The organism is Candidatus Thiothrix phosphatis (assembly GCF_035668035.1).
Lineage (GTDB): Bacteria > Pseudomonadota > Gammaproteobacteria > Thiotrichales > Thiotrichaceae > Thiothrix > Thiothrix phosphatis.
Genome location: NZ_JAYMYJ010000152.1, coordinates 111,276 through 168,946, shown reverse-complemented (window position 1 = coordinate 168,946; position 57,671 = coordinate 111,276). Strand labels below are relative to the sequence as shown.

Annotated in this window: 56 protein-coding genes and 1 pseudogene (2 of these 57 cut by a window edge); 27 read left to right on the top strand and 30 right to left on the bottom strand. The window is 54.3% G+C overall.

The genetic code is table 11. From position 1 onward, the window contains the following. Together VSS37_RS20215 and VSS37_RS20210 are read right to left on the bottom strand one after the other, a co-directional pair. Positions 1–856, bottom strand: partial view of a sigma-54-dependent transcriptional regulator gene (locus tag VSS37_RS20215; protein WP_324698153.1) — the 5' portion only. Its footprint begins 509 nt before the window's first position; the window shows 856 of its 1,365 coding nt (coding positions 1–856); the start codon lies at positions 854–856; its stop codon lies off the left edge, out of view. Then, on the bottom strand, positions 853–2,319 hold the full coding sequence (locus VSS37_RS20210) for a sensor histidine kinase (protein ID WP_324698152.1): 1,467 nt from the start codon (positions 2,317–2,319) through the stop codon (positions 853–855). Before VSS37_RS20210 ends, VSS37_RS20215 begins: the two co-directional genes overlap by 4 nt. 250 nt (positions 2,320–2,569) lie before the next feature. Here VSS37_RS20210 and VSS37_RS20205 point away from each other — a divergent pair, with 250 nt between their 5' ends. Genes VSS37_RS20205 through VSS37_RS20195 form a run of 3 tightly spaced genes read left to right on the top strand, consistent with a single transcriptional unit; the run spans position 2,570 to position 5,226 of the window. Next, positions 2,570–2,767: a hypothetical protein gene (locus tag VSS37_RS20205; RefSeq protein ID WP_324698150.1), complete on the top strand. Its 198-nt coding sequence runs from the start codon at positions 2,570–2,572 to the stop codon at positions 2,765–2,767. A gap of 9 nt (positions 2,768–2,776) precedes the next feature. Further along, the gene (locus VSS37_RS20200; protein WP_324698149.1) at positions 2,777–4,552 is read left to right on the top strand and encodes a SulP family inorganic anion transporter; all 1,776 of its coding nucleotides are present in this window, start codon (positions 2,777–2,779) and stop codon (positions 4,550–4,552) included. 29 nt (positions 4,553–4,581) lie between these two features. Next, on the top strand, positions 4,582–5,226 hold the full coding sequence (locus tag VSS37_RS20195) for a carbonic anhydrase (protein ID WP_324698147.1): 645 nt from the start codon (positions 4,582–4,584) through the stop codon (positions 5,224–5,226). Here the strand turns inward: VSS37_RS20195 and trxC are convergent. Both trxC and VSS37_RS20185 read right to left on the bottom strand, forming a co-directional pair. Then, positions 5,217–5,651, bottom strand: a complete 435-nt coding sequence (trxC, locus tag VSS37_RS20190; RefSeq protein ID WP_324698145.1) for a thioredoxin TrxC — start codon at positions 5,649–5,651, stop codon at positions 5,217–5,219. The two genes, VSS37_RS20195 and trxC, sit on opposite strands and share 10 nt — an antisense overlap. Positions 5,652–5,961: 310 nt before the next feature. Further along, the gene (locus tag VSS37_RS20185; protein WP_324698143.1) at positions 5,962–7,554 is read right to left on the bottom strand and encodes a peptide chain release factor 3; all 1,593 of its coding nucleotides are present in this window, start codon (positions 7,552–7,554) and stop codon (positions 5,962–5,964) included. A 228-nt stretch (positions 7,555–7,782) separates the two neighbouring features. On the opposite strand from VSS37_RS20185, the gene VSS37_RS20180 reads away from it, so the two are divergent. Beyond that, positions 7,783–8,208, top strand: a complete 426-nt coding sequence (locus VSS37_RS20180) for a hypothetical protein (protein ID WP_324698141.1) — start codon at positions 7,783–7,785, stop codon at positions 8,206–8,208. A gap of 75 nt (positions 8,209–8,283) precedes the next feature. Here the strand turns inward: VSS37_RS20180 and VSS37_RS20175 are convergent, their stop codons facing one another. The 3 genes and pseudogenes from VSS37_RS20175 to VSS37_RS20165 form a co-directional block, all read right to left on the bottom strand. Further along, positions 8,284–10,563, bottom strand: a complete 2,280-nt coding sequence (locus tag VSS37_RS20175) for an acyl-CoA dehydrogenase (protein ID WP_324698139.1) — start codon at positions 10,561–10,563, stop codon at positions 8,284–8,286. A gap of 349 nt (positions 10,564–10,912) precedes the next feature. Continuing rightward, a pseudogene (locus VSS37_RS20170) lies at positions 10,913–11,380 on the bottom strand (YiiX/YebB-like N1pC/P60 family cysteine hydrolase); the annotation flags it as partial. A 321-nt stretch (positions 11,381–11,701) separates the two neighbouring features. Next, complete coding sequence (locus VSS37_RS20165; RefSeq protein WP_324698138.1) at positions 11,702–12,055, bottom strand: YkgJ family cysteine cluster protein; 354 nt, start codon at positions 12,053–12,055, stop codon at positions 11,702–11,704. A gap of 295 nt (positions 12,056–12,350) precedes the next feature. Here VSS37_RS20165 and VSS37_RS20160 point away from each other — a divergent pair, with 295 nt between their 5' ends. Then, on the top strand, positions 12,351–13,184 hold the full coding sequence (locus tag VSS37_RS20160; protein ID WP_324698137.1) for a hypothetical protein: 834 nt from the start codon (positions 12,351–12,353) through the stop codon (positions 13,182–13,184). A 35-nt stretch (positions 13,185–13,219) separates the two neighbouring features. On the opposite strand, the gene VSS37_RS20155 is transcribed toward VSS37_RS20160, so the two are convergent. The 12 genes from VSS37_RS20155 to rpsF all read right to left on the bottom strand — a co-directional run bounded on the left by VSS37_RS20155 (position 13,220) and on the right by rpsF (position 23,637). Then, a complete protein-coding gene (locus VSS37_RS20155) occupies positions 13,220–13,570 on the bottom strand; it encodes a DMT family protein (RefSeq protein WP_324698136.1) in 351 nt (116 codons plus the stop codon). A gap of 132 nt (positions 13,571–13,702) precedes the next feature. Continuing rightward, positions 13,703–14,860 carry a mechanosensitive ion channel gene (locus VSS37_RS20150; protein ID WP_324698135.1) on the bottom strand — a complete coding sequence of 386 codons (1,158 nt, stop codon included), beginning with the start codon at positions 14,858–14,860 and terminating at the stop codon, positions 13,703–13,705. A 43-nt stretch (positions 14,861–14,903) separates the two neighbouring features. Next, the gene (locus VSS37_RS20145) at positions 14,904–15,998 is read right to left on the bottom strand and encodes an OmpA family protein (protein WP_324698134.1); all 1,095 of its coding nucleotides are present in this window, start codon (positions 15,996–15,998) and stop codon (positions 14,904–14,906) included. 273 nt (positions 15,999–16,271) lie between these two features. Next, a complete protein-coding gene (locus VSS37_RS20140) occupies positions 16,272–16,619 on the bottom strand; it encodes a hypothetical protein (protein WP_324698133.1) in 348 nt (115 codons plus the stop codon). Between the two features lie 126 nt (positions 16,620–16,745). Then, positions 16,746–17,435 carry a response regulator gene (locus VSS37_RS20135; protein WP_324698131.1) on the bottom strand — a complete coding sequence of 230 codons (690 nt, stop codon included), beginning with the start codon at positions 17,433–17,435 and terminating at the stop codon, positions 16,746–16,748. 12 nt (positions 17,436–17,447) lie between these two features. Further along, positions 17,448–18,920: an ATP-binding protein gene (locus VSS37_RS20130; RefSeq protein WP_324698129.1), complete on the bottom strand. Its 1,473-nt coding sequence runs from the start codon at positions 18,918–18,920 to the stop codon at positions 17,448–17,450. 74 nt (positions 18,921–18,994) lie between these two features. Beyond that, positions 18,995–19,759, bottom strand: a complete 765-nt coding sequence (locus VSS37_RS20125) for a hypothetical protein (RefSeq protein ID WP_324698127.1) — start codon at positions 19,757–19,759, stop codon at positions 18,995–18,997. Positions 19,760–19,846: 87 nt separating this feature from the next. Then, positions 19,847–20,923, bottom strand: coding sequence for an alanine racemase (alr, locus tag VSS37_RS20120; RefSeq protein ID WP_324698125.1), 1,077 nt, complete (start codon positions 20,921–20,923; stop codon positions 19,847–19,849). A 26-nt stretch (positions 20,924–20,949) separates the two neighbouring features. Further along, complete coding sequence (dnaB, locus tag VSS37_RS20115) at positions 20,950–22,332, bottom strand: replicative DNA helicase (protein WP_324698123.1); 1,383 nt, start codon at positions 22,330–22,332, stop codon at positions 20,950–20,952. A 149-nt stretch (positions 22,333–22,481) separates the two neighbouring features. Then, positions 22,482–22,928, bottom strand: a complete 447-nt coding sequence (gene rplI / locus VSS37_RS20110; protein WP_324698121.1) for a 50S ribosomal protein L9 — start codon at positions 22,926–22,928, stop codon at positions 22,482–22,484. A gap of 64 nt (positions 22,929–22,992) precedes the next feature. After that, positions 22,993–23,220 carry a 30S ribosomal protein S18 gene (gene rpsR, locus VSS37_RS20105; protein WP_324698120.1) on the bottom strand — a complete coding sequence of 76 codons (228 nt, stop codon included), beginning with the start codon at positions 23,218–23,220 and terminating at the stop codon, positions 22,993–22,995. A gap of 24 nt (positions 23,221–23,244) precedes the next feature. Further along, positions 23,245–23,637, bottom strand: coding sequence for a 30S ribosomal protein S6 (gene rpsF, locus VSS37_RS20100; RefSeq protein ID WP_324698119.1), 393 nt, complete (start codon positions 23,635–23,637; stop codon positions 23,245–23,247). Between the two features lie 242 nt (positions 23,638–23,879). On the opposite strand from rpsF, the gene VSS37_RS20095 reads away from it, so the two are divergent. From VSS37_RS20095 to VSS37_RS20070, 6 genes are all read left to right on the top strand, one after another. Beyond that, a complete protein-coding gene (locus VSS37_RS20095; RefSeq protein ID WP_324698118.1) occupies positions 23,880–24,716 on the top strand; it encodes a serine/threonine protein kinase in 837 nt (278 codons plus the stop codon). 31 nt (positions 24,717–24,747) lie between these two features. Further along, positions 24,748–25,062, top strand: coding sequence for a hypothetical protein (locus VSS37_RS20090; protein WP_324698116.1), 315 nt, complete (start codon positions 24,748–24,750; stop codon positions 25,060–25,062). Positions 25,063–25,166: 104 nt separating this feature from the next. Continuing rightward, positions 25,167–25,718 carry an exosortase H gene (xrtH, locus tag VSS37_RS20085; RefSeq protein WP_324698114.1) on the top strand — a complete coding sequence of 184 codons (552 nt, stop codon included), beginning with the start codon at positions 25,167–25,169 and terminating at the stop codon, positions 25,716–25,718. After that, positions 25,715–26,362, top strand: coding sequence for an exosortase H-associated membrane protein (locus tag VSS37_RS20080; protein WP_324698113.1), 648 nt, complete (start codon positions 25,715–25,717; stop codon positions 26,360–26,362). Before xrtH ends, VSS37_RS20080 begins: the two co-directional genes overlap by 4 nt. A gap of 165 nt (positions 26,363–26,527) precedes the next feature. Beyond that, positions 26,528–28,174: a N,N-dimethylformamidase beta subunit family domain-containing protein gene (locus VSS37_RS20075; protein ID WP_324698111.1), complete on the top strand. Its 1,647-nt coding sequence runs from the start codon at positions 26,528–26,530 to the stop codon at positions 28,172–28,174. A gap of 184 nt (positions 28,175–28,358) precedes the next feature. Beyond that, positions 28,359–29,741 carry a Na+/H+ antiporter NhaC family protein gene (locus tag VSS37_RS20070; RefSeq protein WP_324698110.1) on the top strand — a complete coding sequence of 461 codons (1,383 nt, stop codon included), beginning with the start codon at positions 28,359–28,361 and terminating at the stop codon, positions 29,739–29,741. Here the strand turns inward: VSS37_RS20070 and VSS37_RS20065 are convergent. The 6 genes from VSS37_RS20065 to VSS37_RS20040 all read right to left on the bottom strand — a co-directional run bounded on the left by VSS37_RS20065 (position 29,727) and on the right by VSS37_RS20040 (position 38,057). After that, a complete protein-coding gene (locus VSS37_RS20065; RefSeq protein WP_324698109.1) occupies positions 29,727–30,701 on the bottom strand; it encodes a hypothetical protein in 975 nt (324 codons plus the stop codon). The two genes, VSS37_RS20070 and VSS37_RS20065, sit on opposite strands and share 15 nt — an antisense overlap. A 59-nt stretch (positions 30,702–30,760) precedes the next feature. Continuing rightward, complete coding sequence (locus tag VSS37_RS20060; protein ID WP_324698107.1) at positions 30,761–32,614, bottom strand: transglycosylase SLT domain-containing protein; 1,854 nt, start codon at positions 32,612–32,614, stop codon at positions 30,761–30,763. A gap of 413 nt (positions 32,615–33,027) precedes the next feature. Then, positions 33,028–33,864 (bottom strand): ferritin-like domain-containing protein, encoded by an 837-nt coding sequence (locus tag VSS37_RS20055; RefSeq protein WP_324698105.1) that lies wholly within the window; start codon positions 33,862–33,864, stop codon positions 33,028–33,030. Further along, positions 33,864–34,997 (bottom strand): glycerate kinase type-2 family protein, encoded by a 1,134-nt coding sequence (locus VSS37_RS20050; protein WP_324698104.1) that lies wholly within the window; start codon positions 34,995–34,997, stop codon positions 33,864–33,866. Before VSS37_RS20050 ends, VSS37_RS20055 begins: the two co-directional genes overlap by 1 nt. A gap of 13 nt (positions 34,998–35,010) precedes the next feature. Continuing rightward, complete coding sequence (locus VSS37_RS20045; protein WP_324698102.1) at positions 35,011–35,616, bottom strand: hypothetical protein; 606 nt, start codon at positions 35,614–35,616, stop codon at positions 35,011–35,013. Next, on the bottom strand, positions 35,616–38,057 hold the full coding sequence (locus VSS37_RS20040) for a penicillin-binding protein 1A (RefSeq protein ID WP_324698101.1): 2,442 nt from the start codon (positions 38,055–38,057) through the stop codon (positions 35,616–35,618). Before VSS37_RS20040 ends, VSS37_RS20045 begins: the two co-directional genes overlap by 1 nt. Before the next feature lie 295 nt (positions 38,058–38,352). On the opposite strand from VSS37_RS20040, the gene pilM reads away from it, so the two are divergent. The 7 genes from pilM to aroB all read left to right on the top strand — a co-directional run bounded on the left by pilM (position 38,353) and on the right by aroB (position 45,453). Beyond that, the gene (pilM, locus tag VSS37_RS20035) at positions 38,353–39,405 is read left to right on the top strand and encodes a type IV pilus assembly protein PilM (protein ID WP_324698099.1); all 1,053 of its coding nucleotides are present in this window, start codon (positions 38,353–38,355) and stop codon (positions 39,403–39,405) included. Next, positions 39,405–40,028 carry a PilN domain-containing protein gene (locus VSS37_RS20030; protein WP_324698097.1) on the top strand — a complete coding sequence of 208 codons (624 nt, stop codon included), beginning with the start codon at positions 39,405–39,407 and terminating at the stop codon, positions 40,026–40,028. The genes pilM and VSS37_RS20030 overlap by 1 nt, the downstream gene beginning before the upstream one ends. A 9-nt stretch (positions 40,029–40,037) precedes the next feature. Beyond that, entirely contained in the window at positions 40,038–40,712 is a 675-nt protein-coding gene (locus tag VSS37_RS20025; RefSeq protein WP_324698095.1) for a type IV pilus inner membrane component PilO, read from the top strand. A 77-nt stretch (positions 40,713–40,789) separates the two neighbouring features. Next, a complete protein-coding gene (locus VSS37_RS20020) occupies positions 40,790–41,260 on the top strand; it encodes a pilus assembly protein PilP (protein ID WP_324698094.1) in 471 nt (156 codons plus the stop codon). A 145-nt stretch (positions 41,261–41,405) separates the two neighbouring features. Continuing rightward, on the top strand, positions 41,406–43,805 hold the full coding sequence (locus tag VSS37_RS20015; RefSeq protein WP_324698093.1) for a type IV pilus secretin PilQ: 2,400 nt from the start codon (positions 41,406–41,408) through the stop codon (positions 43,803–43,805). Between the two features lie 42 nt (positions 43,806–43,847). Further along, on the top strand, positions 43,848–44,396 hold the full coding sequence (aroK, locus tag VSS37_RS20010) for a shikimate kinase AroK (RefSeq protein WP_324698091.1): 549 nt from the start codon (positions 43,848–43,850) through the stop codon (positions 44,394–44,396). Continuing rightward, positions 44,377–45,453, top strand: coding sequence for a 3-dehydroquinate synthase (aroB, locus tag VSS37_RS20005; protein ID WP_324698089.1), 1,077 nt, complete (start codon positions 44,377–44,379; stop codon positions 45,451–45,453). The genes aroK and aroB overlap by 20 nt, the downstream gene beginning before the upstream one ends. Positions 45,454–45,512: 59 nt before the next feature. On the opposite strand, the gene VSS37_RS20000 is transcribed toward aroB, so the two are convergent. The 4 genes from VSS37_RS20000 to VSS37_RS19985 all read right to left on the bottom strand — a co-directional run bounded on the left by VSS37_RS20000 (position 45,513) and on the right by VSS37_RS19985 (position 48,788). Next, entirely contained in the window at positions 45,513–45,944 is a 432-nt protein-coding gene (locus VSS37_RS20000; RefSeq protein ID WP_324698088.1) for an ATP-binding protein, read from the bottom strand. Continuing rightward, positions 45,944–47,134: a nucleotidyltransferase family protein gene (locus VSS37_RS19995; RefSeq protein WP_324698086.1), complete on the bottom strand. Its 1,191-nt coding sequence runs from the start codon at positions 47,132–47,134 to the stop codon at positions 45,944–45,946. The genes VSS37_RS20000 and VSS37_RS19995 overlap by 1 nt, the downstream gene beginning before the upstream one ends. A 35-nt stretch (positions 47,135–47,169) precedes the next feature. Next, positions 47,170–47,508, bottom strand: a complete 339-nt coding sequence (locus VSS37_RS19990) for an STAS domain-containing protein (RefSeq protein WP_324698084.1) — start codon at positions 47,506–47,508, stop codon at positions 47,170–47,172. A gap of 77 nt (positions 47,509–47,585) precedes the next feature. Continuing rightward, positions 47,586–48,788, bottom strand: a complete 1,203-nt coding sequence (locus tag VSS37_RS19985) for a PP2C family protein-serine/threonine phosphatase (protein ID WP_324698082.1) — start codon at positions 48,786–48,788, stop codon at positions 47,586–47,588. A gap of 156 nt (positions 48,789–48,944) precedes the next feature. Here VSS37_RS19985 and VSS37_RS19980 point away from each other — a divergent pair, with 156 nt between their 5' ends. Genes VSS37_RS19980 through VSS37_RS19960 form a run of 5 tightly spaced genes read left to right on the top strand, consistent with a single transcriptional unit; the run spans position 48,945 to position 52,973 of the window. Next, positions 48,945–49,301, top strand: a complete 357-nt coding sequence (locus VSS37_RS19980) for an Hpt domain-containing protein (RefSeq protein ID WP_324698080.1) — start codon at positions 48,945–48,947, stop codon at positions 49,299–49,301. A 42-nt stretch (positions 49,302–49,343) separates the two neighbouring features. Then, positions 49,344–49,895: a heme NO-binding domain-containing protein gene (locus VSS37_RS19975; RefSeq protein WP_324698078.1), complete on the top strand. Its 552-nt coding sequence runs from the start codon at positions 49,344–49,346 to the stop codon at positions 49,893–49,895. Then, on the top strand, positions 49,892–51,643 hold the full coding sequence (locus VSS37_RS19970; RefSeq protein WP_324698076.1) for a response regulator: 1,752 nt from the start codon (positions 49,892–49,894) through the stop codon (positions 51,641–51,643). Before VSS37_RS19975 ends, VSS37_RS19970 begins: the two co-directional genes overlap by 4 nt. A gap of 32 nt (positions 51,644–51,675) precedes the next feature. Beyond that, complete coding sequence (locus VSS37_RS19965; protein WP_324698074.1) at positions 51,676–51,819, top strand: hypothetical protein; 144 nt, start codon at positions 51,676–51,678, stop codon at positions 51,817–51,819. After that, positions 51,819–52,973 carry a deoxyguanosinetriphosphate triphosphohydrolase gene (locus tag VSS37_RS19960; RefSeq protein WP_324698072.1) on the top strand — a complete coding sequence of 385 codons (1,155 nt, stop codon included), beginning with the start codon at positions 51,819–51,821 and terminating at the stop codon, positions 52,971–52,973. Before VSS37_RS19965 ends, VSS37_RS19960 begins: the two co-directional genes overlap by 1 nt. 14 nt (positions 52,974–52,987) lie before the next feature. On the opposite strand, the gene VSS37_RS19955 is transcribed toward VSS37_RS19960, so the two are convergent. After that, positions 52,988–54,262 carry a YihY/virulence factor BrkB family protein gene (locus VSS37_RS19955; RefSeq protein ID WP_324698070.1) on the bottom strand — a complete coding sequence of 425 codons (1,275 nt, stop codon included), beginning with the start codon at positions 54,260–54,262 and terminating at the stop codon, positions 52,988–52,990. Positions 54,263–54,369: 107 nt separating this feature from the next. Between VSS37_RS19955 and VSS37_RS19950 the strand changes: the two genes are divergently transcribed. From VSS37_RS19950 to urtA, 4 genes are all read left to right on the top strand, one after another. Further along, positions 54,370–55,551 (top strand): cache domain-containing protein, encoded by a 1,182-nt coding sequence (locus VSS37_RS19950; RefSeq protein ID WP_324698069.1) that lies wholly within the window; start codon positions 54,370–54,372, stop codon positions 55,549–55,551. Next, positions 55,548–56,093: a hypothetical protein gene (locus VSS37_RS19945; protein WP_324698067.1), complete on the top strand. Its 546-nt coding sequence runs from the start codon at positions 55,548–55,550 to the stop codon at positions 56,091–56,093. The genes VSS37_RS19950 and VSS37_RS19945 overlap by 4 nt, the downstream gene beginning before the upstream one ends. Before the next feature lie 13 nt (positions 56,094–56,106). Next, entirely contained in the window at positions 56,107–56,625 is a 519-nt protein-coding gene (locus tag VSS37_RS19940) for a hypothetical protein (RefSeq protein ID WP_324698065.1), read from the top strand. Between the two features lie 208 nt (positions 56,626–56,833). Further along, a protein-coding gene (gene urtA / locus VSS37_RS19935) for an urea ABC transporter substrate-binding protein (protein WP_324698064.1) crosses the window boundary here: on the top strand, positions 56,834–57,671 show its 5' portion. It continues 473 nt past the right edge of the window; only the first 838 of its 1,311 coding nucleotides appear in the window; the start codon lies at positions 56,834–56,836; its stop codon lies beyond the right edge, outside the window.

Below are 57,671 nucleotides of genomic sequence, written 5' to 3'. Positions count from 1 at the left end.
GGTGGGTGGCGGTGACCAAGCGCACGTCAACCGGCGTGGCCGTCTGCGCGCCCAGCCGTTGCACTTCGCGCTCCTGCACCACCCGCAGCAGCTTGACCTGCATTGCCAGCGACATTTCGCCGATTTCATCCAGAAACAGCGTGCCGCCATTGGCCGCCTCAATCAGCCCGGCGCGGTCGCCAGTCGCCCCGGTGTACGCGCCCTTTTCATGCCCGAACAGTTCATTGGCCAGCAAATCTTCCTGCAAGGCACCGCAGTTGACGCCGATGAACGGCCCCTGCCCGCGCTTGCTATGGGCATGGATGTAACGCGCCAGCAGCTCCTTGCCGGTGCCGCTTTCACCGCTGACCAGCACGGTGGTGTCGGTGGCGGCGATCTGCCGGGCGGTCATCAGCAAATGGTTCATGGCCGGATTTTGCGTCACCAGCCCGGTGTCCGTATGCAAACCGCTGCTGACCTGGAAACGCAAACGGCGGTTTTCACGCTTGAGCTGCGCCAGCTCCAGCGCCTTGGCGACGATGCTGCGCACTTCATCCAGCCGGAAAGGCTTGGCGATGTAATGGAAAGCGCCCGCCTTCATCGCCTCCACGGCGGAATCAAGCGAGCCATGCGCGGTGATCAGCACCACCGGCATGTCAGGGTCAGTTTCCAGCGCCCGTTTGAGGATCGCCATGCCATCGACGCGCTCCATCCGCAAATCGGTCAGGATCACGTCGAACGGCTGATGTTGCAACGCTTCCAGCCCACCAGGGCCGCTTTCGCGGGTGGTTACATCGTAACCGTTCTTGCGCAAGGCGTAGGCCAGGTTTTTAACCGCCACGGCTTCGTCATCCACTATCAGGATGCGTGGGTTCATGTTTGTCCTCCTGTGCGCGGCAGGCGCACCACCACTTGGGTTCCCTGCCCCGGCTGGCTGGCGATGGCGATGCAGCCGTCATGTTCCTGGATGATTTCCTGCACGATGTAAAGCCCCAGCCCCATGCCGTGGCCCGGCTCGCGGGTCGTGTAGAAAGGCTCAAAAACGCGCGGCAAGGTTTCCGCCGGAATGCCGGGGCCATTGTCATCGATGACAATCTCAGTCATCGGCGGTTGCGCGCGCAGGCGGCAGCCCAATTCGCCCACCACTGCCGCATTGGGCGGAAAGGGGGAGCCACCAGGGCTGCATTGGCTGGCACGGATATTGACCGTGATATTTTCCCCGCTATCCGCCGCGTTGCGGATCAGGTTGATCAACACCTGCTGCAAGCGTTGCGGGTCAGCCTGTATGCCCAATTCCGGCGGAATCTGGGTTGTCACGCGGGTGCCGGTTTTGCGCAACTGCCCGCCCAGCAGCAACAGGGTGCGTTCCACCAGACCGGCGAGAGGCACGGTTTCCAAATGCGGTTCGCGGCGGCGGCCAAATTCCAGCAGGGCGTCGACAATGCGGCGCGCACGTTCGGTTTCACTGTCGATGACGCCTGCCCAATCGAGCAGGATGGCGCGGTCAGCCGTGTCGAATTCCTCCACCAGCAATTGGCAGGAAGAAGAAATATTGGACAGCGGATTGTTCAGTTCATGCGCCACGCCCGCCGCCAGCACGCCCAGCGCCGCCAGTTTTTCGGACTGGATCAGGCGGCGGCGGCGGGCTTCCAGCTCATCCAGCATGCGGTTGAAAGCCGTGCGCAGGGCAATCAGCTCGGCGTTGCGCGATTTGATTTCCAGCCGGTCAAAACGGCCTTCGGCAATCGGGTTGAGGTCGTCGATCAGGCGCTTCATCGGCCTCACCACGGAACGCGCCAACACGCGCCCGATCCCCAGCAGCAGCACAGCCAGCACCCCGATGCCCGCCGCCTGCGCCCATTTGGCGCTGGCGATGGCCTGTTGCAGCGACAGGCGTTCATTGCTGAACAGGCTTTCGGCAATTTGCGTCACCCGATGCCCCTGGTTGCGGATGCCTGCCTCCAGCGCGCCATTGTCCTGCACTGGCAACTTATAGGCAGCGAGCAAGCGGCGATAATCCTGCAAGGCGGTTTGCAAACGCTGCAATTGTGGCGGCTCGCTGACCGCCGCCAGCGCTTCCGGCTCCTCCGCCAGCAGTTGCAGCGCCTGCCCCGCCAGCTTGCCCGCTTCTTGACCCGCCGCCTGATCTTGGTACAGGAACAGGTTTTTCTCCTCCCGGCGCATGTCCTGCACACTGGACTCCAGATTGTTCACCACCATGCCCTGTTGCACGCGGTGTTCCAGAAACAGCAAATCCAAAAAGGAAAACGCCGCCAGCACCGCCATCACCCCGGCGGAGGCGGCGAAAGCGAGCGTGATTTTACGGTGAAGGCTGGTCATGGCGGGATATTTCAGCTTGCAACGGTGTGTTTCATTTTGTAACAGCTTGGTGGGTCGGGCGCAATCCCCATCAAAACAGGGTGTTGGGAACACAAGACGACAGACTGTTGCAAACTGTAACAGCAAAGCCATCGCCAAATATTTCCAGTTCCGTAAAAATATCTGTAAGAACAATCAACTATAGATAAAGCAACAATTGGCATCTGCCTTGCAAAAAGATGCCCGACATCGATCAACCTGGAGATTCATTATGCGACAGTTGCCGAAAACCCTGAAAACCATCCTCAATGCGCTGGCGATGCAATATGAAACCGACTACCTGAGTGATGAGGGCAAACAGGCCAACCTACAACGGGTTTTAAACCAGATTGAGCAGGAGAAAAAGCAAAAGCCTTGCGACACTGCGCCCCTATCCGTCCCACCCAACGCTATATTGAACACTAAATAAGAGACTCTCATGGTAACGACCGCCCAACCCATCCCAGCTTTCTGGAGCTGGCTGCTGCCTTTTTTGAACTGGCTTCCCAAGGTTAACGGACGCGACCTGCGCGCCGACCTGATTGCAGGCCTGACCGGAGCCATTGTTGTCTTGCCCCAGGGCGTGGCCTTCGCCACCATCGCGGGCATGCCGCCGCAATACGGCCTGTACGCAGGCATGGCGCCTGCTGTCATCGCCGCCCTGTTTGGCTCTTCGCGCCATTTGGTGTCAGGGCCTACGACCGCCGCCTCGGTGGTGCTGTTTTCCGCCCTTTCCGTACACGCCGCGCCGGGTTCCGCCGAATACGTCACGCTGGCGCTGACGCTGACCTTCATGGTGGGCGTGTTTGAGTTGGCGCTGGGCCTGGCGCGGATGGGCGCGCTGGTCAACTTCATTTCCCACTCGGTTGTGATTGGCTTCACCGCAGGGGCCGCCATCCTGATCGCCGCCAAGCAATTGAAGCACTTTTTCGGCGTCGACATGGAAAACAATGGCCGCCTGACTGAAATCCTGTTCAACTTCTGGCAGCACCTGGACGGCGTCAACCTGTACGCGACCTCGGTCGCCGCCATTACCTTGCTGACCGGCATCGCCGCCAAAAAATGGCTGAAACGCCTGCCTTACATGGTCGTTTCCATCCTCGCTGGCAGTCTGGCCAGTATTGGGCTGAACGCCTGGCTGGGAAGCGATGTCACCCACATTGCGACTGTTGGGGCGTTGCCAAACACCTTCCCACCGCTGTCAGCGCCGGAACTGACCCTGGAAAACATCAAGGATCTGGCTCCCGCTGCCCTGGCGGTCACGCTGTTCGCGCTGACGGAAGCCGTTTCCATTGGCCGGGCGATGGCGGCGCGGGGCGGCTATAACATCAACGGCAACCAGGAGTTCATCGGCCAGGGCCTGTCAAACCTGGCGGGCGCATTTTTCTCCGGCTACGTTTCCACCGGCTCCTTCAACCGCACTGGGGTCAACTACGAAGCGGGTGCCCGCACGCCGATGGCGGCGATATTCGCCGGGGTGATGCTGATGTTTGTGGTCGTGCTGGTTGCGCCTTTTGCCGCCTACCTGCCGAAAGCGGCGATGGCCGGGGTTTTGTTCCTGGTGTCCTGGGGGCTGATCGACTGGCATGAGATCCACGCAATCGTGAAGTTTTCCCGCCGTGAAACTGTCGTGCTGGCAGTCACCTTCTTTGGTTCGCTGTTCCTGGATCTGGAATTCGCCATCTTCGCCGGGGTGATGCTGTCGCTGGTGCTGTACTTGGAAAAGGTTTCCAAACCCAAAATCATCACCCGCACGCCGGACAGGAACTTGCCCAACCGCTCATTCTCCAGTGAACCAGACCTGCCGCAATGCCGCCAGTTGCGCTTCCTGCGCATCGACGGTTCCCTGTTCTTCGGCTCGGTCAACCATCTGGAGGAAACTTTTGAGAAAATCCGCGCCGAAACGCCGGAACAGACCCATCTGGCCATCATTTGCGACGGCATCAACTTCGCTGACCTGCAAGGCAGCCATGCGCTGTACAAGGAGGCCAAAATCCGCCAGTACACCATGGGTGGGCACCTCTATCTGGTCAATGTGAAGGAAGGCTTATGGGATGCGTTGGAAGCCTGTGAATGTTTCGACAATGAAGGTGCCCGCAACGTGTTCCAGTCCAAGGCCGCCGCCATCCATGCCATTTACCAGAAACTTGACAAATCGCAATGTGAAGGCTGTACTGCCCGTATTTTCAAGGAATGTGACCAACACGGCCATTAGTTTGGCCCAATACGGGAGTAGGACATTGTATGGCGGAAAAACCGAAAAACCTGAATGCATGGGAAGCATTGCAACAGTTGAGGGATGGCAACCAGCGCTTTGTCAACAATGTCCGCAGCTTGGATACCCTGCTGACCAGCGCCCAACGGGAAGTGCTGACCACCGGGCAAAACCCCTTCGCCATCATTCTCGGTTGCTCCGACTCCCGAGTGCCAGCTGAACTGGTGTTTGACTTGGGCTTCGGCTCCCTGTTTGTCATCCGGGTGGCGGGAAACGTGGTTTCCCCCTCCCAGATCGGCAGTGTGGAATTCGCCGCCACCCAATACAACACCCGGCTGGTGGTCGTCATGGGACACACCCATTGCGGCGCGGTTTACGCCACCCTGGATGTGCTGCGCAGCAAGTCGCAGGCTCCCTCCCGGGGCTTGAGCTCCATTGTGGAACGCATCTCCCCGGCGATCGCGGAACTGATGGAAACGCCCTTGCGCGACAAACCCGATGAATTGATCCGGCATGCGGTGCGTTCCAATATCCGCGCCTCCGTCAGCCACTTGAAGCATGGCTCCAGGATTCTGGAACAACTGGTTGACGATGATGACCTGTTGATCGTTGGCGCGGAGTATTCGCTGGAAACTGGTCTGGTCGACTTCTTCGACTTGCCGGTTCAGAGCTGACTGTTGACCCAGCGCACAATATCCGCCGCCCCCATCGCACCGGAAATACGGCCAATTTCCTTGCCGTCCCGGAATAGCGCCATGGTCGGGATGCTGCGGATGCCGTATTGCGCCCCGATCATCTGGTGGTCTTCGGTGTTCAGTTTGGCGAAACGCACTTGCGGCTCCATTTGCGCAGCCGCTTGGGCGAACGCCGGTGCCATCATCCGGCAAGGCCCGCACCACGGAGCCCAGAAATCCACCAGCACCGGAATGCCGTTACGGCTGATATGCTTGCCGAAATTCGCCCCGGTCAATTCCGTCGGATGCCCGTTGAACAAGGCACCACCGCATTTGCCGCATTTCGGGTGGTCAGCAGTACGCTCGGCAGGGATGCGGTTGGTGACGCCGCACGCCGGGCACACCAAGTTGATGGGATTGCTCATGTCATGTCCTCAAAACGGTTATTTTCTGTTTTCAATATGGGACGTTTCCTGACGGTTTAAAGCCTGTGCAGCGTCAAAACGCGGGCGTTCAGTGTTATTGGCAGCTAAACCTCGGGGCGTCAACAGGATAAAAACATCTCATACGCCTTTGGCTGCGGCATGGAAACCTGTACTATGGCAAATGGATACACACACTACTCAATCACAACAAATCTGACCCTCACACACTCAAAAGGCCGCCCGTTTGGCGGCCTTTTTATTGTTACGAAGCCTAAAACTCGGACACTTCCGTTGTGCAGGCAGATTTTTCTTAAGCGACATCCACCCCATGTTCACGGGTGGAATGGAACTGGACTTCAGGCCATTTTTCCTGCGCCAGTTGCAGGTTGACCCGGGTCGGCGCAATGTAGACCAGTTCCCCGGAATGGTCATAAGCCAGATTCTGCGCCGCCTTGGTTTTGAATTCTTCGAATTTTTTCTCATTGCTTGAGGAAACCCAGCGGGCGGTCTGCACGTTGACGCCTTCGAAAATCGCATCGACCTTGTATTCGTCTTTCAGGCGCTGCGCCACCACGTCGAACTGGAGCACGCCGACGGCACCAAGGATCAGGTCGTTGTTGTTCAGCGGCTTGAACAGCTGGGTGGCACCCTCTTCGCACAATTCCGCCAACCCTTTCTGCAACTGCTTCATTTTCAGCGGATCGCGCAGCTGCGCCCGGCGGAACAGTTCCGGCGCAAAGTTGGGGATGCCGGTAAATTGCAGGTTTTCACCCTGGGTGAAGGTGTCGCCTATGCGGATGCTGCCGTGGTTGTGGATGCCGATAATGTCGCCGGGGTAAGCGTCCTCCACATGCTCGCGGTCAGACGCCATGAAGGTGAGCGCGTCGGGAATTTTCACGTCCTTGCCAATGCGCACATGCTTGGCTTTCATGCCTTTCTCGAACTTGCCGGAGCACACCCGCAAAAAAGCAATGCGGTCACGGTGCTGTGGGTCCATGTTCGCCTGAATCTTGAAAACGAACCCGGTGAAAGGCTCTTCGCCAGCTTCGACCTTGCGGCTGGTGGTCGGGCGGGCTTGCGGGGCGGGGGCATGCTCCACAAAATCATCCAACAGTTCACGGATGCCGAAACTGTTCAGCGCAGTGCCGAAATACACCGGCGTCAGCTTGCCGTCGAGGTATTCCTGCAAGTCGAATTCGTGGCTGGCGCCTTGCACCAGTTCGATTTCATCGCGCAATTCCTGCGCCTGCATCCCCAGCTTCTCATCCAGCGCCGGGTTGTCCAGCCCCTGGATTTCCTCATACTCCTGACGGCGCTCGGTATCCGGTTTGTAAAGGATCACCTTGTCCTGCTGCAAGTGGTAGATGCCCTTCAAACGCTTGCCCATGCCGATTGGCCAGGTGATGGGGGCGCATTTGATCTTGAGGACAGTTTCCACCTCATCCAGCAGCTCGATCGGCTCCTTGCCCTCGCGATCAAGCTTGTTGATGAAGGTCATGATCGGCGTGTCGCGCAACCGGCAGACCTCCATCAGGTTGATGGTGCGCTCCTCGACCCCTTTGGCCACGTCGATCACCATCAGCGCCGAATCCACCGCCGTCAGTACGCGGTAGGTGTCCTCCGAGAAATCCTCATGCCCCGGCGTATCCAGCAGGTTGACGATGCGCCCCGCATAGGGGAACTGCATGACGGAGGACGTGACGGAAATCCCGCGCTCCTTTTCCATTGCCATCCAGTCGGAAGTGGCATGGCGGGCGGCCTTGCGGCCTTTGACCGTCCCGGCAAGCTGGATCGCCCCCCCGAACAGCAGCACCTTTTCGGTCATGGTGGTCTTACCCGCGTCCGGGTGGGAAATAATGGCGAAGGTGCGGCGGCGGGCGGTTTCTTGCAGGCGGTCAGTCATGGCGTCAGATCGTATGTTCAGGGTTGGAAAACGGGCGATTATAGCGGAAAGCATCAAGTCCGGCACTTGCATTGCCCGCTTCGTTGAAGCTCCCCGCCTGATCAGCGCGCCAGAACCTCCGACCAAGCGTCTGCACAATTGCCCCTCACCTGTAACATCTGTTGTACCCTACAGAGAAGGGCAATTTTAAGTAAATGGACTTTTCAACACACACGACATGGAGTCAGTATGATGAATATTAATGGCATAAACTCCCAGGGCGCAGGTTATGGGGCTTCTTCCAATGCCCTGTCTTCCCCTTCCGCCAGCAGCGTACAAGCGTTCAACCAAGCCATGAATGCCCCCAGCTCCCAGCAATCTGGCAGTTGCAGCGGCGGTTCCTGCGGTTCTTCCGGGCAAAGCGGCCAGTCCGGCGGCTCAGACCTGCAAAACATGCTGGAGCAGATCATGCAGCTTATCCAGCAGCTGATGCAGAAAATCGATGCAGGCGGCACCAGCAGCGACAGCTCACAGGCTGGCAACAGCAATGATGGCGGCCAATCTGGCGGTGCCAACAATGCAGCGGATGGTTCTGGCGGCAGGCACACTTGCCCTGCCACTGTCCAGCAATCAGACGAATCTGCCGGTGGGCAAGGCAGCGGCTGCAACGGCTAAGGCAGCGTCCCATCCGCCTTCCCACAACACAAAGCCGGACAAGGCACATGCCCTGCCCGGCTTTGGCTCCCCTGTTTAGCCTGATTGAGTGTTCATTTGCTGATTGGCGGGATAACTGCCCGATTTGCGAAAGTACTCCGCCGGGAAATCATCCACCCGGGTGGCGTTCTGCACTGCCTTGCGCGCCGCGAGCAAGCGTTCTGCGCTGAATTTATCCAGCAGCCCCTTGTCCCGCGCTTCCGCAATGGCTTCGTCAACCGTATGCGCCTGCAACTTGCCTTCCTTGAGCAGTTTGCGCAGTTGCTTCTCGATTTCCGCCGCCGCCAATGTCTTGTGCAGGGCGTCTTCAATCCTGCCCATCCGGTCTGCCGGGTCATTGGTGATATAAACGCCAGCAGTCAAACGGTCACGGGTGGCGGAAGGTTCCAACGCCAGCCGCGCCACCTGATGGATCAGCTTGTCATCGGGCGGGCTGAACGGTTTGCCATACGGGAACATCAGGGTGCGCAAGGTCTTCGCCAACCAGGGACGAGGCAGGTTATGGAACGCCGCCAGCATCGCCTGTTGCGCGCGATGTATGGTCAAGGCGCTGGCGTACTCCAGCAGCGGCAGATCCGCTTCCGGCTCGCCCTGATCCTCGAAGTGCTTGAGCACGGCGGAACACAGGTACAGGTTGGCGAGGATGTCAGCCATACGCCCGGACAAACGTTCGCGCCGTTTCAGGCTGCCGCCCAACGACAGGGCCGCATAATCGGCCAATAAGGCAAACTGGCTGCTCAGGCGGCTCAGGTTGCGGTAATGGCGGCGCGTCAACGGCGAACCGGAGGTGACGAAGACCGCATTGCTCAACCCATACCAGACGCTACGGCCAAGGTTCGCCAGGATGTGCCTGACATGGCCGAGGAAGACGCTGTCGAAAGCTTCGTCATCCTCCGCCTGCGCCGCCCGGATTTCCTTCAGCAGCCACGGATGGCAACGCATCGCGCCCTGCCCGAACACAATCAGCGAACGGGTCAGGATATTCGCCCCTTCCACCGTAATGCCGATCGGAATCGATTGGTAAGCGCGCGCGAGGTAATTGGATGGCCCCATGCAAATGCCCGCGCCGCCGGAAATGTCCATGGCGTCATTGACCAGCCGCCGCATCCGTTCGGTCAGCTGGTATTTCAGCAAGGCGGTGATCACCGCCGGACGCTGCCCCTGGTCGATGGCGGTGGCGGTCAGGATACGCCCCGCATCCATGATGTAGGTGTTGCCGAGGATGCGCGCCAGCGGCTCCTCCACCCCTTCGAACTGGCCGATCGGCATCCCGAACTGCTGGCGCACCCGCGCATAGGCACCGGTATAGCGCGAAGCCACCTTGGCCGCGCCGGTGGATAGCGCAGGCAGGGAAATCCCGCGCCCTTCGCCGAGGCATTCCACCAACATCCGCCAGCCATTGCCTGCCTGCTCGCGGCCACCAATCAGCCAGTCCAGCGGGATGAACACATCGCGCCCACGGTTAGGGCCATTCTGGAACGGGATGTCGAGCGGATAGTGGCGCGTGCCAATCTCCACCCCCTTGTGGTGGGTTGGAATCAGCGCCACAGTAATGCCGAGCCCGTCCTGTTCGCCCAGCAAATGCTCCGGGTCATAAAGCTGGAACGCCAGCCCCAGCAGAGTCGCCACCGGCCCCAACGTGATGTAACGCTTTTCCCAGTTGAGGCGGATGCCGAGCACGTTCTTTTCACCGTTGAAATCCTGCCTGCACACCACGCCGCTATCGGGAATGGAGCTGGCGTCGCTGCCCGCTTCCGGCCCGGTCAGGGCAAAACAGGGGATTTCCCGCCCATCCGCCAGCCGTGGCAAGTAATAGTCCTTTTGCGCCTGGGTGCCATATTTCATCAGCAACTCACCGGGGCCGAGCGAATTCGGCACCATCACGGTGACAGCGGCGGTTGCGCTACGGCTGGAGACTTTCATCACCACCTGCGAATGCGCCAACGCAGAAAAGCCAAGGCCACCATAGTCCTTGGGGATAATCATGCCGAAAAAACGGTGCTGCTTGAGGAACTCCCAAATGTCGGGAGGCAGGTCGTACAATTCGTGGGTAATCCGCCAATCATCCAGACGGCGGCACAATTCTTCCACTGGGCCCTCGAGAAACGCCTGCTCCTCAGCGTTCAGCTTGCTGATGGGCAGCGTGTGCAACCGCCCCCAATCCGGCTTGCCGGAAAAGAGTTCGGAGTCCCACCAGACGTTGCCGCTGTCCAGCGCTTCCTGTTCGGTGCGTGAAATGGGCGGCAGCTGTTGTTTCATCAAGCGCATCAACGGACGGCTGATGTGCCGCCGCCGGTATTCGGTTAGCCAACTCATGGGTTTCCTCCTTCTCCTGATGCCAGGGCAGCGTGCGGTAGGCAGGTTCACTGCCGACGTTCCAGGCAGGATATTTGATAATGGAAAAATAGGGGGAGTAATCAAAATCACTGGGCGTAATCAGGCGAAAATTACGCTCATAGAACCTCACTTCATCTTGTTGTTCAGTGCGGACAATCGGCAGGATCGGGTAATGCACCTGTTGGAAACAACGTGCAATCATGCTCGAACAGACGATGTGGGTAGGTTGCCCAGCATTATGCTGGAACAGGCTCGACCGCCAGCGGCGGGGCAGGATCGCATACGGGAACATGAAACGGGCCAGATCCAGCAATTGCCGCACGTCATAGCCCATCCCCAGATGCTCGATGGCGAAATTCACCACCTTGTCGGCATCCTGCCATGTCAGGGAGGCAGGACGGCAAATGCGCAGGTGTTCCTTACGGTATTGGCGCAGGGGAGTCACGATGGCACCTTTCCCCAGCAAGGATTCAATCACCAGCGGCTCGCCCAGGTCGCCATCATAATACGCCGCCAGCCGTGAACGCGCTTTCGGGTCGCGGATGTCATTAAGCCGCCCGACATACAACGCCGCATGCGTCCAGGGGGACAAGGCCACACTTTGGATAACCTTGCTGACGCGCGACTGGCCTGCGAACAGGATAACGTCAGCAGGGCGCACCTCCCGCTCCAGGAACTCGAAATTGCACAACGCACTGAGATCCTCTTCATGAGGGACGGCGTTCAGCCAGCCAATGCCCCACTGCCATAGCCGGTCAGCAAAACCTGAAGCACTTTTGTGAATGCGGGCAAGCATATCCTCCTCCTGCAGCAACCCGCAGGCGCAGGCTTTTCAGTCGCACCTGCCGGAATACTTGACTATTGATATACACTATTCCTATCTCCAAAGATATAGACCATGGGATTACTCATTTAATTCCGCTTCGGATAAAAGGATAGAAAAGGAAGAATGGAGCAAGGACAGGGGAAACATCCATGCTCCATGAACTCCAAGGTGGTGGAGTGGATTCAGAGCCATTATTGTCTGATTGCCGTTGTGTTAGGCTACTTTCTAAGCAGACCAATTAATATACCAAATACCTGTGTAAATCAAGTCATACATTGACAAATATCAAATTCATTTTACAGTGGACAGCGCCGGAGCCAGGGGAGGCAAAGAATAGCGGGCGCGGGCGCGCTCACATGTTTCGTTGCGCTCGCCGTTTTCCCACGAAGCCCTGAACTCACGGCAGGGTGATGGACGTTGCTGATAAATACGGCAATGGACTTGGGTGCCGACTTCCCCTGCCAGTGCGATGCAATGCGGGTGCACCTGATCAGTGCCGCGCATGGCGACCCGATAAGGGGAAACCACTGTCGTAAGCTCAGTTGGCGTGACACCTCCTGCGGCGGCGTCCGCTTCCGCCCAATAGAAAGATACCCGGAAACTGGCGCAACATGCACCACATGCCAGACAAGGATTAGGCTCCACAAAACACCTCTACGACAACAACGCCGCACAGCCGCTTTTTTAGGTTCGGAACTGGGCAAGCCGGAATAGCTCTTGGAACCCGAGAATTCGGGTAGGCAGAAGATTAATCCAGCTATCGAATTTCGGCAATACGCTGAAAAAATATTCGCGCATACATAACGTAAAAAACCCGCATGCCTCCCATAAAGCAACATTCCACCAGACAGACGAAGAAACCTTTTTATTATTCATCGCTGATTTTGGGCACAGACTGGAATAAGCTAACCGCCATTATCACTTCTGCGAGGATAACGGCATGCTGAAGTCCACCTCCCCGAACTTGCTCATGGCGCTAGCTGCTTGCCTGACCCTGCCTGCCGGGGCTGCAACCACCACAATGGACAGCATTTACACCAGCCTGGAGGCCAAGGATTGTAAAACCCTTGCATCCAGTGATAACGAAACGGGTTCCTACCACGGACGTTGCTTCGGTACGGCAGGCTTCCGGTTAGACCTGCTGGAAGGTGACCTCCGCCAAACCCTCAATGTGATTGCCCCCAACGGCAAGGAATTCCCGCTTGAATTATGGTCTACTGTCTCCAGCGGTTTTTCCTCTCTCGGCAGCAAGGCTGAATGGAGAATCCAGCAGAATGGCGGCAAGGCTGACCCCATCGCCCTGATTGTGCGCTACAACGTCAGCGAAGATCCGGCAACACCCACCAAAATCACCTCCTATCTGGTGGTCAGCAAAATCAGCACGGACGGGATATGCGTCACTGACATCGTCAAACCGGGCAAAGACGCCAACCAACAGGCACGCGACCTTGCCGATGCCGTCGCCGACAAAACGTGTTTAAACCATGGCGGAAAGCCTACAGAATCCAGCACGCCCCGTTCACTTACCGGCGCAATCACTGGATTTGAATGCGGCGACAACTGCTACCTGAGCATCCGGGATCAACAGGGAAAAGAACACACCGGACTTTGTGCCGCCCCATTATGTGATGATTGGAACAGCGCGGCCGCCATGCCAGACAGCTTCAAAGGCAAACAGGCCACCGTCACCATCGGCGATGGCAAACAATACGACGCCAGCGGCAACCCAATGGGCGTAATGGATGCTTTCAAAAATATTGAGCTGCTGAAATAGGCCAACAAAATTAATCCACTGCCCTCCCAGACAACCTAACCCAGCTTGTCGCGGAATATGAAATATACGGCACCCAGCATGCATAGCCCTGCCCACAGATAATCCAGTTTGAGCGGTTCCTTGAGGTAAAACAGTGCAAAAGGGACAAACACCGTCAGGGTTATGACTTCCTGCATGATCTTGAGCTGCCCGACCGTCAGTACGGCATAGCCGATACGGTTGGCAGGCACTTGCAGCAAATATTCGAACAAGGCGATTCCCCAGCTCACCAACGCCGCCGCCAGCCAAGGTTTGTGGTTAAGTTCCTTGAGGTGTGAATACCAGGCGAATGTCATGAAAACATTGCTGCATAACAGAAGCAGGATGCTGGCGACAACAGGATGCATGATGAGGAAGGCTCCGGAACAAGACGCGCGATTATGTCCCAAATGCTTCCTAACGAAAATGATCACATTGAAAAAACAAGCATTAGACCTACCTTCCCCCTCCTCGACAAGGAAGGGGAAGGATAAACTGGCTTAAATCCGGGTGATTTTGTCAGCCCAATTATTGGTGACGCGTTTGGCCGCCTCCCGGCCACCAAGACCAAAGGCCAAAGCCGCCGCAATCGCCACTGCCCCCAAAGTGAAGCCGAACGCCATATTGACGATATTGTCCGCCAACCCCATGGCGCGCAGCCCCATCGCCAACACCAACCCCAAAATCGCAATACGGGCAATGTTGGCCAACCCGGAGGCACCCAGCAGCTGCAACTTGTTGTAGGCCAACGTGCTCAGGAAATAACCGATCACCAGGATCACGCCCCCCACCAGGATACCGCCGCCAAATTCCAACACCTTGGCGAAGATATTGGAAATGATGTCGATGCCAAGCGTATTCACCGCCGCAGTCGCCGCCGCCAGCATGGCGAAGAACATGATCACATTGTCGATCAGCCTGATTGGCGTGAAAGAACCATTGAACAGGCTGGCGATACCCAGTTTTTGCGGCATGGTGTTTATATTGACGCCATCCAGGACACCATTGAGGATAGAAATGGCGAATCGGGCCACAATGTAGGTCACGGTAAGGATAATGCCTGCGCCAATGATATTGGGAATGGCCGCCCACAGCTTGTTGAGCATGTCGGAAGCTGGCCCGGTAATGGAAGGGATGTTCAAGACCCCCAACGCTGTCACGGCAATTGGCAACAGGATGGCGGCAAAGACAAAGGAACTGCCCAATTTGGACACTTTCAGGCTAGTGTTGCCTGTCCGCTCCAGCAATTGACGGTCAAGTTTGTGCAAGCCCACGCCCACCAACTCAGAGACAATTTTCGCTATCATCCAGCCAGCATAGGCAATGACACCAGCACCAATGATATTGGGCACCGCCGCCAGGAACTTGTTCACCATGCCTTTCAATGGAGCCAACACATCAGTCAACCCGAAATATTGCAACACCGCCATCAACACAAAAATCGTCATGATCGCCTTGATCAAAGATGCCAACGTGTGCGTCAAACCGGTGCGTTGCAGGAAACCCACACGCTCCAGCAACCGCCTGAAAATACCGGCCAGAAAACCAACCACAACCAAACCGACGATAAGGATCAGCAGGCCGATCAGGGCATGCCCCAACTTGCCGGTAGCCGCTGGCCCCAGGGTATTGGTGATAGAAGACAAAAATCCTTCCATAGTTTCACTCCTGCTTATGAATAGATTTACAACAAATTGTCCGTTAATGGATGATCATGACGTCAACACGACGGTTATTTTTACGCCCTTCTTCGGTTGCATTGGTATCGATTGGCTCCAAGTCCCCCATGCCCATAATGCTCAGGCGACGCCGGTCAATTCCCAGTTTCACCAATGCCGCGCCCACCGCATTGGCGCGCAACAAGGAGAGTTCAGTATTGCGGCCAGGTATGCCAGTCTCATCGGTATGCCCCCGGATCAGGAGTTTGATATTGGGAAAAGTATGCAATAAAGCAGCTATTTCCCTGATTGGCTGCTCAGAAGCCGCATCAAACTGGACTGACCCCTTACTGAAAGTGATCTTGTCGGAAATGATCGGCTTGTCCACTGCGTCTTGGTTGATGGCCTGCAAAAGCTCCGCCGCAAAGCCTGTTTCGCCAATAGCCACTTCACCGCCATCCGGAAGCTTATACTCTGCTGCCTGCACAGGCTGGCTAACAGGAGCCTCAGTGGAAGATGGAGCTGGCGTATGGGTTTCTGCTTCAGCTTTGAAGGCATCAGGGTCAACCGGGGTGACTTCCAAAAAGGCCGTCCCGATGGCGGGCTTCCCTGCTGGGGCTGCATCCAAAAAGGCCGTTTCGGGGGCGGGCTTCCCTGCTGGGGCTGCATCCAAAAAGGCCGTTTCGGGGATGGGCTTCTCTGTCGGGGCAGCATCAGCAACCACCACAGGCTCTACCGGCGTTGATGCCACTGGATTGCTATCGGCAGCTTTTTCCACCGCCGACTGGGCAGGCGTGGAAGAATTCTGCCCTGAACCAAGCGTGGCTTGAATTGGCGCAGGTGGCAAAGCGGCGGGCGGAACAGCCTTTTCCATCGTTGCCGTCGCAGGCGCGTTTCCTTCCGCTCCAGTGGCGGCGGCAGTTTCCTGGGCAGCGGCGTTGAATTCCAACTTATCCTGCCCTACCACAACGGCAAAGGGACCGGCGGGCTTAACTGTGGCGGCAGTTTCTGCGTCTATATTCCAACCATAGTTCAGAAACCAATACAGCAGCCCGAACAACAGGATAACAACGCCAGCAATGGCATATTCCTGATACGGGTTCAGATCGTCATCATTATCCGTAGTGATATTCGTCATACCTGCCTTCCTTGCCAAAATAATAACCTTTATTATTCAAATAGCTGAATAACAAGAATTAAAAGCACATCGCATAAAAAGTCGAGAAAATAAAATCACGACAGCTCAATCAGCATGGAATATGGATCAAATAAAAAGGTCAGATGGCGATTACCCGACCTATAAGCGCACAAAGCGGATTAACGGCAACAAAAAAGAAAGGCGGCCATCAGGCCGCCCCAAGCGAGGTGAAATATGACTCAAACGTAGACCAAGAGAACTTCTGACTAAAACTTAAAAGGTGGTGCCCGCAGCAGGCGCAGGCCTGTTTTGCATGCGCTGTTGGGCTTTTTGCATGCGTTCTTGACGCTTCTGCTGGATTTCCGCAAATTTGGTTGCCTGATCAGGGGTCAACAATGCTTGGATGCGCTGGTTGGTTTCCTCACGCAGGGCGTCCATCTTCGCTTTCTGTTCCTGCATGATGACGTCTACTTGGCTGGCCTGCACATCACTCAGGCCCAGCGCCGTTTTTAAACGGTCCATACCCTTGCCGCCAAAGCCACCGCCAAAACCATGGTCGGCCATCGCCACAGTTGCGCCAAGCATGGCGGCCAATGCCGTAACGACCAGTACTTTTTTCATTTCAAATGCTCCGTAGTAAATTGCAGATTTTGTAGTTCGGCTCAGAATATTGCTGCTTTCGACAAGGTGAAGGTTACGCGTGGATTGCGCACAAAATTTGCCGCAATTGTGCAAACAATGTGAAAGTCACGATTCGAATTTGTAGCCGACCGAATAGACGGAGTGGATGAGCTCCTGGCCAGGAAGGATTTCTGCCAGTTTTTTACGTAATTTTTTAATGTGGCTGTCAATAGTGCGGTCAGAGACGATGCGGTTGTCGGCATAAACCTTCGACATCAGTTGGTCACGCCCGAAAATCCTGCCCGGATGCTGCAACAGCGTGGCCAGCAGTTCAAACTCCACCAACGTCAGCGTGATTTCCTGTTCCCCAGACCTGGCCAACAGGCGGTCACGATCCAGCTCCAGCAACGACATTTCCGGGCTTGCCGTGTGGCTGTCAGCAGCTTGGGAAAACGCCTGCAACCGCCGCAGGATGGACTTGACGCGGGCGACCACTTCGCGTGGGCTGAAGGGTTTGCAGATATAATCGTCAGCACCCAGTTCCAACCCCAATAAGCGGTCAATTTCTTCCACCCGCGCGGTCAGCATAATGATAGGGACAGGGGAAAACTGGCGGATTTCCTTACAGACCTCCAGGCCATCCTTACCTGGCAACATCAGGTCGAGCAAAATCAAGGTAGGATGCTCATTGCGCACCCAGTCACTGACGCCAAGGCCCGTATTAAGCCAATGGGTGCGGTAATTGGCGCTATTCAGGTATTTTTGCAACAAATCAGCGATTTTAGGTTCGTCTTCTACAATCAGGATGTGATCCATGATGAATGTCCATCAATTTTCCATCGGCAGGCGTATGCGGATCGCCACCCCACCCAAAGTCGAATGGGCAGCGCTAATGTCGCCATCGTGCGCTTCCACGATACTGCGGCAAATGCTCAACCCCAACCCTGCCCCGCCAGTCGCACGGTTACGGGAGCTTTCCACCCTGTACAAACGCTCAAACAGGCGCGGCAAGGCTTCATCCGGGACACCGGGCGGGGAGTCTTCAAACAAAAGCTCCACCGAGCCAGTTTTTATTTGGGTGCTGACGCGCAGTTGCCCCGGCATATCCGTATAGCGCAGGCTATTTTCCAGCAGGTTCTTGAACAATTGCTGCAAGCGTTGCGGGTCGCCCTGCACATAGACCGGCGTCAACGCGATGCAGATGGTGTCAACCTGCAATTCACGCTCGTGTAACGGCCCCCCATGCAACACCAGCGTTTCCCGCAACAGGGCGATAATGTCAATTTTTTCCTTGTGGTAGCTGAGTGCACCACTATCGGACATGGACAAGTCGTAAAGGTCACCCACCAACCGCTCCAAATGGCTGACCTCCTGGTGCAGGGAGGCAAACGTAGTGGCGTCCGGCTGATTGATTCCGTCCTGCAAAGCCTCAATTTCCCCGCGCAGGATGGAAAGTGGCGTGCGCAACTCGTGGGCGATGTCAGCAATCCATTGCTTGCGGGAATTTTCGTTTTGCTGCAAGCGCTCCGCCAGCTTGTTGAAATCACGGGTAAGATCGGCCAATTCATCCCGCCCGGCCGCTTTCATGCGCAGGGCGTAATTGCCATCTGTCAATTGCCGCGCGCCATTACGCAACGCCTGAATAGGTTTTCCCAAATGGCGGGCGAACAAAAACGCCAGCAGCGCAGTCACTGGCAACGTCAGAAAACCAATGATCCACAAGGCGCGTTGCAGGTGGTCGGCAAACTCCACATCCACTTTCTCGGTCAAGCGCTGCCGCCGGTACATCCCCAAATAACCAACGACTTTGTTTTTCGATTTGAGTTCATGCAGCTTATCCGGTTCGCCAAGCCGTGGGTTACCCTTGATCAGCTTGTGATGTTCGTCTTGCAGGATGATCCTGCTGACAAAGCGGTCGACCCGCTGCATGATGTGCGGCCTGGGCGGGGGAAGACCGCCAAATTCAAGCTCATCCCGAAAAGGCGGCGGCGGCGGGGGCTGTGGCGGATCATCCGCGCCATCCCCATTGGCCGGGAAAAAACTGCTGCGCAATGCCGAGCGCAACAAGGATTCCCACAAGCGCGGATCATTTTCCAACGCTGCCCAGCCACCTGAGGTTTCGTAGACATTGACCAGATTGGTTTCAAGCTGGGTCAGGGAGCGGTTTTCCTGCTCATTCAGATAATCCAGGAAACTGCGTTTGAATTTAAACTGCACCATTCCCGCCACTCCGCCAATGGTGAGCAGGCAAGCGAAAAAAATGGCTATAAACAGTTTGGTGCGGATACTCAGGTTAATCATGCGGGGTTGGACACTTACACGCCATAAATAGTTGCAAGTCTACCACTCCGCCATTATTAACCCCGATTAAATTTTTACATTTTCACTTCCAGCCAGACATGCCCCTTGCTGCCGGATTTTTTCACCTGCACAACCTCAACTTCATCACCTACCGCCAGATTGCCAATGGTTTTGCCCAATGCGCCACTGCCGCTTTTTTTGCCCGGAGGGTTGTCGCGCACGGTAGCGCCCCATGTCAGGACATAACGCCCGCCACTGGCAGGCAGTTCAGCCCCCAGCTTCAACCCCTGTTCCGACCACTTGCCATTGGCAAACTGGCCAGCGTAAATCCAGCCGGTGCGCCCTGGCTTTTGTTGGGTTTGGTGATCTTCCGGCGGCGTATTGGTTTCATTAGGGGCGGCACCTGACACATCTGATGGCGGAGCTCCAGCATCCACTTGCGCAGATTCTGCGCTAGCGGCAGGCGCAACGTCAGCAGCTTGTGGGGCAGGCGTGCTGTTCCCCATTTGGGCAGAAGCAACTGCGGCAGAAACTTTTGTGTTATCCGCAGCCACATCCAAAGAAGCCAGCTCCATCGCTGTCGCTGTGTGGGATGCGCTGGCCTGAAGGATAGACGGCGGTGGCGGTGGTGAGGCCAGTGGTTGGGAAAGGGAAGCAGGAACAGCGTCAGGTGGCACATCCGCAAACATGGCACTGGCATGACTGTCTGCGCTAATGACTTGGGAAAAAAGAACCGCCATTCCGGTCATCAACAAAGTAGCCCCAATAACCAACCCAATCAATTCCCGCTTCATCTGTTCACTGCGGCTGGAAACCCTATTGTATTTTTGTGTTGTCATGTCGAAGCCCTTCCATGCCTAAATTTATTTCACACTGCATAGTGTGGCAAATTTTTGCATGCGTCACTGTGACAACGATCACTTCATTTATAAAACATATTTATGCATGCAAAGATTGCCTGCATTGCAAAGCAATTCATAACTGATGGTGCCCGCCGCCCGCGCCACGCGGTCAACAGAAAGGTGTTTTCCCCACAACTCCACCTGATCACCGACCCGCGCCTCAATGCCTGTCAGGTCAATCACGATCATATCCATGGCGACCCTCCCCAGGAGACGGGTTTCCTTGCCATTGACCCAAACCGGCGTACCCGTAGGCGCATGACGCGGATAACCATCCGCATAGCCAATGGCAACCACACCTGTGCGGGTGTCTACCGGACAGATCCAACTTGCGCCATAGCCAATGCTTTCGCCTTTAGGGATGGTGTGGATGGAAATCAGTGGCGCAACCAACGTCATGGCTGGTGCCAAGCCATCTTGCTTGGCGTCGCCATCAACAAATGGGGAAGATCCATACAGCATAATGCCGGGCCGCACCCACGTCACATGTGTCTGGGGCCAACCGAGGATGCTGGCCGAATTACCGACACTGCGCGGAGCCTGGAGACCATCAGTATAACGGGCAAATTGATCCAGTTGATGTTGCGTATGCGGATTACCCAACTCATCTGCACAAGCCATATGCGTCATCAGCCAAGGGGTAGGCTTGACATTGGGATGCTTGCTCAGACGGTCAAATAAATGATGCGCCTGCTCCACTGGAAAACCCAGCCGGTGCATGCCTGTATCCAGTTTCAAGGCGACATCCAGCTTGAGGGAAGCAGGGGCGCTATCCAGCAAATCCAGTTGGCGCCAGTCATGGATAACAACCCGCAACCGGTGTTCCGCTGCCGCCTTCATCCCCTGTAGGCTGTTAAAGCCTTGCAGGACAAGGATCGGGTGAATGAAACGGGCCTGACGCAACTCCAACGCCTCGGGCAGGCAGGAAACCGCAAAACCATTGGCGTGGCTGAGGGTCTCCGCAACCTTAAGCATATTATGCCCATAAGCGTTGGCTTTGATCACCGCCATCGCCAAACTGCCGGACGCAGCCTCACGGCAGCGGCTCAGGTTATGCCGCAAGGCGGAAGCATCAATAATGGCGCGGGCGGATCGTTTCATGCAGGCAGTGTAACGATTTACGTTGCTTATTCAAATCCCGGTGTATACATATCGGGGGTAAAATTCTCGAAACGGGTATATTTGCCAAGAAATGTGAGCCGCACCGCACCAATCGGGCCATTACGCTGTTTGGCGATAATGATTTCCGCAACACCCTTGTCGGGGGATTCCGGGTTGTACACTTCGTCGCGGTAAATAAAGATGATGACATCAGCATCCTGCTCAATCGCACCAGATTCCCGCAAATCCGACATGACCGGACGCTTATTGGGACGCTGCTCCAAACTGCGGTTAAGCTGGGAAAGCGCAATGATTGGCACACTCAGTTCCTTCGCCAAGGCTTTTAATGAACGCGAAATCTCCGAAATTTCCGTCGCACGGTTCTCACTGGAGGAACCTGTTTGCATCAGTTGCAGGTAATCGAGCACAATCAGCCCAAGCTGGCCATGTTCCCGCATCAGCCGCCGGGCGCGGGCGCGCACTTCGGTGGGGGAAAGCGCTGGGCTATCATCGATAAACATGGGCACATCCGCGAAAATTTTCACGGCAGTCGCAATGCGCGGCCAATCTTCATCCAGCAGCTTGCCGGTACGCACTCGGTGCTGGTCGACCCGCCCCATGGATGAAAGCAGGCGCAACACCAATTGCTCGGCGGGCATTTCCATGCTGAAAATGGCGGTCGGCAATTTCTTGTGGGCGGCGGCGTATTCAGCAATATTCATCGAAAAGGTAGTTTTTCCCATGGAAGGCCGCCCTGCCACAATCACCAAGTCACCTTTCTGCAGCCCAGAAGTCATTTCGTCCAGATCCGCATAGCCAGTGGAAACCCCTGTGATATTGCTGTTGAGCTTGCTCAACTCCTCAATATGCTCAAGGGTGGCCTTAAGCAGCTTTTTCAGCGGCTTGAACACTTGCCCTTGTTTGGCACCTTGCTCCGCAATCTTGAACACTTTTTGCTCCGCCTCATCCAGCAACTCCTTGCTGGGCCGACCCTGGGCGGTAAAGGCGGAATCAGCAATGCCCGTACCCACACTGATCAATTGGCGCAGAATGGATTTCTCGCGCACAATCTCTGCATACGCACGGATATTGGCGGCGCTGGGTGTATCCTTCGCCATGGTGGCGAGGTAAGCGAAACCACCGGCGTTTTCCAGTTCCCCACGCTGTTTCAGCCACTCGGAAACCGTCACCAAATCCAATGGCTTGGTATCCTCCGCCAAATCGGCGAGGGCGCGGAAAATCAAACGGTGGTCTTGCCGGTAGAAATCCCCCTCCATCACCTTGTCAGCAATGGTGTCCCATGCCGCACTATCATTAGCCAGCCCGCTCAACAGCAGCCCGCCCAACACAGATTGTTCGGCTTCAATGGAGTGGGGAGGAATTTTAAGTGAATCGTAAGAATCTGCCATCTGGCAAGTTTAGCGGAAATCAAAACCAAAATCAGAGGAAAGAATGCTGAATGATTTACGCACAAAATATGCTCAATAAAAATAAAAATGCCCCGTAAGGCAGCATACTTTACGGGGCATAATTTTTCAGGTTAACGATGTAGGCAGAATTATTCCGCCTCAACGATCACCTTGACAGTGGCATCAACCTCAGTATGCAGATGCAGGCCAACCTCAAACTCACCCAAATGGCGGATTGGGCCTTGCGGCATACGGACTTCACGGCGTTCCACGTCAACACCGGCAGCCTGGATAGCTTCAGCAATTTCAATATTGGAAACGGAACCAAACAATTTGCCTTCGTTTCCAGCCACTGCCTTGATGGTCAGCACCATATCCGCCAGTTGGTCACGGCGCGCTTGGGCGGCTTTCAATGTAGCATCAGCCTCCGCCTCCAGCTCTGCGCGGCGAGCTTCAAACTCGTCCACGTTAGCCTTAGTGGCCGCTTTGGCTTTTCCCTGAGGAATCAGATAATTGCGGGCATAACCGGGACGCACGGAAACGACATGGCCGAGAGCGCCCAGATTTTCTACTTTTTTCAGAAGGATAACTTCCATCTTAATCACCTTGTCTGCGCACAAATAGAATGCATTTGTGCGTGAGTTAAGCTTTTACAGCACTTTATTTGTGCTGATCCGTGTATGGCAACAACGCCAGAAAACGCGCGCGCTTGATCGCAGTCGCCAGTTGACGTTGATAATTGGCTTTGGTTCCAGTAATGCGGCTGGGCACGATTTTGCCGGTTTCGGTAATAAAGCTCTTCAGGATGTCGAGATCCTTGTAATCAATTTCGGTAATGCCTTCAGCCGTGAAACGGCAGTATTTTTTGCGGCGGAATTGACGTGACATATTATTTCTCCAGATCAGCCGTAATTATTCATCGCCGTCTGATGATTCGTCATCATCAGACACTTCTTCTTCACGCATGCGCCGGGCAGGTTTGCCTTCACTTTCTTTCTTCAACGGCGAAGGTTCGGTGATGACCTTGTCCATTTTGATGGTGATATTGCGAATAACGGCGTCATTGAAACGGAAGATACTTTCCAGCTCAGCTAAGGTTTCTGCGCCGCATTCAATGTTCATTAGCACATAGTGCGCCTTGTGCAGCTTGTTGATGGGGTAAGCCAACTGGCGACGGCCCCAATCTTCCAAACGATGAACTGCACCGCCACTCTCCTGCACCATGCTCCGGTAGCGTTCCACCATTGCAGGCACCTGTTCGCTCTGATCCGGGTGAACCAGAAAAACAATTTCATAATGTCTCATTAACAGTCGTCCTTTCGGTTTGACAGCCTCCCCTCAAGGGTGAGGCAAGGATTTCAGGGCATTTGCCCCCATGGAAAAACGCGGAATTATTAGGGAGCTGGGTAAGTTTGTCAATTCATACCACAAGCAATTTCCAGAGCCAGGAAGCAGAATCATACGCATTTGCCGTTCATGTCCTACACTACCCATATTCGAGGCATCCAACATAAAAGGGCGAACATGAATAAAATAGGAGCATCCCAGTGTTGCAGCATGCTGTAGAACGATATCCGCTTGATTTGCCCGGTTATCAATTCTTGAAAGTGCTGCATGACAGCGAAAACGCCATTATTTTTCTTGCCCATAATCCGACGGGGTTACAGGTTGTCATTAAACGTTTCAAATTTAATGCCGCCAAACTGGATAAAAAACTGATAGATGAATTCTTGATGGAAACCTGGGCGCTTGAATTGCTCGGGCACCGTGGGCTAGTCAGGCCTCTGGAAGCTGGCGTATGTTCGCAGGCGCTTTATATGGTCATGGAATATGTTCCTGGCAACACCCTCAGGCGTCACCTAACGCTCACGCCCTTACCCTCACAAGAACAGGCATTGCGTTGGTTTGAAGAAATTGCGCTCGCCTTGGAAGCCATCCATAGCATTGGCTTGCTGCATCAGGATTTGAAAACCTCCAACATTCTGCTTAGGCTTGATGGCTCACTGGCCCTGCTGGATTTTGGCCTAGAAACCCGTCTTTTGGTGGCGACCGGTTTCATGCGCACCGACGAAATATACTGCACACCTTATTATGTCAGTCCTGAGCGCATCATGGGGGATCCGCCGGACGAGCGTTCTGACCTCTATTCCCTAGGGATAATACTGTATGAATTACTGGTCGGTCACAAACCATACGAATCGAAATCCCTAACGGAACTCCTGAAAAAACATGCAGTTGCAAAAATTCCAATGCTACCAGACAAGCTGCGCGACTATCAGTCATTGATTATCGGGTTACTGGCAAAATTCCCAGAAAATAGGATACAGTCTGCATCCGAAGTGGTACGATTGTTGCATAAGATACAATCACAGCAAAAAGCATAGTTGCAGCTTGTAAGATCAGGAGTACGGGATCATGAATAATCAAACAAAATGCATTAACATAAAGACGATAGATTGTGAGCAGTCATTGGCATTCCGGTTCATGCGCACCGCCAAGTGGGTGGCGTTATTATTGATGATAGGAATCGGGGCAGGCAGCGCCTATATCCAATTCCAGCATCAGCAGAACGTCAATTGGATGTTTTTTAGTATCTGCATGGTTTGCGGGATTATTTTGTTTTGGATTGGCCATAGCATCATGATCAGTGAATGCGTAACCAAACGGCGTTGCGGAAGCTGCGGCAAGGTGTCCCCCATGAGTGGGGGTGTGCCGATACGCCAGATATAAAAGCACTCATGCCGTATGGGCGTTGCCCTTACAAAATCAGGGCTACCATTCCAGGCAACTATCAACTAAAATAATTGCTCAGATAAAAATAAAGTGCATGAATTATGTTACGTTTTCTGCTCATTTTCTTGTTGATACAGGGCGCACTGTTTGGGGTTGAAATGCTGCAACCCGTACAAAAATCCATCATCCTACCGTGGACAAGTTTGCTGGCGGATAGCAGCAGTTGGCTAATGTCGGCATTTGACCCCAATATCGCAACCAGCGGCAAAGTAGTGCGCAGCACCCTAAACGGCTTTGCCGTTTCCATTGAACCTGGGTGCAATGGCGTAGAAGCCATGATTGTCTTGCTAGCGGCCATTACCGCGTTTCCTGCCCCACTGACCTATAAAATCAAGGGGTTAATATGGGGGTTCATCGCCATCCAAGGAATGAACCTATTGCGAATAATCAGCTTGTTTTATTTAGGGCAATGGAGCCAAACATTGTTTGACTGGGCGCATCTTTATATTTGGCAAGCACTCATTATGCTGGATGCATTGATCGTTTTCCTCATCTGGATTCGGTATATACCAGGGGAAAACCAACCGCCCTCCCCTCCAAACGCTGAAAACCCGCAAGATCACAACGGCCAAGCAGTCGAGAGCATCGCATGACAATGCAACCCCTACACCGTTTTATGCTGGGAGTTTTGCTTTTCTTCCCGTTAACCTTTTTTATCTGGTATATGGGAGCCAGCCTGCATCTAGCGCCAATCACATTGCTAACCGGAAAACTGCTGAATTGGCTGACACCAGAAGCCCTGATGTGGTTGAAACTGGATGGGCACACATTGGTATTAGCCTCCAATTTCGGACGTGACCTTACTGGGGCAGTCACATCCCCCCCTCCAGGAGAGGATGTATTGGGCTTCCATCTAAACCCATTGGTCTATAGTTACAGCTTGCCATTGCTAGCCTCTCTAATCCTAGCCACTCCTGACCCAAACAAGTGGGGCAAACTAGCCTGGGGAATGGCAATGATTTTGCCATTAGAAGTTTTCAGTATGTTTTTCAGTGTATTAAAAACCCTGACTTTTGATGTCGGCCCAGCCTTTCAAATGCAACAAGGACTCTCGCAGGCAGGTGTTGACTCGATTGCACTTGGGTATCAGATCGGCACCCTGTTGTTGCCCATGATTGCGCCATTGATAATTTGGGCCACACTGAACAAAAACTTCCTCATTACTCTTGCCCCTCATTTGGAGCAAGCGCTTGCCCCTAAAAAATCTTCACTCTCATCCTTCGATCAGAAGCCATGACAGCTTGCCAGCCTCCCCCCTCCTCTCATCAGCTTGTAGGTGTCAATAACAAAAGAACAGCATTTAATTAACACAATCTTGTCTTTTGTCATACAATAAATGGCCTTATAACCCCAATGAACATAGGAAAGCCTAACAACAGGCGCATCCAGGAGAACAATTTCAATGGCTAATATTCACACTCCACAACACCGGCCTGCCGCCTCCAACAAACTGTCACCTAGGCTAACCAGACTATCCGGGCTATTAGCCCTGATGCTTTCATCAGGCGCTCATGCCGTTTCTTGTGACTTCAAAAATGGCGATGTTTTCACTGAGATTTGTGGTTATATTGAAGTGGATGGTGCCCAGATTGGTGGGCAAATGAAAGTGCACGTATCCAGCACCACATCCAATTTCAATGTCTACATCAAGCGCGCTGGCAAAGACAATCCAAACCTTCAGTCCTCTTCATTCAGTGGGGCCGGTAACTACAACCCAGGCAACACAACCTATAATGGCCTGAATTGGGGATCAGCCTATACTATCGGCATCCCTTCAAGCTGGAACAGCGGCATCTACGAGGTTTCATTCAATAATGGCAAAGGCAGCTACTCCGAATTTGTAGCAGTCAAATCGAACCAGCCAGGCAATTATTCAAAAATTCTTGTGCTTGACAGCCTGCCCACCAAAATCGCTTATTCCCCGATCGGTGGGAAATCCATGTATGCGTTCAACTCAATCAATGGACAAGCATCAGCTGAGGTGTCCATGGAACGTCCGACTGGAAGAGGTCAATGGGCCGAACACCGTGAATTCGTCAATTGGCTAGACAAAAAAAGCATTCCTTATGAAGCTGCATCCATGATGGACCTGCAAAGGGATCCATCGCTATTAAACCACTATAACCTGGTTATTTTGGTTGGGCACAATGAATACTGGACCAAAGAGATGCGCGCAAGTTGGGATAGTTATTTAGCTGCTGGTGGCAATGGCGCCATTTTCAGCGGCAATACCATGTGGTGGCAGGTGCGTTTCAGTTCTGATTATAAGCATCTGATTTGCTACAAAAATGCGTACACTGATCCCCTATATGGCCAAGACAACAGCAGAGTCACCACCAACTGGTTCAAAGATCCCGTTAACAAACCAGAAAACCTGTCCACTGGCGTCAGTTTCAGGCACGGCGGCTACCACAACTACACAGAAAATGGTGTGCAATACTATGTCAAAAATAGCGCCACTGATGATGGTTCCTATGGAGGATTCAAGGTGGCTGATGCCTCTCATTGGGCATTCGCCAATACCGGCTTGTCGAATGGAAACGTTTTTGGGCGCACCAATGCCATAGCCGGATATGAGGTTGATGGCGCACTGTACCAGATGGCCAATGGCAAACCAGTCGTCACCGGGGCGGATGGGACACCAACCAACTTCCAGATTCTGGCGACCACTCCTGCATACGCCTACAACTCACCATCTGGAGTGCCTGGAGTTGTATACAACAACTACAATGGGCAAGGATGGGGAACGATTGGCGTCTTCAAACCTTCCGCCAACAGCGGTACAGTATTTGTTGCGCCGAGCATTGATTGGGCGGAAGGATTATCTGACACACAAGTGAGCCGCATTACTGAAAATGTCATTAATCAATTGAAAAACAGAGGGCAGATCAATACGGACAACAATAGCGGAACATCAGGCGGTAGCTCATCAGGCAACACATCGACTGTCGTGCAAACCCGCAATGACAGCGGTGGCGGTAGCTTTCCAATTATAGCTTTACTGCTTGGATTATTATCTGCCCTTACACTGAAAAAAAGAAAATTTTGAGGTATAAATTTGTCGGACTGCCCAATAATGGGCAGTCTTCGACCTTAAACAGCCCTCCTATTGGCTTACCAAAAACAAACAAGACAAACACACTTCGCTGACGTTGCTGGATACTGACAGTTTTATCTATTTCAAATGCGTGATTATGTTATGCTCTGCCGATTTGATCCATTTGGACGAATGAATGGAATTTGGCTCATTGTCAGTATTACCTCCCCTACTGGTTATCGTATTGGCAATTATGTCTCACGATGTTGTTATCTCACTATTGGTTGGCATTTTTTCTGGACATTTAATAGTCAACAACTTTAATTTACTGAATACGATCATCGCACTCCTGGACAATATCATTGACCTATTTGCCGAAGGATGGATTGTCAAAACCTTGCTGTTTTCGCTGATGGCGGGCGCAATTATGCGCTTGTTGATTGATAGCGGCGGCACTGCCGGACTACTGCACTTCCTGACCCAGAGAAGTCGCACCATTCGTTCAGGCAAAGGCGCATTACTGCTTGCCTATGTCATTGGGTTGCTAATTTTCATCGAATCATCCATCGCATCATTAGCAGCTGGCACTGTAACCCGCCCATTATGTGATAGATTTGGCACTTCAAAACAAAAACTTGCTTATATTTGCGACTCCACATCAGCGCCAACCTGCTCTTTGATTGCCCTGAATGGATGGGGAGCATTGTTAATCGGACTAATAACGACCCAAGTAACAGACGGCATGTTGAGTGGCAATCCAACCCGATTATTCATTGGGTCGATTCCATTTAATTTTTACGCTTGGATTACCCTTATTATAGCACTAGTTGTGATCCTGAAAGGTTGGGATATAGGCGTCATGCGTGAATACGAACACCACGCAAAACCCACTAAGCCCGCTCATTCCCCAGCTGGAACCCATCTTAGCCGAATATTGATTCCGCTCTCTGTTCTGATCGGAATGATGCCAATATCGTTATATTACACCGGTCACGGCAATCTTATGGAAGGCAATGCCCCAAGCTCAGTCCTTTATGCCGTACTAGCCAGCTTGTTCGTTTCTTTTTTGCAGTATGTTATCTTAGGCAACGGAATGAACCGGGCAGAATGGTTTAAGAGCTTTTACCATGGACTTAGCGAAATGCTGCCCATTGTGCTAATTCTTGTGCTTGCCTTTTCCATCAGCGACATAACCAAAAACATGGGTACTGGCCAGTATCTCGCCTCTCTCGCTACAGGAATTATTACTCCCAGCATAATTCCTGTCATTGTATTCCTATTATCTGGCGCTATTACTTTCGCCACAGGCACAAGCTGGGCTACTTTTTCCATTATGCTACCCATTGGCGTCAGTCTAGCCGTCACAACCGGAGCCAATGTAGAATTGGTTATTGGGGCGGTGGTTTCAGGTGGGGTTTTTGGCAATCACTGCTCCCCTATTTCAAACACCACCATCATTTCATCCATGGTTACAGGCTGCGAACTTATCGAACACGTTAACTCCCAATTGCCTTACGCACTGATTGGCGGTGGCATTGCAAGCGGACTGTTCATAATCGCGGGACTATTGTTGGTCTGAAACAGGATCCTTGTCTTTTTTCCAGGATTCCAAACTGACGACTTTATCGGGGTTATCGCCTTCTTCCCCCACAACATGGGCATGCCCCAATAGCACAGAAGGATTACCGGCCAGAAACTCACGCATCAGGCGTAATTTTAGGCTGTTAGGAAACTTGCTGTGGGCTTGGTCATTTTCGAGCGCTTCGGCCTCCTCTTCCGTCAGCGAATTAACCAGCTTTTCCCAACGCTCGCTCAGGGCCCTCTCAATTTTATCACTATCGGCTTCCAACTTAGCCAACACTTCATCCGGTAAGGAATTAAGATAATCATCAATATTCCCTAGAATTCGGCCAAAACGCGCCTCCAGCAATGCCCGCAAAACTTCATCCGTCCACTGCTCTTCTGCTTGTTTGGCAAAAACATCCGTATCAACAACCAACATCCCATCAGGACTCACAGCCCCAGACGCCTCACCGTAACGCCGCCATAAAATATGCAACTGCGGCAGGAACTGCTCCAATCGCAAACTATCATCCACTGGCTTCGGTAAAAATGTTACAGGCTTAAACTGAGGATATAACTGACAAAATTGATACAAAGCGCTGACATACTGGAAGGGATTGAAACTTAACGTAATGACATTTTCATCAAACTCATCCAACGGCTCCCCATCATCATCCGCAAGTTCAATATCCAGAAAAGGCTCGTAATGCTCAAAAACGATGTCCCAAAGTATCCGGTCATCACGATGACGCACAAAAACGGCGGATTCAACCTGGAATTCTGGCAAATCCAGGGTCGTATTTACGATCCAGTAATCCCCAGTTGCTTGGGCACTGCGAACAAGGGCACGGAAATCCAGCAATCCAAACGGGATTTCCATAATATGATTAGGGTGGCTATATCCCTCCAGCACAACCAGCTGTACTGACGGCAATCCACCCTCCAGCGTGACAACGAATGAGAGTGATTCTTCCATTTTCGCATTCTACCAAAACATGGCGGAATACAGTGAACATTTCATAGTGGAGATACTGGCTACATTCTAGAGCATTCGCCTACTTTCAGCCGACTTCCAGGTCTTGGAGCTGCACTTGTTGGTGATATATTACTCAATCTGCTAATGTCCAAGACGCTCACACCAAGCTGGGCAGCTATTGATTCCAAGGTTTCCCCTGCCTGGACAGTATAGAAAAACGCCCCATAACGCCCATTCCCTTGTAGCTGTGCAAACATGAAAAGGGATTGAGGAAATATATCACAACGTGGTAATCCAACTGGCGCTGGCGCAACATCCACAGCTTCTCGTCCAACAGCTTCATTCAGCGCAGCAGGCGCAACCCCTGCGCCTGCTTCAACAGTCTCAGCCACTGGCATAGCCATCGCCATAGGCTGTTCCGACTCCGTAACGGCACTGATGCGCTTAACCCTCACTATCCCTTGATCAAGTGCAGAAATCAGCTTCGCACTGGGCTGGGCGTCTGGTTGCTTCAATGTATCCGCTGCTTTTTCGCTACGCAAATACGCCAATGCCAATTCTGGCTGCTGCCCAGCCGCTGGCGGGACTGAAGGCTGTTCATGTAATGCGACTTGTTGCCCCTGTGGTAGGATTTCAGTGCTGCTTGGAGCCACAGCAGCAGGTTGCATCGACACATCATCAGACATCCCTTGCGCCAGAGAAGTGCTTTCCAAAGATTCGCCCCGCAAACCTGCCTGATAATTCTCTTCAGCCCGCCCCCAGTCAGCCAGCAACAATTGGGCGGCCTGAGCGGCTTGGCCACCTTTTTCCAACCTGACCAAGTTAGTCAGGACATTCTGTATATAGCCTCTTGTTTCCGTAAAGGAAATAGTGACTGGCGCGCCTCGTTCTATCCTGCCAGCTCCCGCATTGTAGGCGGCAATGGCATGGGTAATGCTGCCGTTGTACATTCTTAGCAAGTACCCTAAATATCGAGAGCCCGCGTTGATATTTTCTTCTGGATCAAAAATGTCAAATACGCCAAGCTCTTCCGCAGTCGCAGGCATAAGTTGCATTAACCCAGCAGCACCTTTTGGAGACACAACCATTTCACGATAACAACTTTCAGCGGCAATCACCGACTTAATCAAGGCCGGACTTATCGCATGGCGCTTCGCCGCCCGCTTAATAATATCCTGATAAGGCGCAGCCTTAGCCTCCATCGCTTTGCCACTGAGTCCGCCACAACCCCGCAACTCTTGTGTTCGTGGGTAATGCACCTTAGCTATCCAGGCCTTTAGCCATTTCGCATTAGCCTTTTGCTCATTGGTAGGAGGCAAAGCCAAAAGGGCCTGATGGTAATCCTGCTCAGATTTACCCCAATCCTCTAGTAGTAATAGAGCCTGACGGTTGGCCTTTTTATTGTTTTCCAACTGCAACCAAACACCGAGTATCCGTGTGGCCGTCTCACGCGCTGCCTTGAAGGGCGTTGTAATGGCTTCATGTTGCCATTCCCACCCTTCATTGGCGCTATAGGCGGTGACAACTTCAGCAATACTATTTTGGTAACGCTTCTGCAGATAACTGAGGTAGCGGGTTCCCGCATCAATATTGGTATTTGGATCAAACACATCCAGTGCACCGAACCGCTTTGCCGTATCTGGCATGAGCTGCATCAAACCAATAGCACCACTGTCAGACGCCGCCGCTGGCTCAAAACAACTCCCTGCTGCAATCACTGCCTTAATCAAGGCAGGGCTAACATCATATCGTTTGGCGGCCTGACGGATTTCCACCTGATAAGGCTCCGCTTTTTTCTGAAGCGCTTTGGTGCTTGCATGCAGGCACTCATTTGCTTCATCAGCATGCAAATCCATTGAGCACGCACCCAAAACCAACATCAACCAAACCAGTTTTTTATTTATTTTGCGCATGACAAAACCACCAGAAGTGACACGAACTCGACCATTTAGTTAGAAAATACCATGACAGAAAAGTTCACCGATATTTATAGACAACTCATGGGGTTCTTTGCGAATTGTCTCTTTCTATCAATATAATTATATTAATTAATTTATGCAATTAATAATACATAATCTGCCATGTTTGCTGAAGACACTGAACAGCTAAAAGTCTGCTCCAAAGCCGAAGAATATGCTTCCGGAAATGTGGGCAACGGCCAACAGCCCCTGATAAACGGCCGGATTGAATAATTTTCTAGAACATAAAAAAGGCGAGTAGGCACTCCTGAGATGCATCCATGGATGCTCGCCAAAGAAAAACACCCATGAAAATATTGATTAAACATTAATCTTCTTAAAATATTTTATCTTATTAATCCTCGATATTAGCGAGAATGGGAAATTTCCATCATCCAGGCCCTTTCCATTTCCAGCAACTGCTCCAGCTCTGTAGCGCTAAAACCGGCCTGCAAACGCGCTTCCGTATAAAATGGCCCACGCAATGGGGCCTGCATCACATCCCGTAGCAACTGGCGGAAAGTGCTCTCAGGCTCCAACCCCCGCTGCCCGCAACAATGGCGGAACCAATGGGAGCCGATACGCACATGACCGATTTCGTCCCTCAGAATGATTTCCAGAATCTCAACCGATTGCACATCCCCAACCTCACCCAAACGCGCCATCATACCGGGCGTCACATCCAAACCACGCGCTTCCAGCACCCTTGGCACCAACGCCATCCGCACCATGACATCGTAATCGGTCTTGCAGGCCTGTTCCCACAAACCGTTATGTGCGGGCAGATCGCCATAACGGCAACCAAAATCCAACATCCGTGCTTGCAGCAGTTGAAAATGGCCAGCCTCTTCCGCCGCAACCTGCAACCAGTCACCATAATAAGCATCCGGCATGCTGCGAAAACGGTAGACCGCATCCAGCCCCAGATTGATGGCGTTGAACTCGATGTGGGCGATGGCGTGCAACAAAGCCCGCCGCCCTTCCTGAGTCGTCAACTGCCGTTGCTTCACATGTTTGGGATGCACCAGTTCTGGCTTGGCGGGACGCCCCGGAACCGGCACCGGCTGCACTGGACAATCAGGCGAATCTATGCGCACCAGCATTCCTGCCAGCCAATCGGCATGAAGCTGGGCGGCACCGGCAAGTTTCTGCTCAAGATTGGTTTGCATCAGGCAGGCATAGGCTGCGGCGTAGAGATTTTGCATTACACTTTCAGACCGATGATGACATCCATGACGTTGGTGCCCGTTGGCCCTGTATGGATCAGATCCCCGCTGGCGTCAAGGAATGTACCGGCATCAGCAGCCTGCAAACAAGCCATTGGGTCAAGATTGGCGTATTTCCCACGCCGGATGCTTTCGCCATCAACCAATGCGCCTGCATCCCCGGTAACGCCATCCGTACCATCCGTGCCCGCCACCAGCAGATAAATGCGTTCACCCGGCAAGATGTGCAAAGCAGCGGCAAGGGCTAGCTGCTGGTTGCGCCCACCATGTCCGGGTTGTTCAGGCAGCTGAACCGTGGTTTCCGCTCCCCACGCATAAATTCCCGGAACACTATTGCGCAAGTGTTCGACGCACAAATGAGCGACAACCTCGGCATTGCCCTCAAGAAACTCCGGCATAATGGTGATTGGCAAATCTGTGGGCGTTGCCGCCATCGCCGCCAGCAGCTGCCGGTTACTGGCGACAATTTCCCAATCAAAATCATCCTCAGGCGGAGGAAAAAGCAAACCGGAGCCAATAACCAACGGATCATCGCCTGGAACATCAGAGATCAACAAACAGCTCACTGGACACTTGCCAAGATAATTCCAGAGCTTGCCGCCCTTGATCAGGGATAAGTCACGGCGCACGGCGTTTATTTCACTGATGGAAGAACCATCCGCCAGCAACGCCTGAGTCGTTTCTTGCAGCCGTTCCAATGTCCAGCCATCCTGGAGCACTTCGACCAAACTGGATGTGCCGCCGGAAATCAGGAACAGGACAGGCTCGTTTTCAGGAAGGTTTCGCAACCAAGTGACCAGAGCCTGGCCAGCCTGCAAAGAAGATTCATCGGGAACCGGGTGGGAGGATTCAATCACCTGAACGTTGTCCAACCCCTGCCCCAAAGTAGTGACATGTCCTTGTTTGGTAATCACCAAGCCAGTCAACATTGCATCCCGCAAATAACGGGCAGCCCCACTAAACATTGCTTCAGCAGCTTTGCCAATGGCGACAACATGGCGCTGCCCGCGTTTTCCCTGCCGATGCAAAGCCTGATAAACAGCCTGCTCGCCATGAACAGCAGCAAGCCCATGAGCGTATAGCCCTAACAATAAAGCGCGCTGATCAGTCATGATTATAACCTGATCACTCAGCCAGCAACGCCGCCACTTTCTTGCGGTCTGCACGCTTCATCGCCTTGCCAGTAACCGGGCTGATAGGCGCACTGGCAAAACGGTCATCATGCGGAAACACCATTAACTCGACCTCCACATCGTCGACATAGAAACGCAGCAGCGGGAAGTATTCCTGTTTTTTGCTCCCCAAACGGGTCTTCCGCTCATGTATCTGAAACGGAATATGCTGATCTTCGAGGAAAAACATCACCTCTTCCACACTATCTGCAGACAGAAACAGGGTGACTGCGGAATGCGGGCTGGAAGTCCCCTCCAACGCCGCCCCGGTCAGATAAGGATGATAAGCCTGTAGAAAATCCATAGCTTCCAATGCCACTTCCCGATGGTGGAGTAACAAGACTGGCTGGGATTCAGCGTCAAACAGGCGGATGTGCTGATGGATCGCGGCCTCAACCTCTTCATTGGAGGGTTGCGCACTACCATTATGGGCATTTACCCCCAACTGTTCAGCCGCCCGCTGTTTGGCTAACCGATAATCACGCATGCCTTCTTCATAAATCAGGCGGGCTGCTTCCTCCGCCACCAAATGGCGAAGTTCCTCTCGTGTATTGCGCATTAGAAAAGCTGCTCGGGGATTTCAACCCGTTCTGGCGGACGGCGGGGAGCCTGAACCTGCTGGACATTCCTGGACGGAGCCAAATCACGCTCATTCTTGTACTGAAAACCGTTGCCGTTGCGTTGCGAACGGGATCTCGCCCTTGTCGAGGTATTGTTATCAGCCGGTTTACCCAAATCAGCCTCCTTAATGTCGACGGGTTTATCCCACTCCTTGGATGGCGTCCCTTCCAAGACCCGGTGCATATAGTCAATCCACATCGGCAAGGCCACATTGGTCGCCGTTTCACCTTCACCCAATTTGGACATGTCATCAAACCCCACCCAGGCGACCGTCACCACATCCGGCGTAAAACCGCAAAACCAGGCATCTTTCTGGTCATTGGTTGTCCCCGTCTTGCCAGCGATATCCTTGCGGTTCAGGCTGCGGCCTGCACGGGCGGCTGTACCAAATTGCGTCACGCCTTGCAGCATGCTGACAATCTCATAATGGGTGCGGCTGTCCAGAATTCGCTTGGCGGCGGGATACACATCTTTATCGCCAACCTTCGGCCCGACAACAGCATCTGTTTCCCAAATAGGTTTATCTGACTTCTTATCTTCTGGCTTCTCGCTTTTTTTATCCTTTGCCTTGTCTTGCTTATTGGCGGATTCCTTGCCATCAACACCTTCGGCACCTGCCCGTTTGTCCTCCGCCTTTTTGATGACACAGGCATCAACCTCGCCTGGACAAATCCTCGGCGAGATTTCCTCAAACAATTTGTTGTGGTTCCTATCCTCAATGCGGGTAATGAAATATGGCTCAATTTTGTATCCGCCATTGGCGAAAGCCGCATACGCTGTCGCCATTTCCATCGGCGTAGTCATGCCCGTACCTAAAGCAAGCGTCAGGTTGGGTGGGAGGTTTTCTTTACGGAAACCAAAACGTGTGGCGAAATCAACCGCATAATTCACGCCAATGCTGCGAAGGAGGCGGATGGAAACCAGATTGCGCGACCGGGCCAACGCTTCCCGTAAGGTTGTCGGGCCGATATACCTGCCGCCAAAATTTTCTGGTTTCCAGTTGCTGCCAGGAATGGTAATGGGCGCATCATTCACCACACTGGCGGGAGTAAAGCCTTTCGCCAGAGCTGCTGAATAGATAATCGGCTTGAAACTGGAACCTGGTTGGCGCAACGCTTGGGTCGCCCGGTTAAATTTGGACTGGTAAAAATCAAATCCCCCCATCACAGCGCGCACTGCGCCATCAGCAGGATCCAAAGACACCAACGCACCCCCAACTTCCGGAATTTGGGCTAGAGTCCAGGTATTTTTTTCCTTGTCAGTCTGACGCACCCGCACAATATCCCCGGCCTTGAGCACATCACTGACCCGGCGGGGAGCCGCCCCACGCCGGTCTTCGCCCTTGAACTCCCGCGCCCACCTGACCGCGTCCATGTCCAGTTGGATACGGGACTCGCCGACCAGCAAATCTGCTGAATTAGCGTCCACCTTCAACACCAGCGCTGGCTGAAGGTCACCGAAAACCGGATAGGTGAAAAGTTTGTCGCGCATGTCGTCTTCAGTCTTCAACTCGCTCAGGTTGACGGTATCCTCCCGGCCGCGATAGCCATGGCGACGGTCATAGGATTGCAGCGCATTCCGCAAGGACGCCGCTGCCTCCGCCTGCCGTTTGGAATCCAGCGTGGTATAAACATGATAGCCCTGAGTATAAGCATTGGCCTCACCAAATCGCTTGACGATCGCTGAACGCACCATTTCCGCCAGATAGGGCGCTTCCGTTTCAATCTCGGTCTTGTGCTGTTGGGCAGTGTTGGGTTCATTGACAGCTATCTGGTAATCCTGTTGGGAGATGTCACCCAGTTCCAGCATCCGTTTCAGGATATAGTCGCGGCGGATCATTGCCCGCTCCGGATTCACAATCGGGTTATACCGTGAAGGCGCTTTCGGCAAACCCGCGATCATGGCGCTTTGCGCAAGCGTCAGCTCACCCAATGGTTTTCCGTAATAGGTTTCCGCCGCAGAAGCAATGCCATAAGCGCGGTTCCCAAGGTAAATCTTGTTCAGGTACAGCTCAAGGATTTCGTCCTTGCTTAAGGTGCGCTCAAGCTTGATCGCCAGCAAGGTTTCCTTGAACTTGCGCTCGAAATTCTTGCCAGAATCCAGGAACGCGTTTCTCGCCAACTGCATAGTGATCGTGCTGGCCCCCTGACTTGCCGAACCAGTCGACAAAACACTATGGACGGCGCGCATCACCCCTTTGAAGTCCACGCCCTGATGCTGATAGAAACGGGCGTCTTCGATGTCAATAAACGCCTGCTTCAGGTTCTTGGGCACTTCACTTAGTTTCACCGGACGGCTGCGCCGCTCACCATATTCGGCCACCAGCTCTTCATCACGGGTATAAATGCGTAAAGGCACCTGGACATCAATTCTGTGCAATTCAGCTTCATTGGGCAACTGGGGCGAGTAATGTGAATACAGCAGGAACAACCCAACCGCCCCCAATGTCAAGAGTGCGAAGAATGCGCCTAATATAATCTGCAGAAATTTGAAGATGAACCGCATAGCTACATTAACTTTTATTCGTTTACGCACGGCTCCCGTTTATCTGAAAGCACGCCACCCAAGGCAGGCAGAGTAGACTATTTTGACATTCGACGCTACCATGAACCTGCAAATAATTAAAAGACACAACTAACAACGCTTAATAATAACAATAACCTCGGGACTACCTGTGTTTTCATTTTATCCACGAAAAGAAAGCCTGCTTGGCCTGGACATCAGTTCTTCCGCCATCAAACTGGTTGAAATGACCCGCAAAGGACGCGACTACCGAATCGAAAGTTACGCAGTTGCCCCCCTACCGGAAGGCGTCGCCAATGAAAAGGACATTGTTGAGCCGGAACCCGTTGGCGAGGCTATCCGCCGCGCCCTGCGCGACAGCCGCTCCCGTATTAAGCGTTGCTCCTTGGCGATTCCGACATCCATGGCGATCAGCAAAATCATTCCCATGCCGGCCACCATCCCACCCTCTGAACTGGAAGCGCAGATGTCGATGGAGGCCGAGCAGCACATCCCTTACCCGATGAACGAAGTCAATTACGACTTCGAGATTCTGGGGCCATCCGCCAACTCGCCGGAAACGGTTGATGTCCTGCTGGCCGCCACCCGCTCGGAAAACGTGGAAGTCCGGGTCGCCGCAGCTGAGATGGCCGGTCTAAGTGTTGAAATCGTCGACACTGAAACGCACGCCCTTGAAAAAGTCCTGCGGCACCTGACCAATGAGTTGGAACAACACGATTCACTGGCTATCGTCGATTTCGGTGCCACCATGACAGGCATCAGCGTATTTGAGCAAAGTCGGTTGACCTTTTCCCGTGAGCAAACATTTGGCGGGCGCCAACTGACGGAAGAAATCATGCACCGTTATGGCCTGACTTGGCAGGAGGCTGGGTTGGCGAAAAAAGAAGGCAACCTGCCGGAAAACTATGTCTCCGAAGTGCTGGAGCCATTCAAGGACAACATGGTGCGCCAACTGCACCGTTTCTTGCAGTTTTATTACGCCTCCAGCCAGAAAGACAGCGTAGCGCAGATCCTGATCTGTGGTGGCTGCGCGCGCATTCCGGGCATTGATGAACAAATCCAGTCTGCCATCGGCATTCCCGTCCGGGTCATCAACCCCTTCACGCGGGTCGCCCTCGGCTCACGGGTAAGCCCGGTCAGGTTCACCAACGACATGCAAGCCCTGCTCATTGCCGCTGGCCTCTCTTTGCGGGGGCTTGAGTAATGGCTGGCCTCAACCTGCTTCCCTGGCGGGAGAAAGCGCGTGAAGAAAAGAAAAAGCAATTCTTCACATTGGTGGGCATCAGCGCTGCATTGGCGGCTGTGGGCGTATTCGCCGCACACCTGTTAATGCAAAACTCCATGGATTACCAAAATGAACGCAACCAGTTGCTAACCAATGAAATTACCCAACTGGACAAGCAGATCAAGGAAATTGACGAGCTGGACAAGACCCGCCAAGCCTTGCTGGATCGGATGCAAATCATTGAAGACCTGCAAAGCACCCGCCCAGCGATTGTCCACCTTTTCGACGAAATGGTGAACGCCCTTCCCAAAGGCATGTACCTGCTGCACCTGAAACAGGATGGCACCACAGTGCAACTGGAGGGCAAGGCGGAATCCTACGCCAGGGTTTCCAGCTATATGAACCGGCTCGATGCCTCCTCCTGGCTGAGTTCATCCAACCTGAATATTATTTCGACCGACGACAAGGCCAAACAGAAAGATGATGACATCCTGCTGCGGGACTTCAAACTGGATGTAAAGCAGCTATTGCGTCAGGGCCAGGAAGAAGAAGCCAAAGACGTCACCAGCAACAAAGCGGGCAAGCCCGCCAATACAAAGTAGGGGGCCGTTATGAATCTTCAGGAACTCAACAACCTGGTTGACGACCCTGGCAGTGTTTCCTGGTCAATCAAATCCATTGCCATAGCCTTCATCATGGGCGTGATCCTGTTTCTTGGCTATCAGTTGGTCATCACCAAAGAGATGGATGAGCTGAATGGCCTGGAGCAAAAGGAACAAGAGTTACGCACAGATTTTGAAACCAAACAAAAACGTGCCAGCCAATTGCCACAATACACGGCCCAATTGGAAGAAATGCAACGTTCTTTCGGCATGTTGTTACGCCAGTTGCCCAGCGACACCGAGATTCCCGGGCTGATCCTGGACATTTCGGAAAAGGGGATCTCCAATGGGCTAGAGCTGGAGTTGTTTGAGCCACAAGCCGAAGTGCACATGGATTTCTACGCAGAAAAGCCCATCAAAATTATTGCCAAAGGCTCCTATAGGGAACTGGCCACCTTTGTTAGCGACATTTCCGGTCTGCCACGAATTGTCACCATTAACAATATCGACCTAAAACCGGAAGAAAAAGGCGAGCGCTTACGTATGGAGGCCATCCTAAAAACCTTCCGTTATCTGCAAGATGGCGACAATGGCGATACCCCAGCGTCTCCCAATGACAAAGTGGCAAACAAACTCGGCCACGCAAAACCTGCCGCCACCAACAATGGGGGCAATAAAGGATGAGAAGCACCCTATCAACACGGATTAAGTTATCCGTGAGCATTGCCTTGGCAGCATCACTGGCTGCCTGTAGCAGGGACGTGAGCGACCTGAACCAATATGTGCAAATGGTAAAAGCAAAACCGCCTGCACCAATTGAGCCGATCCCGGAAATCAAGCCTTATGTACGTTTTATTTATCCAGGGCATGAACTGGATCCTTTTGACTCCAAAATCCTGGCTCCTGCAAAGGCGCCAGACCCGGAAAGCTCCGTAAAGCCAGACCCCAACCGGGTGCCAGAATTTCTGGAAAGCTTTCCATTGGATGGTTTGCGTATGGTTGGCACCATCAACCAAAATGGAGCGTTATGGGCGCTTATCCGCATTCCTGACGGAACGGTGTACCGAGCCAAAACGGGTAATTACCTGGGGAAAAACAACGGCAAAATTATTACCGTAGAAGAAACTCGGGTTACGTTGAAAGAAATTGTCGAAAATGGTCTTGGCGGTTATAAGGAGCGTGACAACAGCATCGCGCTCTCAGATCCGAAAAACAAAGATACCAAGAATTAGTATTCAATAAATAACAATAATGACTTGTGTCGCGATTCAGTTAAGGATTGGCAACCAAATGAAAACAATAAGACGAAGCGTTGCTTTGGCAATCATGATGGCCTGCATTCCAGCGAGCGCCCTTGTTCTCGCGGCAGACAAACAATTGCAAAACATTACTGCCCAAGCGGTAGGCAACAACAAAACCGAGGTTCAATTGCAGTTCAACTCGCCAGTCGACCTGCCTAAGGGCTTTGTTTTGAATAATCCATCCCGCCTCATCTTCGACTTTCCCGCAACGGAAATCGGGCCCAACAGCCGCAGCACAGTCGTCAATGTAGGCCAAGTCCAAAGTGTTGACGCCGCCAACAACAAAGGCAAAGCACGCGTGGTCATACACCTGAACAATCCAGTGGAACACACGGTGGAGTCCCGCGGCAGTTCAGTCATCATACGCTTTGACAATGGGGGCGGGAGTGGGAGTGCGCCGCAAGTCCAACGCAGCAGCAAAGCGATGGAAGCCAACCTGCCAGCGACTGAAAAAACCTATTTCACCATACCCACCCAACAACCGGCGTCTGTGCCTGAAAGCAAACCACCAGCCCAAAAAGCTGAAAAAACGGCAGCCAACACCCAAAACCAGCCACTATGGGAACAGAAACAGGCCACGGCCAGCCCTGCCCTGCCATTACCAGAATTGCCAGTGCCTAATGCCCTGCCAGCAGACTACTCTTGGTATGCTCCGCCTAGCGCAGTCACTCAGCCACCTGTGGCGGTGCTGCCTCCAGCCATTGACACAATGGCCATGACCAATCCAGCGCCGCCTCCCATGGTGATAAGCAGTCCAGACCCCGTCAGCCAGCCAACGGCCATAGCGCCAGTCAGCGCCTCGCCAACCTTGCAAGGCGTAGATTTTCGCCGTGAACCGGACGGTGGAGGCCGGGTAATTATTAGTTTGCCCTCAGCCAATACCCAGGTTAAGGATGACAAACGCGGCAACACGGTCACCCTCACCGTTGCCGACGTTGATGCGCCTGCCAATTTGCAGAAACGCATGGATGTCACGGATTTCGGCACCCCAGTCAGCGACATCAACGTGTCACAACGCAACACCAGTGCCCGGGTGCAGATTACCGCCCATGAAGGGTTTGATTACCGCAGCAACCGCAATGGCAGTGAATATACGGTCTACATCGACAAGCTCAAAACTTCCCCGGAAGAGAAACTGGCGGTGGAGCAAAAGAAAAAGTCCTTTACTGGCGAAAAGCTGTCGCTCAACTTCCAGGACATTGAAGTCCGCGCCGTCCTGCAATTGCTGGCGGATTTCACCAACAAAAATATTGTGGTCAGCGATTCGGTGACAGGCAACATCACCGTGCGCCTGAAAGATGTCCCGTGGGATCAGGCGCTGGATATTGTGCTCCAATCCAAAAACCTGGCCATGCGTGAAAACGGCAATGTCATCTGGGTGGCACCAGCAACCGAGCTTGCCGCCAAGGAACAACAGGAACTGGAGTCCATCAAGGCCAAACAGGAGCTGGAGCCGCTGGTGACGGAGTACATTCCGGTCAATTTCGCCAAAGCTGTCGACTTGGCGGGCTTGATCGAAAAATCCAAGGGTGAAGACAAACAATCCCTGCTCTCCCCGCGCGGCAAGGTTTCCGTGGACGAACGCACCAACACCCTGCTGGTGCAGGACACCGCCAGCCAGGTCAGGGCTATCCGTGACTTGGTCAAAGCGCTGGACGTTCCGGTCGAGCAAGTGCTGATCGAATCCCGTATCGTCATCGCCAATGATGATTTCAGCAAGGAACTGGGCGCACGTTTCGGCGTCACCCCCATGTGGGCCAACAGTGACAGCATCGGAATCGGCACTGGCCATTTGGGCGACAGCACCACAACCTACCTAAACACTGCTAATGCAGCCCTGGTTGACGCAGCCAAAAACGGCGGCACTACCGACAAAACCATTACACTGCCGGGATTAAGCGACCGCCTGAGCGTCAACCTGCCGGTCACTGGCTCCATCGGCAGCTATGGGTTCTCAATCCTCAGCCCGGACTTCTTGGTCGACCTGGAATTGTCTGCCCTGCAAACGGAAAGCAAGGGTGAGATCATCTCCACTCCGCGCGTGATCACCTCCAACCAGACCAAGGCGCTGATTGAACAGGGTGTGGAAATCCCCTATCTGCAAGCGTCTTCCAGCGGTGCCACCAACGTTGCGTTCAAGAAAGCCGTCCTGAGCCTGGAGGTCACGCCGCAAATCACGCCGGATGAACATATCTCGATGGACCTGAAAGTCAACCAGGACACTGTCGGCACCATTTTCAGCGGCGTGCCCAGCATCAACACCCGCGAAATCCAGACCAAAGTGCTGGTCCAAAATGGCCAGACGGTTGTGCTCGGTGGTGTGCATGAGGAAGAAAACCACAAAAACGGCAGCAAGGTGCCGGTGCTGGGCGATGTGCCAGTGCTCGGCAGGCTGTTCCGCAGCGATACAAAAAGCAACACCAAGCGTGAATTGCTGATCTTCGTAACGCCGAAGATTGTGGACAGCAAATCCTGATAAGCGCTTGATTCCCGCGCCCGGTGCTGGCATAAATCCGGGATGCAACACAACATCATTCTGGTGGGTCTGATGGGCGCGGGAAAATCCACCATAGGACGACATCTCGCACGCAAACTGGGCCTGACGTTCTACGATTCCGACAAGGTGATCGAAGAGCGTACAGGCGTCAGTATCCCCACCATTTTTGCGATTGAAGGCGAGCAAGGCTTCCGCGACCGCGAAGAACAAGTCATCGCGGAATTGTGCTCCATGTGCGGCATCCTGTTGGCTACCGGCGGCGGCGGCGTCTTACGCGACGCCAACCGCGCCCACCTCAAAGCCGGGGGTTGCGTCATCTACCTGCGGGCGACGGCGGAACAGCTCTTCCAACGCATCAAACATGATAAGAACCGCCCCCTGATGCAAACGGCCCATCCCCTGCAAACACTGCGTGACCTGCTGAAAGCCCGTGAGCCGCTGTACTTGGAAGTGGCCGATCTGGTCGTGCCCACCGGCAAACAGAAAGTGAACGTCATCCTGCGCGACATCCACAACAAACTGAAACAATTACAGGAACAGGAAAATGCCCATGCAAACGCTCCATCTTGACCTTGGCGACCGGAGTTACCCGATCCACATCGGCCAAGGCCTGTTGCAACAGGCCGACCTGATCAGGCCTGGCATCCGGGGCAAAAGCGTTGCGGTTGTCTCCAACACCACGGTGGCCCCACTGTATCTGCGGCCTGTGGAAGCCCTGCTGGATGGCCTGAAACAATCCGCCGTCATCCTGCCGGATGGCGAGGAATACAAAAACCTCGACACCCTCAACCGGATTTACACCCACCTGCTGGAACAAAAAGCTGACCGTAAAACCACCCTGGTCGCCTTGGGCGGTGGCGTGGTGGGCGACATGTGCGGTTACGCCGCCGCCAGTTACCAGCGTGGCGTCAATTTCATCCAGATTCCAACCACTTTGCTGGCGATGGTGGATTCTTCCGTCGGCGGCAAGACCGGCGTCAACCATCCGCTGGGCAAGAATATGATCGGCGCATTCCACCAGCCCCAATGCGTGTTGATCGACACTGACACGCTCAATACGCTGGCAGACCGTGAACTTAGCGCCGGGATCGCCGAAGTGGTGAAATACGGCCTAATCCGCGACCCCGTCTTCCTGCAATGGCTGGACGCCAATATGGACAAACTGCTGGCGCGTGACCCGGAGGCATTGACCTACGCCATTTACCGTTCCTGTGAACACAAGGCGGAAATCGTGGCGGCGGATGAACGCGAATCTGGCCAGCGCGCCTTGCTGAACCTTGGGCATACGTTCGGCCATGCGATTGAAGCGGCGATGGGGTATGGCAACTGGCTACACGGCGAAGCGGTCGCCACCGGCATGGTGATGGCGGCGGAACTCTCGCAACAAATGGGCTGGCTTTCCGCCGAGGAGCTGGCTTACGTGCGTCATATTTTGCAACGTGCCAGACTGCCGGTTGACCCACCGGCGCAGATGTCGGGCGATGATTTCACCCGCTACATGTCGGTCGACAAGAAAGTGTTGGATGGGACTTTGCGGTTAGTGCTGATGAAATCGCTGGGCGAAGCCGTCGTCACCGCTGATTTCGATACAGCGGCGCTCAAGCGGGTGCTGCAACGGGCGCGCTGATGACAAGCCAAACGTCAGTTTTGCTTGTCATCCACGTTTTCAGCATTCAAACATGCCTGTCAGGCCAGTTGCTTGCTGACATACAAGTGGTTGCCCTGGGCGTCCCGGATATAATGGGTGGAATCCGCCAACGCTTGGATTAGCCCCATCCCCCAGCCGCCTTCCGGTAGCCCTTCCGGATCCGGCATCCCGTTGAACCCGGCATGTAACTCCTCAGGCATGGCGTGGCCGTGATCAGAAATGACCAGGTGCATTTGCTGCGGGCTATATTCCACCCGCACATGCACATCATTGCCTCCCTGCAACTGGTAAGCGTGCTCGATAACGTTGTTGACGGCTTCCACCAGAATCAGCTCAAGTTGCCCGAGCTTGTCTTCCGACAGCGCCAGTTCCTGGCCGATGCCACGCAAGGCACCGGAGAGGATGCGCACCTGCTCCAGACGGCTGTCGATGGAAAGACGAATATGGTATTCCCGGTAATCCGCATCCATCAGGCCACCTCCTTTTCCTGCGCAATCGTCTCGTGGAAACTGAGCATATTGCTGAACAGCATCATGTCATGCAGGTCACCTGGATTCAGCATCCGGCGCATATCGTCAACCAGCCAGCGAATCTGGGCTTCACCGACATTCATCACGCCGCCATCCGGGGAAATGCAATCGCCACCGAAAATCAGCTTTTTGTCCAGCGAAGCCATGCCGCTAATGCGGGTATAGTCGCCAATCAGGCACTCGGTGACTTCCGCGCCGTTTTCCACCACACAGTTTGCACCAATCATGCAGGGGCCTGTAATCTTCGCCCCCGCCTCAATTTTGCTGCTGCCGCCAATATAAACCGGGGGCGTCATCGTCACCTGTTTCCAGTCGATGCTGACGTTGATGCCTGTCCAGATACCCGGTTTCACCTGTTTGCCCGGCATCTGGAAGCCATGGATTTTTCCTTGCAACGCCATCCGGGTCGCCGCCCACACGCCGGAAACGGAGCCGATGTCGAACCACTGGAAATCCATCGGCAAGCCGTAAAACTCTTCACCCGCCGCCACCAATGCCGGGAACAGTTGCCCACCAATGTCGTATTCCACACCGGACGGGATATACTCAAAAATGTCCGGCTCGAAGATATAAATCCCCGTATTGATCAGGTTGGAAACCGCTTCCGCCGGATTGGGCTTTTCCTGAAACTTCACGATGCGCTGGTTCTCTTCCAGCTTCACCACGCCGTACTTGTAGACCTCCTCACGCGGTGCCTCCTGCAAAATGATGGAGGCGAGGCCGCCTTTCTCCCGATGCCGCCGCAACGCCTCACCAATGTCAAGGTCAATCCATGCATCGCCGCACAAAACGATAAAGGTTTCATCGAAAAAGCCGGAAAACTCCTGAATCCGCTTCATGCCCCCCGCCGAACCCAGCGCTTTGCCTTCCAGCCCTTCATCCGTCATGCAGCCTTCGTAGGAATAGGCGATTTCCACGCCCAACTGGGAGCCATCCCGGAAATAGTTTTCGATCACGGATGAGAGATGGCTGGTATTGACCACAATCTCGTTGGCACCATGGGAACGCAACAGTTCAATGATGGATTCCATCACCGGCTTGCGCAGGATGGGAATCATGGGCTTTGGCACCTCATCGGTGATGGGGCGCACCCGCGTCCCTTTTCCTGCGGCCAGAATCATCGCTTTCATGGATCAGTCACCCTCGCTATTATTTTACTCAAAAATTAGGCTGCAACAGTTCCCAGCACACTTCCCACATCCGGAACCATGCGGAACACCCGATCCATACGGGTCAATTTGAACAAGTCGGCAACAATCCCTTTGGCACCCGCAATCATCAGGTCGCCACGATTGCCCACCATTTTCAACAGGCTGACCAGGACGCCAAGGCTGCTGCTATCCATAAACTGCACGCTGCTGATGTCCAGCACCAGCCGGTTGGCGCCGCCTGCCAGCAATTGGGCGATGCAGTTCTTGAATTCAGGCGCGACAGCGGCGTCCATACGGGATTCTTCAATGGTGACGATGGTGAATTCACCTTCAGTGCGAGTAGAGTGCTTCATTATTGTTCTCCTCTTGATTAATGTTGTTGTAATTTATTGATTCAAGAATTAACTATATCCATAAAAAATATATTTGACTAGCCGCAAAAATCTATGACCAACAAGGAAATGTCATCCGGCTTGCCAACGCCAGCTTTAGTCAAGCCCAGCTTATCCCCCAGATGGGACATGACCTGGCTGGCTGGGTATTCCATCAGATCCTGCAAATGCTCTTGCAAGTCGGCCTCAGTGAACGGCTCTCCGGAAGGTTTTTGCAATTCCAGCAGCCCATCGGAATACATGATGAAACGGCTGCCGGGCGGAAATGGCTTCTGGATGGTTTCATACTCCATATCCGGCAACAGGCCTATCGGAAAGCCGGTGCATTCGATTTTTTCCAACGCCCCCGTCGCCGGATTGAGCAGGAATGGCTGCGGATGACCGGCTTGGGCAAAATACAAACGCTCTTCCGCCGTATCCACCAAGCCCACGATCAGGGTCAAATAATGATCCCCAGTATCCAGCATGTGGTTAAGGTGATAATTCAGGCGTTCAGCCAGCCGGGTAGGAAATTCATTGGCGTTTTCCTGGGTGAGTTCCTCTATACAGCACAGCTCGCCCGTAGAGCTCAACAGGGTTTGTAGGCACATGGACAGCAACGCGGACGAAATGCCATGGCCGGAAACATCAATCGAGTAGAAAAACAGCAGGTCATCATTCACCGGAAAATAATTGAAGGTGTCACCCCCAATGTATTGGGCAGGCTGAAAATACCAATCCACGCACAAACGCCCAAACAGTTTCTGGCGGGGCAGCACCCCGGTCTGCAAAATGGCGGCGCGCTCCAGGTCATTTTGAATAACGGCCTGGGCTTGTGAAAGGGAACGGTTGACGGTTTCGAGACGGTGGTTTTTCTCTTCCAGCGTGTGCTCCAAATCCAGGACACGTTCGGCGGCACGCAAACGCACTTCCAGCTCCTCCCGGACAATCGGTTTGGTGGCGAAATCATCCGCACCTGCATCCATCCCTTGGATCAGGCTTTGCTTGCCGGACATGCCGGTGAGCAGGATGACATAGACGTAATAAGGCAGGTTGGCGGCGCGGATGGTGCGGCACAGGGTTGGGCCGTCCATCACCGGCATTACCCAGTCACTGATGACGACCTGGAAATTATGTTGTTGGATGAGGTGCCATGCCTGCTGGCCATCGTCAGCCAGCATGACCTGGTGTCCCATCAAGGTCAGGGTTCGACGCAGGATCAGTTGCATGTCCCGGGCGTCATCTACGACAAGAATGTTCATGGGGAAAACTGTTTTTATAAGGTTATTAACACTCGCCTGTAACCATGCTACCATCAGCAAAAAGAATGTCTAGATAGATTTATATTATAAAAAACATTTCCGGCAGGCGGCATACCGTCTTGCCTACTAATCATATAGCGATAACGGGTCACCAATATGACAACAATGACAGCTTCCCCCGTCGATGAAGAAACCTATACCCAATTACTGGAAATCATGGCTGATGAATTCACCGAACTGGTGGATTGCTTCCGCGCGGATGCCGACCAAGTGCTGCCCTTGCTTCAGCAGCATATCGAGGACGCTGACAGTGTCGCGGTAGGTGTCATCTGCCACAAGCTCAAATCCAGCAGCAAGCTGGTCGGTGCCTTTGAAATGGCCGAGTTCGCCCGTCTGCTGGAGGCCTACAAGGACAACCAGAACCAGCAACTGGCCAGAACCCATCTGCAACAACTGCGTCATGAGTATGCCCGCGTCCAACAATGGCTGGATGCCCATGCTGTCGCCTGCTGATACAGCCTCCCGCCCAGAACAACAATAACGGAGGGCATCCTGATGAAAGGCCTGGTGTTCACGGAATTCCTGGAAATGGTGGAAAGCAGCTTTTCCGCCGAGATGGCCGATGACATTATCGACGGGTCAGAACTGGCCTCAGGTGGGGTTTACACCGCCGTAGGAACCTATCCCCATGCGGAAATGGTGGCGCTGGTGCAAACACTTTCCCGCAAAACCGGCATACCGACGCCTGCCTTGGTCAAAACCTTCGGGCGATACCTGTTTGGGCGGTTCGTCAAGCTATATCCGCTGTTTTTTGACAATGCGCCGGATGCGTTTGATTTTCTGGAATCCATTGAAGACCACGTCCATACCGAAGTGCGCAAGCTCTACCCTGACGCCGAACTGCCCACCTTTGAAACCACCCGGGAAGGCAGGCGCAAACTCACCATGACCTACCGTTCCCGGCACCCGTTTGCAGATTTGGCGGAAGGCTTGATCGAAGGCTGCCTGGAGCACTATCAGGTCAAGGCGCACCTGGAGGCAATCGAATACCCGGCAAGCCACGGCACGCATGTTGAATTCCACATCACCCGGATGGATCAAGCATGAGCGACGAAATTATCCGCTTGCAACGCCGTCTGGACCGGGCAAAAAAAGCCCGTAAACAAGCGGAGCAATTGCTGGAAAACAAAAGCCTGGCCTTGTATCAAAGCAACCAGGAACTGCGCGCGCTGGCGGATTCACTGGAGTTGCGCATGGAGGAGCGCACCCGCGAACTGGTGGATGCGCGTGACCAGGCGCTGGCGGCCAGCCGTTCCAAAAGCGCCTTCCTGGCCGCCATGAGCCATGAAATCCGCACCCCCATGAACGGCGTCATCGGCATGGCGACCCTATTGCAGGACACCGGGCTGGATGGCCACCAGAGCAAGCTGCTGGAAACCCTCTTGCAATCGGCGCAGGCCCTGTTGGGCATCATTAACGATATTCTGGACATTTCCCGGCTGGAAGCAGGCAAACTGGAGCTGGTGGACGAACCCTTCAACCTGCGGGACACCCTGCCCAGCATCCTGGAAACCATGGGAATCATCGCCACCCAGAAAAATCTGGCCTTGTTTTCCATTGTTGACCGGGATGTGACGGATTTGCTGCAAGGGGATGCGCTACGGCTGCGCCAGGTGCTCATGAACCTGCTGGGCAATGCCATCAAGTTCACCGAAACCGGGCAGATCATTTTGCGGATATACCCTGTACACGAAAAACCCAACCTCCTGCGGTTTGAGGTGGAAGATTCCGGCGTTGGCGTCTCCGCAGAAAAGCAATCCAAACTATTCCGGGCCTTCAGCCAGATCAGCCGTTACGACCAACATAATGGCGGCGGCACCGGGCTGGGCCTGGCGATCAGCCGCAAGCTCGTTGAACTGATGGGCGGGGAAATCGGCGTGGACAGTTGCCCAGGGCACGGCAGCACCTTCTGGTTTGAAATACCAGCCAGGACAAACTCTAACCAACGGTTGCACAGCCCCTTGCCGCATACCCGCTGCTTGACGCTGATCCACCCGCCATTGCACGCCAGCCTTGTCAGCGAACAACTTGAACACATTGGCGCAACCGTCAACATCGCCAACAGCATCGGGCACGCCAATACCCTGCTGGCCACCCACAAGTTTGATTGGCTTATTTGCGATTACACCAGCTTCCCGGACGAGCAGCGTGCGCAACTGAACGGGCAACTGACCCAATTGCGGCAGTTGCCCTACCCCATCAAAGCCTGCAACCTCACCTTGCAGAACAATGGTTGCAGCCACTGTATCCTCAACACCCTCAGCCCGGCTTGCCATTGCCTGCAAAAACCTGTCACCCAAAACAAGCTGTTGGAATTGCTGGACACCGACAAGCCTTCGGCCCAAGCAAATCCGCCATCAGCCAAAACGGCCCCTATCCATGCAGCACCCCGCCATGACGCCGCTGGGCAGGAAACGCCCAGCCCGCACATCTTGGTTGTGGAAGACCATAAAGTGAACCAGATGGTGGCGAAAGGGATGCTGACAAAATTGGGCTACCAGGTCACGCTGGCGGAAAATGGTTTTCAGGCGCTGGAATGCCTGCAAGAAGCAGCGTTTGCCCTGATACTGATGGATATCCAAATGCCTGGCATGAGCGGCGTGGAAACCACCAAACGGATTCGGACAGAACATTTGGCGCAAGATGTCCCCATCATTGCCCTGACCGCCAACGCCATGAAAGGCGATGAACTGGAATATCTGGCGGCGGGCATGAACGCCTGCCTGACCAAGCCCATCCAGATGAACACCCTGGCGGCCACCTTGCAGGAATGGTGCCCAGCGGCGACGGCATAGCGGCTGCCCATAAGCATCAGGGGGTTGCGCCCATGAATATTTTCCTGGGTTCCAAAACCGATGAAGCCGCGTTAAAGTGGCGGCATATGGACGGCTCCAACGTTAACCTGATCAAGGACTTAACCCGTATGTTCAGCAATCTGCCGACAACCTGCCGGATGCGCGGGGCAATGTGATGATACGTTTTACCGCCACCTACGCCGCCGACCCGGAACACAGCCAGGGGCGTCGCCATCCGGAGCCTGCGCCGCAATACCGCAGCGAGTTCCAGCGCGACCGCGACCGCATCATCCACTCCAAGGCGTTCCGGCGGCTGGAATACAAAACCCAGGTGTTCGTCAACCACGAAGGCGATTTGTACCGCACCCGCCTGACCCATTCGCTGGAAGTGGCGCAGATCGCCCGCTCGGTCGCCTGTAGCATGGGCCTGAATGAAGACCTCACCGAAGCGATTGCGCTTTCCCACGACCTCGGCCATACCCCGTTCGGCCATGCTGGGCAGGATGAGCTTAATGACTGCATGAAAGCGTTCGGCGGGTTTGAGCACAATATCCAGTCATTGCGCGTGGTCGATTGGCTGGAAGACAGCTACGCCGATTTCCCCGGCATCAACCTGACATTTGAAACCCGCGAAGGCATCCTCAAGCATTGCGCCGTCAAGCATGCGCGGCAACTGGGTGATGTGGGCGCGCGTTTCCTCAACAAAACCCAACCGTCGCTGGAGGCGCAGCTGACCAATCTGGCGGATGAAATCGCCTACAACAACCACGACATTGAAGATGGCTTGCGCTCCGGCCTGATCACGCTGGCGCAATTGCAGGAAGTGCCGGTATTCGCACGGGAATACCAGCAGGTGGCGCAACAACACCCCGGCTTGCAGGGGCGGCGGCTGATCCGCGAGGTATTGCGGCGCATGATCGGCAGGATGGTCATCGACCTGATCGAAAGCAGCCAGGCGGCGATCCAGGCTTCCGGCGTCCAGACACTGGCGGATGTGCGCAACCAACCGCTGACCCTGATGCGCTATGGCGACGACATGCGCAGCCAGAAAAATGTGCTGAAGAAATTTCTGCGCGAAAACCTGTATTTCCACCCCACCGTCTACCGCATGGCCTGGCGGGCGCGCAAAGTGGTGCGGGCGCTGTTTGATGCCTACATGCAGGACGTGCGCCTGCTGACGCCCAAATTCCAAGCGTTCGCCCGCCAGTACGAAACCGATGAGGGCGATGCCGGGCGGGCGCGGGCGATAGCCGATTTTATCGCCGGTATGACTGACCGCTACGCCATGCGCGAATACGGCCAGTTGTTTGATTTGTCCGGGCTGCGTTAACGCTGCCGCTTGCGTCAGGTTTTGCTGCTAGCCCCCAGATGCTTTTCCAACAGGGCCTGCACCGTCCAATGCGGGTTCAGGGCGACTTCCTCCAACCACTGGCCATCCAAGCCGGTCTGTCGCTGGATGTCGCGGGCCTGCTGTTGCTGTTCAGCTGTCCCCTGCCAGAAATGCTGGCGAATATCGGCCACCGTCAGGGTGGTCGGTGAAACCTGCAACAGATAATGCGGCGGCTCATTGTCATCACGGCAGAGGACACCGTAACTGATCAGGTCTTGCAAGGAATCTTCCAACAGGAAACGCGAAACCGGAATGACCTTACGCAGCTCATCCAGCGTTGGCGGTGCCCGCTTGTCCAGGAAACGCTGGCCGATCTCGCGCAGGATCGACACTGCCAGCAATTCGCGGGCCTGCACACTGGTTTCCTCCGGCTGCTGGTTCAGCCGCACTGCATCGGGGTACTGGAAGTAATACGCCAGCCGCGCCCCCGTCAACACAATCACCCAGCCCACATACAGCCACAGCATGAACAGGAACAGGCTGGCGAAAATGGAGTAAATCGCCGTCTGTTGCCCGAAACTGACCACGAATGACGCAAACAGCCACCCCGCCACTTGCCAAACCACGCCCGCAACCAAGGCACCACCCAATGCCGCCCGTGGCTGCACCCGCGTATTCGGCATGAACAGGTACAGAAACGTGAAAGCCAGCACCACCAGGACAACGGGCAACAGTTTCAGCAGCATCGCCAGCAGCGAACCAAACGGCTCAACCTGGGTGATGGCCTGCACCAACGCAATGTCTTGCAGCGATGTCCACACCCCCAGCGCCGAAAACATCAGCACTGGCCCGACCATCACCACGCTCAGGTAATCGCGGAACTGGGCGGCCAGCGAGCGTGGCCGCTTCACCCGCCAGATGTGGTTGAAGGCGTTTTCAATCTTCTGCATCAGCGAAACGACGGTGTAGAGCAGGATGGCCAGCCCGGTCACACCCAGCACCCCCACCCGGATATTGTCGACGAAGCCGAGGATCTGTTGGGTGAACTCCCCCGCCTTCGCCCCCAGCGGCGCCAACAGGCTGAACAGGATTGGCTCCATCTGGTTATGGACGCCAAACCCTTTCAGCACGGAAAAGCTCAATGCCAATAACGGTGCCAGCGACAGCAGCGTGGTGTAGACCAGGCTCATGGCGCGCAGGGTGATTTCGCCGCGCAATATGTCGTGGAGCAAGGCGTTGGGCAGCGCCCGGAGAAAAGGCGAATATTTGTGGAAGAAATCCTGGGTCATGGTGCCGCGTGCTATTCAGGGGTTAGGGATAGTGGATTCAGGCAAGTCTAGGGATACAACAGGTACAATACAAACCCTCAGTCTTGCCAAAGGTCATGCACGTCACTGTGAGAAACCAAATCATCCCTTGCCCGGAAGTCATGAACTCGGTGGTCAGCACCCTCAAGAAAATCCTGACCTTCATTTTCACCCTCCTGTTGCTGGCGGCGGTGGTGACCGCCATTGTCAGCGCCTACCAGCGCACCACCAACTCCGCGCTGGAACTGTCCCGGAAACTGATGCTGGGCATCGGCGACATTATCATCCAGCGCACCGACGACATTTTTGCGGCGGCGGAAACCCAGTTGGAAACCAACGTCATCATCGCCACCTCATCGGTCGCCGCGCCCAACAGCATCCTGCATTACCAGGATGACTGGCTGAAACTGTTCTGGCGGGAATTGCAGTTGCACGATTACATCAGCTCCATTTTCCTGGCCGACACGCAAGGCAATATGCTGCAAGCGCGCAAACTTCCCCAGCCCTCCACCCGGGTGATACAGCACCAGGACAACGACAACGGCACCCTGGAATATGCCACCTTCCGCGCCCCGGATTACTCGCCACTGGCCCACACCGACCAGGTGAACGGCTACGACCCCCGCACCCGCCCGTGGTACCCGCAACAGCAGGCGGGCAACGCGCCCCAATTCACGCCGCTGTACCGCTTCGAAAGCACCGGCAAGCTGGGCATCACCGTTTCCCGCGCCTATTTCGACACTGCCAGCCACCTGCAGGGCGTCTTCGGCGCTGACATCAGCCTCGATGGGTTGTCGGATTTTCTCAACAAGCAAACCTTTGGCCGCCGCGACATGGCGCTCATCATTAATGACAACAACGAGCTGGTCGCTTACCCTACGCGCCTGAAACTGACCAACACCGCCAAGCAATCCATCCGGCAGACCGGCGCCTTGGCGACCATGGACATGCTCAGTGACGACCATGCCTGGGTGGCCAAAGCCTGGAAACTGTACCAACAGGCGCAACCGGCCAGACGCCCCTATAGCGACGAAACCGGCGACAACACCATCTGGTTCAGCCACGACGGCTTTGGCTACGCCGCCGTCATCTTGCGCTTCAGGGAAAGCTTCGGCGCGGATTGGAGCCTGCTGCTGGTGGCGCCGGAAGAGGATCTGCTGGGCGGGGTCAAACGCTCATTGCAGGAAAACATGACCATGACCGCCACCATCGTGCTCCTGTTCCTGTTTATCCTGTACCTTTTGTTTGGACGCAAACGGGAGTTCAAGTGACGCCAACACCGGAAACCACGCTGGAGCAGACCCTGCTCAAGCTGCAAAACATTATCACCATGCAGCAGGAACGCCAGCAGGAAGCCATCAAACGCATCAACCTGCTGTACCGCATCACCTTCATCGCCATTGCGGTGCTGATTTTGCTGATGTCGGTCATGGTGACCATCCTTTCCAGCTTCCTGCCGCAACTGGGCAACACCATCAACCAGATGAACCAGTATTTCAGCAGCATCACCACCGACATGGAAACCATGCGCGGCAATGTGGACGCGCTGCGCCAGCATGTCAGCGCCCTGCCCGCCATCACCAAAAACATTGACGACATGCGCAGCAACACCCGCCTCATGGGGGCGGACGTACAGCAAATGGGCCAGCACATCACCCGCATCAACCAGAATATGTCCCCCCTGACCTACAACATCAACGACATGACCCAATCCTTCTATTACATGGACCAAAACGTCTACCAGATGCGCCGCGACGTGCGCAAGCTGTCCCAACCCATGCGCATGTTCAACACCATGAACCCTTTCTGGTAAGCGGGTGAAAACCATGGAACCCGACAAACTGAACAAGATCCTGGCCTCCGTACAGGAGCTGGAGAAACGGGTGGTGCAAGGCGGCCTGACGATTGCGCAGGAGCGCGCCAAGGCCAACGCCGTGATCCGCGTGGTGCTGGTGTTGCTGGCCTGCCTGGCGTTGCTCAACTTGCACTTCATGCACGTCATGACCCAGGAATTCCGCACCATGATCAAGGACATGGTTTCCATGCATGAATATTTCGGGCGGGTCGCCGAACGCATGCATGACATGACCGGCTATGTCGCCAACATGGAGGAGGACATCAAGCTGATGCCGGTCATCAACGAGCAGATGACGGGCATGAACAGGGATGTCAGCGGCATGCAGGCCAGTCTTGCGGGCATGACCGCCAACGTCACCGCGATGGACCAGCATGTCGGCAGCATCAACCAGGGAGTCGGCAGCATGGCGCAACATTTCCGCACCCTGAACACCAATGTCGGCAACATCCAGCAAAACGTCAATCAGATGTCGGCTGTGGGGCCGTAACACTTAAGCCGAGGCACGCCGACAGCCAACGCTCCGGGAAATATGCGCCAGCGTGATGCGGCGAACCAAGCGCACGCCCTGACCGTGGTGCATGCCGCCCAGTCAATGCCCCCTTGGCGAAAGGTTTCCCGCCTGTTCATGGCGCATTCACGTTGGCACAATTCCTGCTGGACAATAATCCGCATCCCTTACATTCAGGAGTCGCTACATGTCCCTCAACACATTTCTGAAACGCACCCTGCTGACGGTCGGCGCAGCCATGGCACTGGGGCTTTCCACCCTGGCGGCGGCGGACGGCACCATCAAGGTGGGCGTGCTGCATTCCCTATCCGGCACCATGGCGATCAGCGAAACCACGCTGAAAGACACCATGCTGATGCTGGTCGACGAGCAGAACAAGAAAGGCGGCCTGCTGGGCAAGAAGCTGGAGGCCGTGGTGGTCGACCCGGCATCCGACTGGCCGCTGTTCGCCGAGAAAGCGCGTGAACTGCTGGCAAAGGACAAGGTGGCGGCGGTTTTCGGCTGCTGGACTTCCGTCTCGCGCAAATCCGTCCTACCGGTATTTGAGGAGCTGAACGGCCTGCTGTTCTACCCGGTGCAATATGAAGGGGAAGAATCCTCCAAAAACGTGTTCTACACCGGCGCGGCACCCAACCAGCAGGCGATTCCGGCAGTGGATTACCTGATGAACGACCTGGGCGTGAAACGCTGGGTGCTGGCTGGCACCGACTATGTGTACCCGCGCACCACCAACAAGATTCTGGAAGCCTACCTGAAAGCCAAAGGGGTCGATGAAAAAGACATCATGATCAACTACACCCCGTTCGGCCATTCCGACTGGCAGTCCATCGTCGCCGACATCAAGAAATTTGGCTCCGAAGGCAAGAAAACGGCGGTGGTCTCCACCATCAACGGCGACGCCAACGTGCCGTTCTACAAGGAGCTGGGCAACCAAGGCATTTCGGCGGAAGACATTCCGGTCGTGGCCTTCTCCGTGGGTGAGGAAGAGCTTTCCGGCATCGACACCAAGCCGCTGGTCGGCCATC

Coding starts and splice junctions, on each gene's coding strand:
- VSS37_RS19990 (WP_324698084.1), bottom strand. CDS start 47,508: ATGAAGCACTCTACTCGCACTGAAGGTGAATTCACCATCGTCACCATT.
- VSS37_RS20080 (WP_324698113.1), top strand. CDS start 25,715: ATGACAATGCAACCCCTACACCGTTTTATGCTGGGAGTTTTGCTTTTC.
- VSS37_RS20050 (WP_324698104.1), bottom strand. CDS start 34,997: ATGACTGATCAGCGCGCTTTATTGTTAGGGCTATACGCTCATGGGCTT.
- VSS37_RS20160 (WP_324698137.1), top strand. CDS start 12,351: ATGCTGAAGTCCACCTCCCCGAACTTGCTCATGGCGCTAGCTGCTTGC.
- VSS37_RS19965 (WP_324698074.1), top strand. CDS start 51,676: ATGAATATTTTCCTGGGTTCCAAAACCGATGAAGCCGCGTTAAAGTGG.
- VSS37_RS19955 (WP_324698070.1), bottom strand. CDS start 54,262: ATGACCCAGGATTTCTTCCACAAATATTCGCCTTTTCTCCGGGCGCTG.
- alr (WP_324698125.1), bottom strand. CDS start 20,923: ATGAAACGATCCGCCCGCGCCATTATTGATGCTTCCGCCTTGCGGCAT.
- VSS37_RS19940 (WP_324698065.1), top strand. CDS start 56,107: ATGGAACCCGACAAACTGAACAAGATCCTGGCCTCCGTACAGGAGCTG.
- aroB (WP_324698089.1), top strand. CDS start 44,377: ATGCAAACGCTCCATCTTGACCTTGGCGACCGGAGTTACCCGATCCAC.
- trxC (WP_324698145.1), bottom strand. CDS start 5,651: ATGAGCAATCCCATCAACTTGGTGTGCCCGGCGTGCGGCGTCACCAAC.
- VSS37_RS20135 (WP_324698131.1), bottom strand. CDS start 17,435: ATGGATCACATCCTGATTGTAGAAGACGAACCTAAAATCGCTGATTTG.
- VSS37_RS20045 (WP_324698102.1), bottom strand. CDS start 35,616: ATGCGCAATACACGAGAGGAACTTCGCCATTTGGTGGCGGAGGAAGCA.
- VSS37_RS19960 (WP_324698072.1), top strand. CDS start 51,819: ATGATACGTTTTACCGCCACCTACGCCGCCGACCCGGAACACAGCCAG.
- VSS37_RS19980 (WP_324698080.1), top strand. CDS start 48,945: ATGACAACAATGACAGCTTCCCCCGTCGATGAAGAAACCTATACCCAA.
- VSS37_RS20065 (WP_324698109.1), bottom strand. CDS start 30,701: ATGGAAGAATCACTCTCATTCGTTGTCACGCTGGAGGGTGGATTGCCG.
- VSS37_RS20070 (WP_324698110.1), top strand. CDS start 28,359: ATGGAATTTGGCTCATTGTCAGTATTACCTCCCCTACTGGTTATCGTA.
- VSS37_RS19995 (WP_324698086.1), bottom strand. CDS start 47,134: ATGAAAGCGATGATTCTGGCCGCAGGAAAAGGGACGCGGGTGCGCCCC.
- VSS37_RS20140 (WP_324698133.1), bottom strand. CDS start 16,619: ATGAAAAAAGTACTGGTCGTTACGGCATTGGCCGCCATGCTTGGCGCA.
- aroK (WP_324698091.1), top strand. CDS start 43,848: ATGCAACACAACATCATTCTGGTGGGTCTGATGGGCGCGGGAAAATCC.
- VSS37_RS20055 (WP_324698105.1), bottom strand. CDS start 33,864: ATGCAAAATCTCTACGCCGCAGCCTATGCCTGCCTGATGCAAACCAAT.
- VSS37_RS20130 (WP_324698129.1), bottom strand. CDS start 18,920: ATGATTAACCTGAGTATCCGCACCAAACTGTTTATAGCCATTTTTTTC.
- VSS37_RS20145 (WP_324698134.1), bottom strand. CDS start 15,998: ATGACGAATATCACTACGGATAATGATGACGATCTGAACCCGTATCAG.
- VSS37_RS20180 (WP_324698141.1), top strand. CDS start 7,783: ATGATGAATATTAATGGCATAAACTCCCAGGGCGCAGGTTATGGGGCT.
- VSS37_RS20090 (WP_324698116.1), top strand. CDS start 24,748: ATGAATAATCAAACAAAATGCATTAACATAAAGACGATAGATTGTGAG.
- xrtH (WP_324698114.1), top strand. CDS start 25,167: ATGTTACGTTTTCTGCTCATTTTCTTGTTGATACAGGGCGCACTGTTT.
- dnaB (WP_324698123.1), bottom strand. CDS start 22,332: ATGGCAGATTCTTACGATTCACTTAAAATTCCTCCCCACTCCATTGAA.
- VSS37_RS20030 (WP_324698097.1), top strand. CDS start 39,405: ATGGCTGGCCTCAACCTGCTTCCCTGGCGGGAGAAAGCGCGTGAAGAA.
- VSS37_RS20000 (WP_324698088.1), bottom strand. CDS start 45,944: ATGGATGCGGATTACCGGGAATACCATATTCGTCTTTCCATCGACAGC.
- VSS37_RS20075 (WP_324698111.1), top strand. CDS start 26,528: ATGGCTAATATTCACACTCCACAACACCGGCCTGCCGCCTCCAACAAA.
- rplI (WP_324698121.1), bottom strand. CDS start 22,928: ATGGAAGTTATCCTTCTGAAAAAAGTAGAAAATCTGGGCGCTCTCGGC.
- rpsR (WP_324698120.1), bottom strand. CDS start 23,220: ATGTCACGTCAATTCCGCCGCAAAAAATACTGCCGTTTCACGGCTGAA.
- VSS37_RS20195 (WP_324698147.1), top strand. CDS start 4,582: ATGGCGGAAAAACCGAAAAACCTGAATGCATGGGAAGCATTGCAACAG.
- VSS37_RS20200 (WP_324698149.1), top strand. CDS start 2,777: ATGGTAACGACCGCCCAACCCATCCCAGCTTTCTGGAGCTGGCTGCTG.
- VSS37_RS20125 (WP_324698127.1), bottom strand. CDS start 19,759: ATGACAACACAAAAATACAATAGGGTTTCCAGCCGCAGTGAACAGATG.
- VSS37_RS20060 (WP_324698107.1), bottom strand. CDS start 32,614: ATGCGCAAAATAAATAAAAAACTGGTTTGGTTGATGTTGGTTTTGGGT.
- VSS37_RS20175 (WP_324698139.1), bottom strand. CDS start 10,563: ATGAGTTGGCTAACCGAATACCGGCGGCGGCACATCAGCCGTCCGTTG.
- VSS37_RS20185 (WP_324698143.1), bottom strand. CDS start 7,554: ATGACTGACCGCCTGCAAGAAACCGCCCGCCGCCGCACCTTCGCCATT.
- rpsF (WP_324698119.1), bottom strand. CDS start 23,637: ATGAGACATTATGAAATTGTTTTTCTGGTTCACCCGGATCAGAGCGAA.
- VSS37_RS20155 (WP_324698136.1), bottom strand. CDS start 13,570: ATGCATCCTGTTGTCGCCAGCATCCTGCTTCTGTTATGCAGCAATGTT.
- VSS37_RS20205 (WP_324698150.1), top strand. CDS start 2,570: ATGCGACAGTTGCCGAAAACCCTGAAAACCATCCTCAATGCGCTGGCG.
- VSS37_RS20025 (WP_324698095.1), top strand. CDS start 40,038: ATGAATCTTCAGGAACTCAACAACCTGGTTGACGACCCTGGCAGTGTT.
- VSS37_RS20150 (WP_324698135.1), bottom strand. CDS start 14,860: ATGGAAGGATTTTTGTCTTCTATCACCAATACCCTGGGGCCAGCGGCT.
- VSS37_RS19985 (WP_324698082.1), bottom strand. CDS start 48,788: ATGAACATTCTTGTCGTAGATGACGCCCGGGACATGCAACTGATCCTG.
- VSS37_RS19970 (WP_324698076.1), top strand. CDS start 49,892: ATGAGCGACGAAATTATCCGCTTGCAACGCCGTCTGGACCGGGCAAAA.
- VSS37_RS19975 (WP_324698078.1), top strand. CDS start 49,344: ATGAAAGGCCTGGTGTTCACGGAATTCCTGGAAATGGTGGAAAGCAGC.
- VSS37_RS20210 (WP_324698152.1), bottom strand. CDS start 2,319: ATGACCAGCCTTCACCGTAAAATCACGCTCGCTTTCGCCGCCTCCGCC.